General features: G+C 32.4%; 49 protein-coding genes and 1 pseudogene (1 of these 50 running past the window's edge). 18 read left to right on the top strand and 32 right to left on the bottom strand.

Annotation, left to right across the window (positions count from 1 at the left end):
* Both fbaA and tamL read right to left on the bottom strand, forming a co-directional pair.
* Positions 1-941, bottom strand: partial view of a class II fructose-bisphosphate aldolase gene (fbaA, locus tag BMY33_RS07835; RefSeq protein WP_091407315.1) — the 5' portion only. 127 nt of this gene lie to the left of the window's left edge; only the first 941 of its 1,068 coding nucleotides appear in the window; the start codon lies at positions 939-941; the stop codon falls past the left edge of the window.
* Positions 942-1,028: 87 nt separating this feature from the next.
* Complete coding sequence (tamL, locus tag BMY33_RS07830; RefSeq protein WP_091407314.1) at positions 1,029-3,593, bottom strand: translocation and assembly module lipoprotein TamL; 2,565 nt, start codon at positions 3,591-3,593, stop codon at positions 1,029-1,031.
* A 37-nt stretch (positions 3,594-3,630) separates the two neighbouring features.
* Between tamL and BMY33_RS07825 the strand changes: the two genes are divergently transcribed.
* Entirely contained in the window at positions 3,631-4,362 is a 732-nt protein-coding gene (locus BMY33_RS07825; protein WP_091407312.1) for a TrmH family RNA methyltransferase, read from the top strand.
* A 3-nt stretch (positions 4,363-4,365) separates the two neighbouring features.
* Here BMY33_RS07825 and porT read toward each other — a convergent pair whose 3' ends face one another.
* The 4 genes from porT to BMY33_RS07805 form a co-directional block, all read right to left on the bottom strand.
* The gene (gene porT, locus BMY33_RS07820) at positions 4,366-5,088 is read right to left on the bottom strand and encodes a type IX secretion/gliding motility protein PorT/SprT (protein ID WP_091407310.1); all 723 of its coding nucleotides are present in this window, start codon (positions 5,086-5,088) and stop codon (positions 4,366-4,368) included.
* A gap of 1 nt (position 5,089) precedes the next feature.
* Positions 5,090-5,818, bottom strand: a complete 729-nt coding sequence (ubiE, locus tag BMY33_RS07815; RefSeq protein WP_091407309.1) for a bifunctional demethylmenaquinone methyltransferase/2-methoxy-6-polyprenyl-1,4-benzoquinol methylase UbiE — start codon at positions 5,816-5,818, stop codon at positions 5,090-5,092.
* An 80-nt stretch (positions 5,819-5,898) separates the two neighbouring features.
* On the bottom strand, positions 5,899-6,696 hold the full coding sequence (locus tag BMY33_RS07810; RefSeq protein ID WP_091407307.1) for an alpha/beta hydrolase: 798 nt from the start codon (positions 6,694-6,696) through the stop codon (positions 5,899-5,901).
* A 162-nt stretch (positions 6,697-6,858) separates the two neighbouring features.
* Positions 6,859-7,950, bottom strand: a complete 1,092-nt coding sequence (locus BMY33_RS07805) for a serine hydrolase domain-containing protein (protein ID WP_091407305.1) — start codon at positions 7,948-7,950, stop codon at positions 6,859-6,861.
* Positions 7,951-8,297: 347 nt separating this feature from the next.
* Between BMY33_RS07805 and trkA the strand changes: the two genes are divergently transcribed.
* Together trkA and BMY33_RS07795 are read left to right on the top strand one after the other, a co-directional pair.
* Complete coding sequence (gene trkA / locus BMY33_RS07800; protein ID WP_091407303.1) at positions 8,298-9,647, top strand: Trk system potassium transporter TrkA; 1,350 nt, start codon at positions 8,298-8,300, stop codon at positions 9,645-9,647.
* Between the two features lies 1 nt (position 9,648).
* Positions 9,649-11,145 (top strand): TrkH family potassium uptake protein, encoded by a 1,497-nt coding sequence (locus BMY33_RS07795; protein WP_091407302.1) that lies wholly within the window; start codon positions 9,649-9,651, stop codon positions 11,143-11,145.
* A gap of 19 nt (positions 11,146-11,164) precedes the next feature.
* Here the strand turns inward: BMY33_RS07795 and BMY33_RS07790 are convergent, their stop codons facing one another.
* From BMY33_RS07790 to BMY33_RS07780, 3 genes are all read right to left on the bottom strand, one after another.
* A complete protein-coding gene (locus BMY33_RS07790; protein ID WP_091407300.1) occupies positions 11,165-11,443 on the bottom strand; it encodes a hypothetical protein in 279 nt (92 codons plus the stop codon).
* Positions 11,444-11,637: 194 nt separating this feature from the next.
* On the bottom strand, positions 11,638-12,825 hold the full coding sequence (locus BMY33_RS07785) for a pyridoxal phosphate-dependent aminotransferase (protein ID WP_091407299.1): 1,188 nt from the start codon (positions 12,823-12,825) through the stop codon (positions 11,638-11,640).
* Positions 12,826-12,868: 43 nt separating this feature from the next.
* On the bottom strand, positions 12,869-13,969 hold the full coding sequence (locus BMY33_RS07780) for a fatty acid desaturase family protein (RefSeq protein WP_091407297.1): 1,101 nt from the start codon (positions 13,967-13,969) through the stop codon (positions 12,869-12,871).
* A gap of 137 nt (positions 13,970-14,106) precedes the next feature.
* Between BMY33_RS07780 and rsmG the strand changes: the two genes are divergently transcribed.
* A complete protein-coding gene (gene rsmG / locus BMY33_RS07775) occupies positions 14,107-14,736 on the top strand; it encodes a 16S rRNA (guanine(527)-N(7))-methyltransferase RsmG (RefSeq protein WP_091407296.1) in 630 nt (209 codons plus the stop codon).
* A gap of 39 nt (positions 14,737-14,775) precedes the next feature.
* Here the strand turns inward: rsmG and BMY33_RS07770 are convergent, their stop codons facing one another.
* The 3 genes from BMY33_RS07770 to pruA form a co-directional block, all read right to left on the bottom strand.
* The gene (locus tag BMY33_RS07770) at positions 14,776-16,038 is read right to left on the bottom strand and encodes an MFS transporter (protein ID WP_091407294.1); all 1,263 of its coding nucleotides are present in this window, start codon (positions 16,036-16,038) and stop codon (positions 14,776-14,778) included.
* A gap of 83 nt (positions 16,039-16,121) precedes the next feature.
* The gene (locus BMY33_RS07765; RefSeq protein ID WP_244542996.1) at positions 16,122-16,586 is read right to left on the bottom strand and encodes a GNAT family N-acetyltransferase; all 465 of its coding nucleotides are present in this window, start codon (positions 16,584-16,586) and stop codon (positions 16,122-16,124) included.
* Positions 16,587-17,102: 516 nt separating this feature from the next.
* Positions 17,103-18,731, bottom strand: a complete 1,629-nt coding sequence (pruA, locus tag BMY33_RS07760) for an L-glutamate gamma-semialdehyde dehydrogenase (RefSeq protein WP_091407290.1) — start codon at positions 18,729-18,731, stop codon at positions 17,103-17,105.
* A gap of 161 nt (positions 18,732-18,892) precedes the next feature.
* Between pruA and BMY33_RS07755 the strand changes: the two genes are divergently transcribed.
* Entirely contained in the window at positions 18,893-19,612 is a 720-nt protein-coding gene (locus BMY33_RS07755) for an NRDE family protein (RefSeq protein WP_091407289.1), read from the top strand.
* A 65-nt stretch (positions 19,613-19,677) separates the two neighbouring features.
* Entirely contained in the window at positions 19,678-20,688 is a 1,011-nt protein-coding gene (locus tag BMY33_RS07750; protein ID WP_091407287.1) for a DUF6695 family protein, read from the top strand.
* On the opposite strand, the gene apaG is transcribed toward BMY33_RS07750, so the two are convergent.
* The 3 genes from apaG to BMY33_RS07735 form a co-directional block, all read right to left on the bottom strand.
* Positions 20,663-21,049, bottom strand: coding sequence for a Co2+/Mg2+ efflux protein ApaG (apaG, locus tag BMY33_RS07745; RefSeq protein ID WP_091407286.1), 387 nt, complete (start codon positions 21,047-21,049; stop codon positions 20,663-20,665). The two genes, BMY33_RS07750 and apaG, sit on opposite strands and share 26 nt — an antisense overlap.
* 1 nt (position 21,050) lies before the next feature.
* The gene (locus BMY33_RS07740) at positions 21,051-22,109 is read right to left on the bottom strand and encodes a DUF3667 domain-containing protein (RefSeq protein ID WP_091407284.1); all 1,059 of its coding nucleotides are present in this window, start codon (positions 22,107-22,109) and stop codon (positions 21,051-21,053) included.
* A gap of 283 nt (positions 22,110-22,392) precedes the next feature.
* Positions 22,393-23,661 carry a type IX secretion system plug protein gene (locus BMY33_RS07735; RefSeq protein WP_091407283.1) on the bottom strand — a complete coding sequence of 423 codons (1,269 nt, stop codon included), beginning with the start codon at positions 23,659-23,661 and terminating at the stop codon, positions 22,393-22,395.
* Positions 23,662-23,850: 189 nt separating this feature from the next.
* Here BMY33_RS07735 and BMY33_RS07730 point away from each other — a divergent pair, with 189 nt between their 5' ends.
* Genes BMY33_RS07730 through nqrF form a run of 6 tightly spaced genes read left to right on the top strand, consistent with a single transcriptional unit; the run spans position 23,851 to position 29,992 of the window.
* Positions 23,851-25,203, top strand: a complete 1,353-nt coding sequence (locus BMY33_RS07730; RefSeq protein ID WP_091407281.1) for a Na(+)-translocating NADH-quinone reductase subunit A — start codon at positions 23,851-23,853, stop codon at positions 25,201-25,203.
* A gap of 4 nt (positions 25,204-25,207) precedes the next feature.
* Positions 25,208-26,452 carry an NADH:ubiquinone reductase (Na(+)-transporting) subunit B gene (locus BMY33_RS07725; RefSeq protein ID WP_091407279.1) on the top strand — a complete coding sequence of 415 codons (1,245 nt, stop codon included), beginning with the start codon at positions 25,208-25,210 and terminating at the stop codon, positions 26,450-26,452.
* A 2-nt stretch (positions 26,453-26,454) separates the two neighbouring features.
* The gene (locus tag BMY33_RS07720; protein WP_091407278.1) at positions 26,455-27,210 is read left to right on the top strand and encodes a Na(+)-translocating NADH-quinone reductase subunit C; all 756 of its coding nucleotides are present in this window, start codon (positions 26,455-26,457) and stop codon (positions 27,208-27,210) included.
* 3 nt (positions 27,211-27,213) lie between these two features.
* Positions 27,214-27,912 (top strand): NADH:ubiquinone reductase (Na(+)-transporting) subunit D, encoded by a 699-nt coding sequence (locus BMY33_RS07715; RefSeq protein ID WP_051336378.1) that lies wholly within the window; start codon positions 27,214-27,216, stop codon positions 27,910-27,912.
* A gap of 57 nt (positions 27,913-27,969) precedes the next feature.
* Positions 27,970-28,683 carry an NADH:ubiquinone reductase (Na(+)-transporting) subunit E gene (nqrE, locus tag BMY33_RS07710; protein ID WP_091407276.1) on the top strand — a complete coding sequence of 238 codons (714 nt, stop codon included), beginning with the start codon at positions 27,970-27,972 and terminating at the stop codon, positions 28,681-28,683.
* Position 28,684: 1 nt separating this feature from the next.
* On the top strand, positions 28,685-29,992 hold the full coding sequence (nqrF, locus tag BMY33_RS07705) for an NADH:ubiquinone reductase (Na(+)-transporting) subunit F (protein WP_091407275.1): 1,308 nt from the start codon (positions 28,685-28,687) through the stop codon (positions 29,990-29,992).
* A 76-nt stretch (positions 29,993-30,068) separates the two neighbouring features.
* Here nqrF and BMY33_RS07700 read toward each other — a convergent pair whose 3' ends face one another.
* Positions 30,069-30,755, bottom strand: a complete 687-nt coding sequence (locus tag BMY33_RS07700; RefSeq protein ID WP_091407274.1) for an outer membrane beta-barrel protein — start codon at positions 30,753-30,755, stop codon at positions 30,069-30,071.
* Between the two features lie 251 nt (positions 30,756-31,006).
* On the opposite strand from BMY33_RS07700, the gene BMY33_RS07695 reads away from it, so the two are divergent.
* The 4 genes from BMY33_RS07695 (at position 31,007) to BMY33_RS07680 (ending at position 36,841) form a co-directional block, all read left to right on the top strand.
* Entirely contained in the window at positions 31,007-31,885 is an 879-nt protein-coding gene (locus BMY33_RS07695) for a DUF4846 domain-containing protein (protein ID WP_091407272.1), read from the top strand.
* Positions 31,886-31,995: 110 nt separating this feature from the next.
* Entirely contained in the window at positions 31,996-35,427 is a 3,432-nt protein-coding gene (locus tag BMY33_RS07690; protein ID WP_091407270.1) for a VIT domain-containing protein, read from the top strand.
* A gap of 35 nt (positions 35,428-35,462) precedes the next feature.
* Positions 35,463-35,840: a Na(+)-translocating NADH-quinone reductase subunit F gene (locus tag BMY33_RS07685; protein ID WP_091407268.1), complete on the top strand. Its 378-nt coding sequence runs from the start codon at positions 35,463-35,465 to the stop codon at positions 35,838-35,840.
* 5 nt (positions 35,841-35,845) lie between these two features.
* On the top strand, positions 35,846-36,841 hold the full coding sequence (locus BMY33_RS07680) for an FAD:protein FMN transferase (RefSeq protein WP_091407267.1): 996 nt from the start codon (positions 35,846-35,848) through the stop codon (positions 36,839-36,841).
* A gap of 13 nt (positions 36,842-36,854) precedes the next feature.
* Here BMY33_RS07680 and BMY33_RS07675 read toward each other — a convergent pair whose 3' ends face one another.
* The 6 genes from BMY33_RS07675 to map form a co-directional block, all read right to left on the bottom strand.
* Positions 36,855-37,607 (bottom strand): LytR/AlgR family response regulator transcription factor, encoded by a 753-nt coding sequence (locus BMY33_RS07675; RefSeq protein WP_091407265.1) that lies wholly within the window; start codon positions 37,605-37,607, stop codon positions 36,855-36,857.
* Complete coding sequence (locus BMY33_RS07670; RefSeq protein WP_091407264.1) at positions 37,588-38,670, bottom strand: sensor histidine kinase; 1,083 nt, start codon at positions 38,668-38,670, stop codon at positions 37,588-37,590. Before BMY33_RS07670 ends, BMY33_RS07675 begins: the two co-directional genes overlap by 20 nt.
* 10 nt (positions 38,671-38,680) lie before the next feature.
* Positions 38,681-39,481, bottom strand: coding sequence for a hypothetical protein (locus BMY33_RS07665; RefSeq protein WP_091407262.1), 801 nt, complete (start codon positions 39,479-39,481; stop codon positions 38,681-38,683).
* Positions 39,478-39,900 (bottom strand): ABA4-like family protein, encoded by a 423-nt coding sequence (locus BMY33_RS07660; RefSeq protein WP_091407260.1) that lies wholly within the window; start codon positions 39,898-39,900, stop codon positions 39,478-39,480. The genes BMY33_RS07665 and BMY33_RS07660 overlap by 4 nt, the downstream gene beginning before the upstream one ends.
* 305 nt (positions 39,901-40,205) lie before the next feature.
* Positions 40,206-40,973 carry a class I SAM-dependent methyltransferase gene (locus tag BMY33_RS07655; protein ID WP_091407259.1) on the bottom strand — a complete coding sequence of 256 codons (768 nt, stop codon included), beginning with the start codon at positions 40,971-40,973 and terminating at the stop codon, positions 40,206-40,208.
* A 12-nt stretch (positions 40,974-40,985) separates the two neighbouring features.
* Complete coding sequence (gene map / locus BMY33_RS07650; protein WP_091407257.1) at positions 40,986-41,804, bottom strand: type I methionyl aminopeptidase; 819 nt, start codon at positions 41,802-41,804, stop codon at positions 40,986-40,988.
* 324 nt (positions 41,805-42,128) lie between these two features.
* Here map and BMY33_RS07645 point away from each other — a divergent pair, with 324 nt between their 5' ends.
* Positions 42,129-42,986: a hypothetical protein gene (locus tag BMY33_RS07645; RefSeq protein WP_091407256.1), complete on the top strand. Its 858-nt coding sequence runs from the start codon at positions 42,129-42,131 to the stop codon at positions 42,984-42,986.
* A 373-nt stretch (positions 42,987-43,359) separates the two neighbouring features.
* Here BMY33_RS07645 and BMY33_RS07640 read toward each other — a convergent pair whose 3' ends face one another.
* The 3 genes from BMY33_RS07640 to gpmI form a co-directional block, all read right to left on the bottom strand.
* Positions 43,360-44,457: a FecR family protein gene (locus tag BMY33_RS07640; RefSeq protein WP_091407254.1), complete on the bottom strand. Its 1,098-nt coding sequence runs from the start codon at positions 44,455-44,457 to the stop codon at positions 43,360-43,362.
* A gap of 24 nt (positions 44,458-44,481) precedes the next feature.
* A complete protein-coding gene (locus BMY33_RS07635; RefSeq protein WP_091407252.1) occupies positions 44,482-45,048 on the bottom strand; it encodes an RNA polymerase sigma factor in 567 nt (188 codons plus the stop codon).
* Between the two features lie 464 nt (positions 45,049-45,512).
* Complete coding sequence (gpmI, locus tag BMY33_RS07630; protein WP_091407250.1) at positions 45,513-47,033, bottom strand: 2,3-bisphosphoglycerate-independent phosphoglycerate mutase; 1,521 nt, start codon at positions 47,031-47,033, stop codon at positions 45,513-45,515.
* A gap of 493 nt (positions 47,034-47,526) precedes the next feature.
* Here gpmI and BMY33_RS07625 point away from each other — a divergent pair, with 493 nt between their 5' ends.
* Positions 47,527-47,907: an ankyrin repeat domain-containing protein gene (locus tag BMY33_RS07625; protein WP_091407249.1), complete on the top strand. Its 381-nt coding sequence runs from the start codon at positions 47,527-47,529 to the stop codon at positions 47,905-47,907.
* Between the two features lie 56 nt (positions 47,908-47,963).
* Here the strand turns inward: BMY33_RS07625 and BMY33_RS07620 are convergent, their stop codons facing one another.
* From BMY33_RS07620 to BMY33_RS23435, 7 genes and pseudogenes are all read right to left on the bottom strand, one after another.
* Positions 47,964-48,731 (bottom strand): M48 family metalloprotease, encoded by a 768-nt coding sequence (locus BMY33_RS07620; RefSeq protein WP_091407247.1) that lies wholly within the window; start codon positions 48,729-48,731, stop codon positions 47,964-47,966.
* A 169-nt stretch (positions 48,732-48,900) separates the two neighbouring features.
* The gene (locus tag BMY33_RS07615) at positions 48,901-49,386 is read right to left on the bottom strand and encodes a CAP domain-containing protein (protein ID WP_091407246.1); all 486 of its coding nucleotides are present in this window, start codon (positions 49,384-49,386) and stop codon (positions 48,901-48,903) included.
* Positions 49,387-49,440: 54 nt separating this feature from the next.
* The gene (locus BMY33_RS07610; protein WP_091407244.1) at positions 49,441-50,166 is read right to left on the bottom strand and encodes a M15 family metallopeptidase; all 726 of its coding nucleotides are present in this window, start codon (positions 50,164-50,166) and stop codon (positions 49,441-49,443) included.
* A 50-nt stretch (positions 50,167-50,216) separates the two neighbouring features.
* A complete protein-coding gene (locus tag BMY33_RS07605) occupies positions 50,217-50,765 on the bottom strand; it encodes a ClpP family protease (RefSeq protein WP_091407243.1) in 549 nt (182 codons plus the stop codon).
* Positions 50,766-51,145: 380 nt separating this feature from the next.
* Positions 51,146-52,312, bottom strand: a complete 1,167-nt coding sequence (locus tag BMY33_RS07600; RefSeq protein WP_091407241.1) for a T9SS type B sorting domain-containing protein — start codon at positions 52,310-52,312, stop codon at positions 51,146-51,148.
* Positions 52,313-52,737: 425 nt separating this feature from the next.
* Positions 52,738-56,511, bottom strand: coding sequence for a beta strand repeat-containing protein (locus BMY33_RS07595; protein WP_091407239.1), 3,774 nt, complete (start codon positions 56,509-56,511; stop codon positions 52,738-52,740).
* A gap of 7 nt (positions 56,512-56,518) precedes the next feature.
* Positions 56,519-57,671 (bottom strand): annotated as a pseudogene (locus BMY33_RS23435) (hypothetical protein); the annotation flags it as partial.

The raw sequence follows: 57,671 nt of genomic DNA, 5'->3' as shown, positions 1-57,671 counted from the left end.
GGATTACCAATCTGAGTCTTAAGATAATCGATCTTTCCAGTCATATAATCTCTAATGCCTTCACAAAACGCAAATTGAAGATCAGTGTCTATATTCATTTTGATAACTCCATATCCAATAGATTCTCTAATTTCTTCTAGAGTAGAACCGCTTCCTCCGTGAAATACAAAGTCAATGTGGTTATGTTCTACACCGTATTTTTCTGAAATAAATTCTTGAGAATTTTTAAGAATTTTTGGAGTTAATTTTACATTACCAGGTTTGTATACTCCGTGCACATTTCCAAAAGCTGCAGCTACTGTAAATTTATCACTTACTTTACTTAATTCTTCGTAAGCGTATGCAACTTCTTCTGGTTGTGTGTATAATTTAGAATCATCTACATCACTATTGTCAACACCATCTTCTTCTCCTCCTGTAATACCAAGTTCTATTTCTAAAGTCATACCCATTTTACTCATTCGTGAAAGGTATTCTTTACAAATTTCGATATTCTCTTCAATAGGTTCTTCTGATAAATCTATCATATGAGAACTATAAAGAGGTTTCCCTGTTTCTTTATAGAACGCTTCTCCCGCATCTAATAATCCGTCTATCCAAGGAAGTAGCTTTTTTGCACAGTGGTCAGTATGCAAAATAACTGGCACTCCATAAGCTTCTGCCATTAAATGTACGTGTCTTGCTCCCGCAGTCGCTCCAGCGATTGCAGCTTTTTGGTCTTCATTAGAAAGCCCTTTTCCTGCATTAAACTGTGCTCCTCCATTAGAGAACTGAATAATTACAGGGGAGTTTAATTCTGCAGCAGTTTCTAATACTGCATTAATAGAATTGGAGCCAATTACGTTTACTGCTGGTAAGGCAAATGCTTTTTCTTTGGCATAATTGAAAATAGCCTGTACTTCGTCTCCTGTTGCAACTCCTGGTTTGATGTTGTGACTCATAATTTACTTTTAGTTAATAAGCCTACAAAAATAGTAAAATAATACGGAATGAATTTTATATTTAAGAACGAAAAATGATGATTGTTTTTAGAAAGGATAGTTGATCCCGACATTGTAGACACCTTCGGAAAAATTATATCCTTTGAACCATCGTTGATCTTCTATTCTAGCAGGATTAAAGGTTTTAAAACCTAGATCTAATCTAACTACAAAAAAGTCGAAATCATAGCGTAACCCTAAACCACTACCTACTGCAATTTCCTGAATATCATCTAATCTAGAAAAAACGGCATCTTCTTCCTCTACACTGTCTAAAACATTCCAAATGTTACCAGCGTCAATAAAGAAAGCTCCATTAAGAGATCCTAGAATGTTATAACGATATTCTGCATTTACTGCAATTTTCATATTGGCTTCATTAAACTCATTTCTTCCGCCACTACTACCAGGCCCCAAATCATAAGGTAACCAAGCACGATTGTCATTAGGACCACCACCAAAAAAACTTCGAGCAAAAGGAATACTATTTGCGTTTCCGTATGGTAGAGCAATACCACCAAATGCTCTAAATGCTAAAACACTTTTTCCTCCTAGATCCCAATGTTTTATATAATCTAACTCAGTTTTTGCATATTGCGAAAATTCTACACCAAAAACTTCAAAACGCTCTCGCGAATTTTCTTTTAATCCTACGAGATTAGAAACTGTGTTTAATACATTACCAGCAAATTCTATTTTAACTCTGAATCTTGAAAAGTTTTCATCATAAAGGTTTTCCCGATTGTTCTTTAAATACGTATAACTAGATGCGAAAATTAAGTTATCTTCAGTTAACCTTTCCTTTCTTTCATTAATATTGCTAATTTCTTGAAGTTGATCTGAAGTCAAGTCACTATCAGGAGTATCTCCTAGAGATTGCGCTATAAAACTATTCGCTCCAGTAGGAATGGATAATATATTTTCAGTGGTGTTGTCTGGATCAAAAAAGGGAGAGTTAGAACTAAGTACTTCTGTTGCAATATTGTTAAGCCTACTAAAAGAATTAGAGTATACATTAAAATAGTTGCCTGTATTAAGGTTCCGAACGTATTGTACATTTACTAAATCAATTTGATTAGTAAGTTTTGTGCTTGGTTTCCACTGGTAATTAAATATCCCAGAAGCATTTTGTTTATCTAGTCCGATATTTTGTTGTGTATTAATACCAAAGATTAAATTGGTTGTCGGAGACATGTATTTTGGTATAATCTTTCTTGTTTGGAATGGGAAAATTATTTTCGGAAATGATAATTTAAGATCTATTCCAATTTCTGATATATCAAAAAACTGACCGTTAGGATCTACAGGATCTTTTGATGATCCAATACTTCCTCTTCCTGAAATTTCAAAAATTTCAGCTCCTCCGAATACATTTCGAATTAAAAATGAACCACTAAAACCGATTCCGAATACTTGGATATTAGAAGTGGATACATCAAATTCTACATTAGTACTATATTTTTTTCTTGGCGTAAGCAAAACACTTGCAATAAGATCAGTTCCTTCTGGATTATCAGGGTCTATGCTGTATCTTATGTTTGGGTATTTAAACGTTTTTAAATTATTAATTTGATTATATGTCAGAGTTCGATCTTTATCTCTAAAAATCTCGCCAGGTGTTATCAATATAGAATTGGCTATTGCTTTACGTGTGTATCTAAGTTTGTCATAACTGTAGATATTGTACCCATTATAAGAAGCGCTGTCCTTTGGTGTTTGGTCTTTATTTTGATAAGAATAATCAGTAAACACATTTACCTTACTTATTTTATGAACTTTAAAAGGAACTCTTTTCTTTTCTTCACCTTCGGTAATTTGTCTGTCTTTGATCAATAGGTTAAGTTGTATTTTTTGATCAGTGTTTACAGTATCTGCATCGAATTTTATATATTCTTTTTCGAAATTATATAATCCAGAGTTTCTATATAGTCTAGTGAGTCTTTCTCGTTCTGATTCGATATCTAAAGTTCGATATTGCTTTCCTGCAATTATACTTGATTCGCTTTTATGTAATTTATATATGGAATCCACAGCTTTAGATTCGATTTTGGCATTAAGAGAATCAATGAAATAAGGTTTGTGCGGCTGAATATAATAGGATACAGAAGCTCTTTGTTCTTCATTGAAGTTGATTTTATAATCTGTTTTTACGTTAAACCAACCGTTATTCCAATAGTAGGATTGTAATCTTTTTACAGAGCGTTTGGCTTTTGATTCATCTACTATTGATGGTGCTTCTCCTGCTTTTTTTAACCAATTATTGATGCCAGTATAAGCAACTCCTAATCGAGTAACTTGTTTTTTGGATAAAAAATTATTTAATCTTTTTTCTCTGTTTGGTTTATTGTGTAGCCAATTCTGATATGATGAATCAGGATTTACTTTAGCTAGGTTATAAATATGAAGTCGAAATGGAGTCCAGGCGAGCTTAGCATTGGGTTTTTGGTAAAGTTGATTGTATAATCTAGTTTCGTTAGTTTTAGTGCTATCAACAAAAATTTCATTTTTGGTTAAGAGGTATTCTTCCTCTGGCACTCTTTTAATTGCATTACAAGAAATTAAAAAAATTGTAGATACTACAACAAATACTATTTTTGTGAGCAGGTGTTTCAATCGAGATTCATTATTGTGTCAAAAATACATTATTTGTATGGTTAGCAAAAACCAAAAGAAATTAATAAATAGTTTACATCAAAAAAAGTACCGAAAACAGCACGGATTATTTGTTGCAGAAGGTAAAAAGGTAATTAATGAGTTGTTAGAGGCTAATTTAAGACTCCATTCTCTTTTTGCTTTAGATACTTCTTATTTCGAAATAAGTTCCGAAAATGTTTTTAATGTAACAGAAACTGAGTTGAAAATTATTAGTTTTTTAACTACTCCTCAATTTGCGGTAGCTATATTTTATATTCCAGAAACTCAATCTGTGATGGGTGATGGATTAATTTTAGCGTTAGACGACGTCAGAGATCCTGGGAATTTAGGAACAATTATAAGACTATGTGATTGGTTTGGTATTACGGATTTAGTTTGTTCGGAGCAAACTGTTGATTGTTTTAATCCAAAAGTTATTCAAGCTACAATGGGTTCTGTAACGAGAGTCAATATTGTTTATACAAATCTGAATAACTTTCTAACTTCTAAAAAAGAAGAATTTTCTGTATATGGAACTTTTATGGATGGGGATATTATTTATAAAGAACAATTACCCAAAAAAGGGGTCATTGTAATGGGAAATGAAGCAAATGGTATTTCTAAAGAGGTAGAGTTTTTGGTAAATAAGAGGATTGCTATACCCAGATTTGGGACTGCTCAGGTAACCGAAAGCCTTAATGTAGCCACAGCTACGGCGATCATTCTCAACGAATTTAGACGAATTTAGATGTTATTGAAAAGTGAAATTAATAAAAAGTCCTCTGGAAGACATTTTATCAATAGCAGATGTGTAAGCACTATTGGGATCGTTATCAGCAACTAACTCATCAGACATAGCAAATACTCCTCGTATAGAAGGAGTGAATTTAAAATAAAACATATAAAAATCTATTCCAAATCCAAGTTCGAAGTAATTAGTATTCGTTTTGGTTCTAAACTGACCTACACTGTTATCATCAGGATTATCTTCATTACTAGATAAATTAATAGATGTAGATACCCCTCCCACAATAAAAGGTTTAAAGTTATTTAGTCTTTTAGTTGATATTTTTAATAAAAGAGGGATGTGTACATAAGTTGAGGTTACTTCTCTAAATCTTTGAGAATCTTCAAAATCTGGTCCAGTAAATGTAAGATCTCTTCTTACAAAAGATACCTGAGGTTCTAGTCTAAGATCCAAGTAATCATTGATTCTCATATTACCTAATAGCCCTACATTAAACCCTATAGATTTTGCTACCTGAACATCTCCGTCCAATATAGGCTCTTCTCCTTCTGGTGTGGCTTTATAATCAAAATTAAAATCGTAACTATTAAACCCAAGGATATAACCCCAACTTAGTCTGGGCTTATCATAGTTTTGAAGATTTCTAACTCGTTCTTTAGAAAACAATTGTGCACTCACATTTTGAGTACAAACGATAACAGCTATTGCTATAAAAAGTCTTTTCATATTATTTTGTGGCTGTATAAATTGTGGCAACACCAAAAGTTTGTGGATTATCCTCGACTTCTATAAACCCAATTTTTCTCAAAATATTGTTGAAAGCATCCCCATAAGGAAAAGCTGCTGCACTTTCACTTAGATATGAATATGCAGATCTGTCTTTAGAAAATATCTTTCCAATCAGTGGTAAAATTAAAGAGGTGTGTAGTTTGTACCCTTGTTTATAGGGTGTTTTGGTGGGTACTGAGGTTTCTAAAACAACAAATATCCCCCCAGGTTTTAAAACTCTATATATCTCTGATAAACCTTGATCTAAATCTTCAAAATTTCTTACACCAAAAGCTACTGTGATAGCATCGAAATAATCATTGTCATAAGGTAAGCTCTCTCCATCTCCTTTAACCATAGAGATTGTCTTATCTAATTTTCTTGCCTTTATTTTGTCTTTTCCAACTTCAAGCATTCCTGCAGAGATGTCTAATCCTATAATTTCTGAGGCTCCTGTTTTGGCTAAGTTTATGGCTAAATCACCAGTTCCGGTCGCAACATCTAAAATACTGTTTGGTTTGGTATTCGAAACTATTTTTACAACTTTTTTACGCCATTTCACGTCAATTCCAAAAGAAATTACTCTATTTAGACCATCATAATTACCTGAAATAGTATCAAACATTTCAGTAACCTGTTGTTTTTTGGTCGTGCTTTTGTCTTTATATGGCGTTATTTTTTCTGACATTCAAAAAAATTTAGGCAAATATACATTTTTGATATGGATCGTAGGAAAAGAATGTCATTAAGTTGCGATTAGCTTATTGTTTATTCTATCATTTCATTAATTTTTTGGAGTATCTGTTCTCTTTCATGTTTAAGAGCATGTAGATGAGCTCCTTTAAACTCTATAAATTCTTTAGGTTCTGACGCATTATTATATACTGTTTCGCCTTGTATGAAAGGAACATCTTTATCCTCTTTGCTATGCATGAAAAGCTTAGAAATTTTATCAATACTTTTTATATCCTCTTTTGCAGCATAAGGCGATATATAATTTTTTTCTAAATAGTCTTTATATTCTGGTACATAATACATGGCAATGTCGGTAAATGACGCCATGGCTCCTTCTAACACTAATCCTTCAATTTTATCTTGATGGTTTTTAGCTAATAATGTAGCAATTTGAGTACCAATAGAAATTCCGTAAATTATTTTTGGAGTATCCTTTATTCCTTCTTTTTTAAGTAAGGTTTCGAATAATAGTTCACCATCTTTTGCAATATTTTTATGAGTTGGAATCCCTGTTGATTTGCCATAGCCTCTAAAATCTACCATAACAACCTGAAAGTTGTTTTCTGCTAATATTTGTGTGAGCGGAAGATAATATGTTATATTTCCTCCGGCTCCGTGAAAATAAAATATAGTTGCTTTTGGTGTTTTTTTTGGTTTTAGAATTAGTACAGAAATCGTATCTGTTCCAGTATTAAACATTAATTCTTCATGATTCTCCCATTCTATTTGTTTTAAATCTTTTGTTGGGAAATAGAATTTATCATCCATTTGAGCATGAACAAAAACAATTTGAATAACACATAAAACGAATAGTAAAAGTTTAGTTTTCATAAGTAAAAAGTTAGTATTTATATGCTAAGATGTAGCTATTCCTAAAATCTTAAAAAGAGTAATTACTGAATTGTTGTTTTTAGCTTATGAATTGTGCTTAGAGTAACTAAGTGCTGACTATTCTTATGTAATAGATCAATTGATGTAACTATTTTGTCTTATTTATTCGCCACTATTTAGTAATTCAAGAATAGTATTTTTTATATCGTGAACATTTCCATTTTTACTGTTTGTTAGTATAATTACGGTAGTGTTGTTTATTCTGTTTTTACTGATAATTGATTCATAGTTTCCACTAGTTCCGTGATGTGTATGTTCTGTTAATTCACCTTTTTGATAGATAACATTTCCTAAAGCAGATTGCATGTTATTATGGTCTAAGTTTTCCGTTTTGCTAATTTTATACAATGAGTTTTTATTGATGATTTTACCAGAATGTAAGTTTTCTATAAACTTAAAAAGGTCATTGGTAGTGGTGGAAAATAGAAATATAGACGATTTAATAGTAAAGGGGAGTTTGTCTTCTTCAAATTCACTATTAAATGGAATAGCCATAGAATTGCTGTTTTCATATGGAAAAGATGTTTTAAACGTACTCTCTTTTAATCGTAGCGGTTGTAATATATTTTGAGTTACATAGGTTGAGAAAGTTTTATTTGTAATATTTTCTATTATTTTGGAAAGTAAGAAAGGGCTGTAGTTGGTGTACAAGTAGTCTTCTCCAGGTGTAAATTCTAAATTTGATATTTTTGATAAATCATTCATAAGATTTTGATCGTTTATTATCTTATGATTTCTCCAATTGATTTTAGGTAGTCCGCCGGTGTATTGTAAAAGATTAATGATCTTGATGTTCATAGACCAATCGGGTAGATTTGTAAAATACTTTTTAATAGGATCGTTTAATTGTAAGAGCCCCTTTTCTTCTAGTTGCATGATAGCAATTGCTGGTATTTCTTTATAAATAGAACCAATGTTGAATTGATCAGTCTCTTTTAATAAGGTTTTTTTATCACTCTTGGAAAAGCCAATTTCATTTTTGTATAAGATTTGGCCGTTTTTAGCAATTAAAATATTTCCATTAAATTTTCCGTTTTGATTTAATGATATTAGAATCGAATCTATTTTTTGTTTTACAATATTTTCATTCTTGTTATCTTTTGAGGTGGTTTTGCTGTTTGTAGTATTGCAGCTGATCGCACATAAAATAGATAAGATAATAAATGTCGAAATACTTTGTAAAGAATTTTTCATGATTAGTTTTTTTGATAGATGATCTTTCTTTAAGACTGTTAAAGCTAGTTTTTTGTTACAATTATTTTTTAAAACATATCATTTGTGAGAATATAATTGGTATTAATAGTAGATCGTTTTAGATGAGCATTAAAAAAGAGAGTTACTTGATGTAATATGTCTATGGCCTAATTAGAACGTAATAATGGATATAATTAAGTAGCTAATTATTAATTGTTTTATGAATTAATGAAATTCCACTATCTTTGTGGGCTTTTATTTTTTAGCAAGAAATTTTCACTTTGTTAGTAAGGGGATTTTGCTAAAGTTTAATTTTATCTTTTGATGATAAATAATAGAAAATACGGATGAAAATTATTATTGCCGGCGCTGGTGAAGTAGGATTTCATTTGGCAAAATTACTTTCATTTGAATCTCAGGACATTACACTGATCGATCCTGATAAAGAATGCTTAAATTATGCTGATAGTCATCTGGATATTAGGGTAATTAAGGGGGATGCGACTTCAATAAGTATTTTAAAAGATGCTAGAGTTGATAACGTTGATATGGTGATTAGTGTTACTTCTAGTGAAACTACTAATATTACTGTTTGCGTATTAGCAAAACAATTAGGTGCTAAAAGAACCATTGCCAGAATTTCTAATACAGAATTTATAGAGAATAAAGAAGAGGTTGGTTTTATCAAGTTTGGAATTGATGAATTAATTTCTCCTGAGGCACTAGCGGCAAGTGAAATTGAGTTGTTATTAAATCAATCTGCATTTAGTGATAGTTATGAGTTTGAGGATGGTGCATTAACTATGGTTGGGACCACTCTTTCTAGTAGTGCATTGTTTGTAGATAAGACTGTTAGAGAAGCTGCAGAGATATTTCCAGAGCTTCACTTTATGCCAATAGCCATACAAAGATCTGGAACGCAGTATACAATAATTCCTAGAGGAGATACGAAATTTAAAGAAGGAGATCAGGTTTATTTTGTCACTTCTAAAGGTGGGGTAGATGAGCTTTATAAGTTGACTGGTAAAGTAAAAGAGCAAATTAAAAAAGTAATGATTCTGGGTGGTAGTAAGATTGGTCATAAAACTACCTGTGATCTATGTGATCATAAATTTAGAGTTAAATTGATTGAAAGTGATAAGGATAAAGCATTTGACTTAGCTGATGATCTTCCAAATGCATTGATTATAAATGGTGATGGGCGCAATGTAGAATTGCTTGAGGAAGAAAATATAGATGATATGGATGCATTTATTGCGGTGACAGGTAATTCTGAAACTAACATTATGTCCTGTTTAGTTGCTAAATCTAAAGGTGTACGTAAAACAATTGCTTTGGTAGAGAACATGGATTATTTCCAGCTTTCTCATTCTATAGGTATTGATACACTAATCAATAAAAAACTATTAGCAGCGAATAATATCTTTAGATTTATTCGAAAAGGTGAGGTAGTTGCCATGACGAAGCTTAATAATATGAATGCTGAGTTACTGGAGTTTGTTGTAAAACCAACTTCCGAAGTGAGTGATAATTTAATTAGAGATCTAGATTTTCCTCGATCAGCTATTATAGCGGGAGTTATAAGAGATGGAATTGGGATGATTCCACTTGGAGGGTTTTATATTAAAGCAGGAGATCGAGTGGTGGTATGTTGTTTGCCTAAATCGATAAAGAAAATAGAAAACCTTTTCTTATAACATGTCCAAATTAAACTTTAAAATTATTACTCATATTATGGGGCTTCTATTGCTCTGTAATGGGGGATTTATGCTTATAGCAACCATTATTAGTTTTATTTACAAAGATGGTGTTACGATGCAAATAATGTTAGCAGCATTGTCGACCATGTTTGTGGGTATAATTTTAATGTTTCTTACTAGAGAGCATCAAAAGTCAATTAATAAAAGAGAAGGGTATATAGTTGTTACGTTTGGTTGGATATTTATGTCCCTAAGTGGTACTCTGCCTTATATCTTTTCAGAAGCAATTCCGTCATTTACGAATGCTTTTTTTGAGACAATGTCTGGTTATACAACCACAGGTGCATCTATTCTTAATGAAATAGAAATAGTGCCAAAAGGTGTTCTTTTTTGGCGTAGTCTTACACATTGGATTGGTGGAATGGGAATTATCGTTCTAGCTGTTGCTATTCTTCCATTGTTGGGGATTGGTGGGATGCAGTTGTTTGCTGCAGAAGCTCCAGGGCCAAGTGCAGATAAGTTACACCCAAGGATCACAGATACGGCAAAAAGATTATGGCTTATATACTTCGGATATACAGCTGCGGAAACCATTTTGTTGAAGCTTGCTGGAATGGATTTCTTTGATGCGATAAATCATGCCCTTAGTACATTATCTACAGGAGGATTCTCGACAAAAAATGCAAGTGTTGCTTACTGGAATGATCAACCCTTAATACAGTATATCATTATTCTATTTATGTTCCTTGCTGGGATGAATTTTATTCTGAGTTATTTTGGTTTTAAAGGTAAGTTTGGGAAATTCCTTAAGGATGAGGAGTTTAAATGGTATGGAATCTCTATAGTGGCTTTTACAGCCGTTGCTGCGTTAATTATTTATTTAAAGGCAGATCCAGCGAATTCAGTTATAGATCATCCCATGGTTTTTGGAGAAGCAGAAAGCGCTTTTAGGCATTCTTTGTTTCAGGTATTAGCGGTGATAACGACTACGGGATTTGTTTCTGCGGATTTTACAGTTTGGACGCCTTTTCTTAAAATAGTATTCTTTGGATTAATGTTTTTAGGAGGTTCCGCAGGATCTACAGCAGGTGGAATGAAAATAGTAAGACATCTTATTACGATTCGTAATGGTATTTTGGAATTTAAACGAACATTGCATCCTAGAGCTGTATTACCAGTACGTTATAATCAAAGAGCAGTTTCTAAAGAGATTGTGTTTAATGTATTAGCGTTTTTTATATTATATATGTTGTCCTTTATAATAGGTTCCTTAGTTTTAGGAATGTTAGGGTTAGATTTTGAAACGGCTATAGGTGGAGCAGCATCGTCTCTTGGAAACGTTGGTCCTGCATTAGGTAAACTTAGTCCTGTAAACAATTTTGATGTGTTACCTGCCTTTGGTAAATGGTGGTGTTCTTTTCTAATGCTTATAGGAAGATTAGAGCTATTTACAGTCCTGATTTTGCTTACTCCTTTCTTCTGGCGTAACAGATAATAGAATAATTAAATAACTACTAATAAGATTCTTCCCAAGGTCCAAAAGCGTATGGGTTAATATGCCAGAGTTCGGCAACTTTTTTAATAGTATCCTTTACACACCCTTTTACGCTTTGTAGATATTCTGGTTCGATAAAAAATATATCAAGAATAGATTCGTAATACGGCGTGGTGTTTTCTACATCGGAAGGTGTGTAGTTTAAAATTTCATCTTCGGAATAAGGGCTATTGAAATTTTCTTTAAAAATTTCAAGCACATTTTTTTGAACAATACGTTCTTTTTCAAGAATGTCCATAAATACAAAAGTAGGTTTTAAGATTGTTATTTATGTTCAAACTACAATTATCTCTTCTTAATTGTTTTCCCCAAAACATTTAATATAGCAACATAATAACTCGAAAAACATAAATTTATTTTTAGAAAAATAAAAAGCCGATGATTTTTATTGAATCATCGGCTTTTTAGTAAAACTTATGCGGTATTGCTAAATTAGCTTACTGCTTTTTTTATTCTGTTAACAGCTTCTTTGATTTGTTCTGTGCTTGCGGCGTATGAAATTCTAATGCAATTCCCATTTCCGAAGGCATCTCCTGTTACCGTAGCAACATTTGCTTGTTCTAACAAGAACATAGAGAAATCAGAAGCATTTTCTATGGTATTTCCATTAATAGTTTTTCCGAAGTAATATGAAATATCTGGGAACACGTAGAACGCACCTTCTGGTTCGTTACATTCAAATCCAGGGATATCCGCTAATAAATCTAAGATCAGTTTTCTACGATTTTTAAATTCATCAACCATATATTGGATCTTACTAACTGGTGCTTCTAAAGCAGTAATTACTGCTCTCTGAGCAATACAATTAGCACCACTAGTTACTTGCCCTTGCATTTTGTTACAAGCTCTGGCGATAGCATTCGGAGCTCCTATATATCCTATTCTCCATCCTGTCATAGCAAAAGCCTTAGCAACGCCATTTACAGTTACAGTTCTTTCATACATGTCTTCAAATTGTGCCATAGAAGCGTGGTCTCCAACATAGTTGATATGTTCATAGATCTCATCACTAACAACAATAATATCTGGATATTTCTGTAAGACATCTGCGAGCGCTCTTAATTCATCTTTACTATATATAGAGCCACTTGGATTGCAAGGAGAGCTATACCAAATCATTTTGGTTTTTGGAGTAATAGCTTTCTCTAGTTGATCAGCGGTCATCTTGAAATCATTCTCTATAGAAGTTTTGACCTCTACAGGAACACCTTCAGCTAGTTTTATAATATCGCTATAACTTACCCAATAAGGGCAAGGTAGTATTACTTCATCCCCGGGGTTTAGGTATACTTGAGCTACATTGTATAAAGACTGTTTTGCACCTGTAGATACCACAATTTGCGAACGATCATAGTTCAAGTTATTATCTCTTTTGAACTTTGTTATGATAGCATCTTTTAATTCTACATATCCGTCTACTGGAGTATAAGAATTATAATTGTCATTAACTGCTTTGATTGCAGCGTCTTTAATAAAATCAGGAGTGTTAAAGTCTGGTTCTCCCAGGCTTAAACCGATAATGTCTTTTCCTTCCGCTCTTAATTCTCTTGCTTTGGCAGCCATTGCTAATGTCGCAGAGGCTTTAAGCTTGTTGATTTTGTCTGATAATTGAATGCTCATTTCCGATACTTGTGTGCTCATTTTGGTAATTGGTAAATAAAAGTTATGACTGCATTGCGGGTTTGATACCCATTTCTTTTAAATGTTTGAAATGAGCTATAATCGCCTTGCGAGTGGTTTTATATTCATTATATGGTAAATTAAATTCTTGTGCAGTTTGCTTTACAATTTTAGAAATTTTGGTATAATGAATATGGCTAATATGTGGAAAAATGTGGTGTTCCACTTGATGATTTAATCCTCCGGTAAACCAGTTGATTACTCTGTTTTTTGTTGAAAAATTCACAGTAGTAAATAGCTGGTGAATTGCCCACGTGTTTTTCATAGTACCTGTCGTATCAGGCAACGGCATTTGGGCTTCTTCTACCATATGTGCCAATTGAAATACGATACTTAAAATAAGACCCGCTACATAGTGCATCACGAAAAATCCTATTAAAATTTTCCACCACGCTATAGACATAATTAACATAGGGATTACAATCCAGATCATCACATAAATAATCTTGGTGACTACAATTGTACTCCATTGTTTTAAGTGACTTGGTAATTTTCCATAAGAAAGCTTACGCTTTAAATAATTTCTAGTTTGCTTAAAATCAGTGGTTATAGCCCAATTAAAAGTTAATAAACCGTATAGGAATACAGAATAGTAATGTTGGAATTTATGAAACCTTTTCCATTCCGCATGTTTAGTAAAACGAATAATTCTTCCAGCATCCATATCCTCATCGTGACCGTGAATATTTGTGTAGGTATGGTGTAAAACATTATGTTGTACTTGCCAATTATACACATTTCCAGCTAAAATATAGAGGCTGCTCCCCATTAATTTATTGATCCATTTTTTAGAAGAATAAGAACCATGATTTCCATCATGCATCACATTCATTCCTACCCCAGCCATGCCGACTCCCATAATGATGGTTAATAATAGCATCCACCATTGAGAAATGTCCAGTGTAAGAATTAAAAAATACGGTGTTAAGAAAAGAGAAAACATTATAATAGTTTTCAGGTGCAATTTCCAGTTACCTGTGCGCTTGATATTATTTTCTTTGAAATATTCATTTACACGTTTATTCAGTGTTCTGAAAAATTTTGCGGAATCCGCTCTGCTAAATCTTACATTAGGTGTAGTCATGGGTTTTTGGGTTTATAACTAAACGTTATTAGTCATAAATTATTCGGTAAAGTTAGGTATTTATATTTTTTTAACTTCTTAAAAAGTAGTAAAATATATCAAGTTAACATGTATTTTTGCTGTCTAAAATTTGCTGCATGGATATTCTACTTACATATTTCCCGGATTTAACAGAAGATCAAATACAAAAGTTCACGAAACTTGGTGAGTTGTATAAAGATTGGAATGCTAAAATTAATGTGATTTCCAGAAAGGATATTGATCTTTTATATGAAAGACATGTGCTACATTCTTTGGGAATTGCTAAAATTCAGGAGTTTAAAGAAGGCTCAAGAGTGTTGGATGTTGGAACCGGTGGCGGATTTCCTGGAATACCATTAGCGATAATGTTTCCTGAAACCGAATTTTATTTGGTGGATGTAATAGCTAAGAAAATACGTGTTGTAAATGAAGTTGCGAGTGCCCTAGGCTTAACGAACGTAAAAGCGGAACAGCGAAGAGCAGGAACTTTTGAAGGTCGTTTTGATTTTATTGTGAGTAGAGCAGTTACTAATATGCCAGATTTTGTGAAATGGGTTCGGAAGAATGTTGCTAAAAAATCAATCCATGAGTTATCCAATGGTATTTTGTATCTAAAAGGAGGGGATCTAACAGATGAATTAGCCTTATTTACTAGGGCAACACAATATAATTTACAGGATTATTTTAAAGAAGATTTTTTTGAAACAAAAAAAGTAGTACATCTTCCTATCAAATATAAAGTGTAGTTGATTTTACATAATTTACAATGCTTAAGAGCTTCTGTTTTAAGTTATTTTCTTTTTGTATAATTTATAGTAGTATAAGGATGTTATAGAGCCTATAAGAGAAAATAAGGCTAGCATCCAAAATACATGTTGATGACCTGTTACACCAGGAGATTTTTCTAATAAGTATCCTATTGCAGGTCCTGCAAATATATCTGGAGTGTAGCCTACTAAGGAGATAAGTCCAACAGCAGTTCCTGTGAGTATTAAGGGGATTTGACCTTTTTGCATGACGGCAAAATACAGGGAGCGTGCCGCATATACTCCTGTGGCTACAATTAATATTGAGAGAAAGAATAATAAAGTTGATGAATCAGAAATAATACCAAGAGCAAATAATAATGCTCCAAAAAATGAAATAATAAAACTAATAACCAGCCAAAAAGTTATTTTGGAACGATCTGCTAATATTCCAATTATAACTCCGATAACCGGACGTATAAATAATAAGAAAGTTCCTACTTGTGCAGATGCTACTTGATCATATAACATTACATCTTGGGCAAATAAAGAAAATACATCTGTGATTTTATAGGCAACGTATGCGCATAGAATTATGATCATTAATAACCATACAGAAGGCAAACGTAATACTTCTGCTATTTGCGAAAAAGTTATTTTTTCTATGATAATTTCCTTTTCTGTTTTTTTGTCTAGTCTCATGAAAAACCAGACAAGGACCCCTACAAGTGTTACTATACCAGATGATACTAGAATTACTTGTTTAAAGGCTGCTCTACTTTCAGAAATAGTGATTTCAGATATTTCAGAAGTAATAAATAATGAAAAAATATAAACACCCATTGCACCAAATAAAGCTCCGACGAGCCCTCTTCCTCCATCTAAAAATCCAAAAGCTTTGCCTTGGGATGCAGCTCCGCCCCATACTCTTGTGGCTTTTATCATTGGAGCCCAGAATAAAAAAATAGTAGTGAATCCCCAATATCCATATAATATTTTTAATACAGTGTAACTAGGGAAGGAGGCATAAAGTAACCCTCCTAGAGCAGTCATCCATAGTGCTACTGCTATTAATTTTCTGGGAGGAAATTTATCAGCTATTGGCCCTCCAAATAAATAGGATAGAAAAGCAACAAAACCATAGGTAGAAAAACATAATCCTAATTGAATGTTGTCTAAGCCAAATGTATTTAATACCGTTGGTCTAAATACACGAGCTAGAACAAAAGGAAGAATAAAGACCGATTCGCCAGCTAAAATGAGTAATAAAAGAAAATACCATGGAATTTTTTTTTGGTTCATAGAGCTGCGTGTTGTACTATCACAGACAAGAAACGTAAATTAATTCGGAAACAAAAATATATGAACTTAGTATTCTTTTGTAGTTATGTGTTCTTTACATTCATCCTCATACGCACAAGATACTTCTCAAAACCTGCTTTTTCATATGCTTTGATTGCAGAGGGGTTTTGGTCATAAACATCTAGTTGTATTTCCGTGATGTTTTGGGAAGTGAACCAATCCGATATAAATCGAATTATTTTTTGACTGATTCCTTGTCCACGAAATTCATCTTTTACAAACATAAAACCAATATACCCCATACGATCTTGTTTGAAGTAATCTTTTCGATCTCGGATTTGCCCGTAACCACTACCAACTATTTCTCCACCAACCTCAGCAATAACTACTTCAGTATGATCAGATTTTATATAGTCGCTAAGATCGTAATAGCTTATTTTCTCTTTTGTTTTAAGTGTAATATCCATTGGGCGTTCTGCATCGATAATTCCTTGTTCAAAATCTAATAGTATCGGAAGATCTTCTAATGTTGCTGTTCGTGTGATCATAATATTCATTGTTTTAGTTGCTAATTTAGAGCTTCAGAAAAAGAAGTTCAATTTTTACATGATTTTCTGGAAACACTAATAATTAGATTGAGTATAGGTATAGGTTGTATAATTAGTAGAATGAAAAAGATAATTGATTGAACTATGAGTAGGTTTTCATTTGTTTTCCAAATGTTTTGGTTATCTGAAATTATTCGATAAAACCAAATAGTTCTAGGAACAGAAAGAGCTAACATGAAAATGAGTATACATGAAATTGTTCCAATTATGTGAATGTAAGTAAGTCCGGGAATATGCTTCTTTTTTAATTTGCAAAAAAATAAGATATAGTAAGCCATGTCCAAATAATAGGATAGAGAAAAACTGGAAAATATAAACTATGGATATAGGGTAGTAGGTGTCATGAATATTAATATCAAGAGTGTCTTTTCCAAAAGAAAAACCGTATATCAGTAAAATTGGAATTAAACTCCAAAAAATGATATACGGTTTATTTGTTAAGTACTTCACTAGAGATTATTCTCCTAAGAAAGGATATCTATAATCTGCAGGAGTAACAAAAGTTTCTTTAATTGTACGAGGAGATACCCAACGTAATAAGTTGAGGTAAGATCCTGCTTTATCATTAGTTCCAGATGCTCTAGCACCACCAAATGGTTGTTGTCCTACGACTGCACCAGTTGGTTTGTCGTTTATGTAAAAATTACCAGCAGCATTTTGTAATGCTTTTGTGGCCTCGGCAGCAGCATATCTGTCCGTAGAAAAGATTGCCCCGGTTAATGCATATTCACTAGTTTGGTCTACTAAAGTTAATGTTTCTTCCCACTTATTATCATCATAAACATATATAGTGATAACGGGTCCGAAAAGTTCTGTACACATTGTAGTGTATTTAGGGTCTTCTGCAAGAATAACCGTTGGTTCGATAAAATATCCTTCGGATTTGTCATATCCTCCACCTGCAATAATTGTAGCTCCATCATCTTCTTTAGCTTGATCAATAAACTTTGCAAGCTTGTCAAAAGAGCCTTCATGGATTACTGCTGTAATAAAATTACCCATATCCTCAGGTGATCCCATTTTGAAAGATTTAATATCAGCTTTTAAGAATTTTTCTACATCTGCCCATAAGCTTTTAGGAATGTAAGCTCTGGATGCAGCACTACATTTTTGTCCTTGGAATTCAAAAGCTCCACGAGCAATCCCTGTAGCTACTTGCTTTGCGTTTGCACTTGGGTGTGCAACAATAAAATCTTTTCCACCTGTTTCTCCTACTATTCTTGGATAGGTTTTATAGTTGTGAATGTTTGTTCCTATTTTTGCCCATATATCCTTAAATACATGTGTGCTTCCTGTAAAATGAATTCCGGCAAAATCAGGGCTAGCAAGTACAGTATCGGTAATCATTACTGGGTCTCCATAAACGACATTTATTACTCCGTCAGGAACTCCCGCTTCTTTAAAAATATCTACAATTACCTTAGCAGAATAGATTTGACTATCACTAGGTTTCCAGACTACTGTGTTACCCATAAGTGCAGCACTTGCTGGTAAGTTTCCTGCAATTGCAGTAAAATTAAATGGAGTGATAGCATAAACAAAACCTTCTAATGGCCTGTATTCTAGTCTATTCCATGCACCAGAAGTAGAATCAGGTTGATCTTCGTAGATTTGAGTCATGAATTCTACGTTAAAACGTAAGAAATCAATGAACTCACAAGCTGCATCAATTTCAGCTTGAAAAATATTCTTAGATTGTGCTAACATAGTTGCAGCATTAATCTTTGCTCTATATGGACCAGCAATTAATTCAGCAGCTCTTAAGAATATAGCTGCACGTTGTTCCCAGGCTAGGTTTGCCCATTTTTCACGAGCTTCCAGTGCAGTGTCTATAGCTTTTTGAATATGTTGTTGTTCGGCTTTGTGGTACGTTCCTAATGAATGTTTATGGTCGTGCGGAGGTGACATTGTTCCTGTGTCACCAGTTCTGATTTCTTCTCCATTTATATATAATGGAACATCAACGGATGAATTGTACATTGATTTATATGTTGCCAGAACTTCTTCTCTCTCGGGAGTCCCTGGAGCATATGACTTTACAGGCTCATTTATTGCTGTTGGAACTTGAAAAAAACCTTTTCCCATAGTTGTGTGTATTTTAATTTAATTTGTAAGATGTGTTAGAATACTTCAAGAGGCAAAGATAGGAAATTATGTAGGGTAATGTTTATTTTAACCTTTTATAAACATGTATAGTGTGTATTTTTTTTTGTAAGTTGTGCAAAATTTATCCGACCCAGAAATCTATGTGTACAGTAACGTTGATCCCCACCCAAGAAAATGGTTTTATATTAACCTCTAATCGTGATGAGGCAGTAAACAGAAAAACATTGGTTCCTGAATTTTATCAAGTTGATAAGACTAGAATGCTGTTTCCAAAAGATGCTGTAGCAGGAGGAACTTGGATTGGACTTAGTGATAAGAATACCATGATTTGTCTTCTTAACGGAGGTTTTGAAATTCATGAAAGATTAACGTCTTACCGACAGAGTAGAGGTGTAGTAGTGAAAGATTTATTGGGAGCAAATAATTTGCAAGATGCAATTTTAGGGTATGATTATAAGGGTATTGAACCTTTTACTATAGTTGCAGCAAATTGGCAATCAGAGTTAGAGTTTTTTGAGTTAGTTTGGGATGGGAAACAAAAGCATTTTAAAACTTTAGATAAAGAAACTCATATTTGGTCTTCCTCTACATTATATTCTGCAGAAATGAAAAATAAGAGAAAAGATTGGTTTCAGGTTTTTGAACAAGAAAATCAATTAACATCAGATACTCTCTTGGATTTTCATAAAAATGCGGGTATTGGAGATAAGGATGTGGATCTTCAGATTGACAGAGGTTTTTTGAAGACTAGAAGTATCACTCAAATTGTTAAAAATAGTGAGGAAGAACTTACTATGCGATATGAAGATCTTCAGAAGTCCGAGGTAAACGTAGTCACTTTTGAAGCTATCACAGCTTAATTGAAGATTAGTGCGGTTTTACATTTTGAAAATAAGTATAATAACATTAAAATTTTAAACGTGTGATGAATTACACGGGCAAAATAATTTCCCTAGCTTTTCCAGATACTTTTGTTCGTTTTTCTGACGAAGAAAAGAAATCTACTAGTTTGCTACAATTCTTTGGGTTGGGTAAAGGAGGAGTCATTAAAGCTGGACACGCTGCTTTTGTTCTAATTGAGAATGAAACGGGTGTTGCGGAATATTATGATTTTGGTAGATATATAACACCACCAGGTAAAGGAAGGGTAAGAAGTGCAGAGACTGATGTGGAACTGGAAATACCTTTTAAGGCTACTTTTACACAAGATGGTAAGTTGTTTAATGTTGATCAGTTTCTTTTGTGGTTAGAAGCGCATCCCGAGAAAACGCACGGAAGTGGAAGATTAGTAGCTTCTGTATGTGATTATATATATTATGATAAAGCTAAAGAATACGTTTTAGAGATCCAGAATAAAGGAAGTATTCCATATTCAACCTTTAGGAAAGAAGGTAGTAATTGTTCTAGAATAGTTACAGATACTATTCTACAAAGTACAGATAATTCCAGGATACGAACACCTTTGTTAAGGAATAAATTGTTTACTCCAAGTCCTTTGGGGAATGTGGAGAAGGGGTCTATGGAAAATAAAATTTATCAAGTGGAAGATGGTAATTTGATTGAATATCCAAATTCTGTTTTTGTAGAAAATCTCACCAATTACTTTGATAAAAAGGCACCAAATTTTGTGCAAAAAGAGAAAAGTAAGTTACCCGCTTTTTTAATGCAGGCTTCTTTTCTTTCTGGAATTGGTAGCGGTGCATATTTTACTGTAAGAGAATCGTCAGAAGCATCATTATTTGAAATCAGAAGATATACTGATTATGGGGAAGAAGATTTTAGAGGGGTATTTAGAGCTCAATCTACATTTAATTATCAATTAGAATATAGGTTTGTATTTGATTCTCATTGTAAATATTGTCATATAGAGCAGGAAGGAAAGGTTGTAAGGTTTGATCTTGTTAAACGGCTTAATTCAGTGCAAAAGGAGCGCTGAGTTTAAAACTTGGAATGATTACTTTAAATTTTCTTGTAGAAGTAAAGTTAACCATGTTGTAATGTCCTTTCATTGCGCCAAATGGAGAGCTTAAAAGACATCCGCTATTGTATGTGTGGGATTCTCCTGGTTTTAAAACCGGTTTTTTTCCGATTACACCTTCACCTTCTACAATTTCAGTGTTACTTAATGCATCCTTTATTTCCCAAAAGCGAGAGGTGAGTTGTACTGAATCTTTGCTTTGATTTTCTATAGTGATACGATATCCAAAGGCAAAGTGGATCTTGTAGTTCTTAAAGAACGTGCCCTCAAAGGTGGTGTCCACCGAAATTTTTATACCTCTGGTTACTTGTTCAACCATATTAAAAAATAAACATTGACCCTATGATCGTGATTAAAGATCCTACACTTGCTAAGATAAAAAATAATATGTTCACTAACAGAAATTTAACAATAGTTTTAGCTCTTCTTTGTTGATAAAAATTACGCATTGCTTTGTAAAGGTAAAATAGAAAAATGAACATTGCAATGCTGGACGCTACCTCGCTTTTGGTGATTTGATCAAACAAGATTGCGATTCCCATAAGGATAAAAAACATGGTTTGTGTATGAAAAATGAACACGAGATGTTCCATGTAGTTAAAAGGTCTTCTTATGTATATAATCCATATGGTTAAGGCAAAAAATGGAAGAAAGAAAAATATTATAAATGGTAATTTGTTAAAAACAAACTTAAGAAGCTCCATTGGATTTTCGTTAAGATTTTTTGTTCTTATACTTCTTCTGTATAGATATTTGGTATATCCATTTTTGGCATGTTTTAAGCTGTCCAAAGCTGTGCTGGCTGATAATTGGTCGGTTTTTTTGTAATGCGATTTATATGTTTTCCAGCGTTTGTTTACTGCGGTAAACATATTCATGGTGTCTAGTTGTTTCTCACTAAAATAAACATAGTCATCATCTTCATTATTATCTGATTCTGGTATAGAATCATTAATTTCTACAGTGTTTTTCTTTTTTTGGTTTGGTAAATCTACTCTTAGTAGTTCGTTATTTTGATCATTCTTTTGATCAATAATAGTATCAAAATCTATGAATAAGCCACTTACAATAAAGAACAATATCGAAACACTGAGGTAAAATCTAAATGGGTTAGCGTACTTAATTCTTCTTCCTTCTATATAATCTTTAGAGATCATTCCTGGTCGAAATAGTAAGCCAATAATTGTATGTCTTAGTCTAGAATCATAGGAAAAAATACTGGCAAAAAACTCATTAAAAAAATCTTTAAAAGAGAGTTTTTTGGTAGTGTTAATCTGACCGCAGTTATGACAGTAACGATCAATGATATCTAGAGGTACGCCACAGTTTAGGCATTCGTTTCCTCTATATTTTTTAAGAAATCTCCCCTTTTCTTTCATTTATAGCTAATGGTTTACGTAATGAGACTAAAGTAATAGTATTTCGTTACAAAACATAAAAATTTTAAAAGTCTTTAAAACAGAGTGGAATTATTGTTGATTAGTGTAAGAAACACTAATGGTAGAAGTGATTGTAAATGAATAAGTAACTGACAATTAGAGTGCATTATTAGTTGTGGTAAGTGTAATTAAGAAAGGTGTTTGTTTTATAGAATTAATAATAATCATATAAAGATATCAATGAATCGAATTAAAAAAGATGAATCTTGGATTTTGTCTTTTTTTAGTTTGTAATATTTCTAGAATTACCGATGCCTTTGCCTATTGCTCTATCATATCTTGCGCCGGGAGCTCTGTAATAGGGGATGATCATATATTCATTTTCAGTTTCGTCAAAATTACCACTTATAAAACCTGGGTCAATAGTGCCGTCTTGTTTTACAAGGACATATTTGTAGTTATTGAACCCCTGCTTGAATAGTTTTTTCCCAGTGTAAACTCCATTCTCTTTGTCATATGTTAATCGAGTTGATGCATCCGTAGTGTAGTTGTTGAAATTTCCGTACAAATGAATTTCACCACCGTTAAGAGGTTCGTAGCACTCTAGAGAGAAATGCATCCAGACGTAATCAGCTTCTGTATTACTGTTTTCAGCTCTTAAATTTCTTACAACAAAACTACCATTGATATCTGGGTAATAGGTGTATATCCTGTTAGCTCTAACGATATCTGTATAAAGATAATTATGATATATGTTTTGAAGATCAATACTTCTTATGTTAGCGGTTGTGGATCTCACTTCTTTACTGTCAAAGAAAAGATATTCATTGCCTCCCCAAAAGCTGGATTCTACGTCATATTTATATACCAGGCTATTTGCAATTGTGAATTGAGGAACGAGATCGGTAATTGCATTTTTAAGATCGTTGTTTTGAATTACCAATGTTTTTAAATTTCGCTTTGGATTTTTTAAAATTTCAGTAGGTGAGTTTATTTCGAATTGTACTGATTGCCTGGTGTCAATGTATTTTAAATTTCTAGATCTCTTGGTGTATACTTTTATGCTAGTCGTACTTTCATATACGATAAATTTTCGTGAGAATACAATTTCATCATCTTCATCATAAATTTCTATCATATAATTACCACTTACCTTCAAACCTTTTGTATCTTCATTAGGTATTCTTAAGGTGTAGTTACTGTACATCTGTAGTGTGTTAAATGAGTTTTCATAGTTTACGATCCTAATATCATCAAAACCATTTAAGTATTCATTTTTGTATAAAACAGAAGGGGTCCAGTCAAAATTGTAATGGGTTATTTTGTAATAGTAATCTACTTCATCACCGTTAATATCATCAAATCTAATATGAAGTGGTTCTCCAAGTTTTAGGATTGGTGTTCCAGAAAATTCTTCACTACCGAATAATTGAATAGTTTTTATATGATTCGGAGGGTTTACTTCTTCAGCAATTTGCTGAGCAGTAATTAAGGATAATGAACTACTAAATATTCCTAAAATTAGTAATAGGTGTTTAAGTATTTGTGACATTAAATGAATTGTTAGCTGTGTAAAGATAAACAAAATGTATGCCTAAATATGAGATGATAAATTTATCACTTAAAAATCACTATTTAGAAACGTTATAAATAAAATCTTATAAGAGTGCTAGCTTTCACTTACGTGTTTTAATTATTAAATTTGCACGATTTTTTTAGTTAATTAACATAGACTACAAATATGTCAAAAGACATTCGTATCAGAAAGGGCTTGGACATTAAGCTTGTTGGCGAAGCAGAGAAAGTTACTGCAGAAGCTACCAAAAGTAATGTTTACGCAATTAAGCCTGACGATTTTCACGGTATTGTGCCAAAAGTTATTGCCAAACAGGGTACAGAAGTTAAAGCCGGCGAACCATTATTCCACTCTAAATCTAATGAAAATATACTTTTTCCTTCACCAGTAAGCGGTGAAGTTGTGGAAATTATTCGCGGTGCTAAACGAAAAATATTAGCGTTTAAGATTTTAGCAGATAAAGAACAACAATTTACGGACTTTGGAACAAAGGACGTAAAGTCAATGAGTGGAGATGAGATTAAATCTCACCTACTTTCATCAGGTTGTTGGCCCTTTATCAAACAACGTCCATACGATGTTATAGCAAATCCTGACGTTGCCCCAAAAGCAATTTTTGTATCGGCATACTCAACAGCACCTTTAGCTGCTGATCTGGAGTATGTATTAGGTGGTAAAGAAAAAGAGCTTCAGACTGCAATAACCGCGTTAAGTAAATTAACGCAAGGAGATGTTCATGTATCTGTAGGCAAGAAAGGAAATTCACCTTTTAATGGATTGGATAATGTTACCTTACATAATGTAAGTGGCCCTCATCCTGCAGGAAATGTTGGAGTGCAAATAGCAAAAGTAGACCCAATAAATAAGGGAGAAGTTGTGTGGGTAGTAAATCCTCAAGATCTTGTTATTATTGGAGAACTTTTGTTAACTGGAAAGTTTAATTCTGAACGGACTATAGCATTAGCTGGATCTTCTGTAAAGAATCCTAAATATTTTAAAACTAGAATTGGAGCTGAAGTTTCTTCAGTTATTTATGATTCTGGAGTAAAAGATAATAATATTAGGGTTATAAGCGGAAATGTTCTTACTGGTGATAATGTAAAACCTGATGGTAATTTAGGGTTTTATCACGATATGATAACCGTAATTCCTGAAGGAGATGATTATGAGTTATTTGGTTGGAACAAGCCAATTTTTAATAAGATCTCTCCATCTAGAGCCTTGACTTTTTCTTGGTTGTTCCCGAATAAAAAATATGACTTAAATACCAATACAAATGGTGAACATAGAGCATTTGTAGTTACAGGTAATTATGAAACTGTTTTTCCTTTAGATATTTATCCATTGCAGATCTTAAAAGCCTGTGCTGTTAATGATCTAGATGCAATGGAACAATTAGGGATGTATGAAGTAGCTCCTGAAGATTTTGCATTGACTGAGTTTATATGTGTTTCTAAGCAACCACATCAGCAGATCATTAGAGAAGGACTAGATTTAATGTTAAAAGAAATAGGATAAGGTCATGAGTTTAAAAAGTAAATTACATAACTTAAAACTTAAGTATAAGGATAAAAAGATGGCACCTGCATTTAATGCACTCCATACTTTTTTATATCTGCCAAACGAGATTACACATTCTGGATCTCATGTTCGTGCTGCTGATGATTTAAAGCGTACGATGAATACGGTTATCATGTCGTTAGTGCCATGTTTAATTTTTGGTATGTTCAATGCAGGTTATCAACATCATTTAGCTTTAGGTGAGATAGAAGCCGCAGCTAATGGGTTTTTTAGTGCTGCATTTTGGTCACTAGATAATTTGGTGATCGGACTCTGGAAAGTATTACCATTGGTAGTAGTTTCATATGGAGTTGGATTAGCTGTAGAATTTTTATTCGCTGTTATTAAAGGACACGAAGTAGAAGAAGGATATTTGGTTACCGGAATGTTAGTCCCTTTAATTGTTCCTGTCGACACTCCATTATGGATGTTATCAGTGGCAGTTATTTTTGGAGTAGTGATTGGTAAAGAAGTATTTGGTGGTACTGGAATGAATATTCTAAATCCAGCGTTAACTATTAGAGCATTTTTATTCTTTGCATATCCAACTTGGATGTCGGGAGATAAAGTGTGGGTTCACGGAGCTGTAGAAAGAGCTAATGAAATTGCTGGAGGTGCACAATTGGATGCTATTTCTGGAGAGACTGTTTTAGGAGGTTTAGCACAGGGTAAAAATATTTTAGGTTCTGGAGATGCTACGTATTCTGTTATGGATGCATTTTTTGGTTTTATACCTGGTTCTGTAGGAGAAACATCGGCATTATTAATATTGTTAGGAGGAGCTTTCTTAATTTTCTCAAAAATAGGAAGCTGGAGAATCATGGTAAGTGCTGTATTAGGAACATTAGTAATGGGACTAATATTTAATGGAGTTACTAACGCAGGTTGGATAGCAGAATCCAGCAAGTTTTATGCGTTAATGAATTTAGAGTTTTGGAAACATCTTATAGTAGGAGGTATTGCTTTTGGTATTGTGTTTATGGCTACAGATCCAGTGACAGCATCTCAAACTAATAAAGGAAAATGGATTTACGGATTTTTGATAGGGTTTATTTCTATATTAATTAGAGTATTTAACCCAGCGTATCCAGAAGGTGTGTTCTTAGCAATTTTGTTAATGAACGTATTTGCACCTACAATTGACCATTACGTGGTTCAAGGAAATGTTAAGAAAAGAATGAAACGTCTAAAATTAAAAACTGCTTAGTTATGGCGATTAATACAGATAAAAATTCATATACAATTATCTTTGCAGTTGCAATGGTAGTTGTAGTAGGTTCGATATTAGCAGGTATATCTTCGGTACTTAAACCGAATATAACCGCTAATAAGATAACAGAAAAGCAGCAGAATATATTATTCGCAATGGGGATTTCAGATACAGAAGACCCTAATGAATTTGTACCTGCAGAAAAAGCACAAGAATTGTTTGATAAATATGTGGGAGACGAGCAGTATATTATTACTGGAAATTCTGCTAAAAAAACAACTGATGCTTTTAATATAGAAGTTAAGAAAGAAAATGATAAGGTAAAACAAGATCCAAATTACGACCGTAAAATGCCATTATTTATTGGCAAAAAAGATGGTCAGGAATTTTATGTTGTACCTATGAGAGGAAATGGTCTTTGGGATGCAATCTGGGGATATGTTTCTTTAGATAAAGAATTTAAAACCGTTAAAGGTGCATTTTTCGATCATAAAGGAGAAACTCCAGGTTTAGGAGCTAATATTAAGGAAGCTTATTTTAGGGATGACTTTATTGGAGAGAATATATTAGATGCAGCTGGAAATTATAAAGGTATTACTGTTAAGAAAGGTAACGGAGATCCTAAAAATGTAAGAAAAGATGATAATGCTGTAGATGCTATGGCCGGTGCAACTATCACAGGAGATGGTGTAACTGCGATGGTGAAAAAAGGTATTAAGATGTATCAACCTTATTTCGAAACTTTAAAAAAATAACAAATGGCTGAAGTAACAGAAGAAAAAGTTGAAGTTAAAGTAAAAGAGCCTAAAGAGCCATTGTTTTCGAAGAAAAACAAAAAGCTACTTACAGATCCTCTTGCAGATAATAATCCTATTACTATTCAGGTATTAGGTATTTGTTCTGCATTAGCAATTACTGCGCAGTTAAAGCCTTCTATAGTTATGGCGATCTCGGTAATATTTGTATTAGGTATTGGTAATGTTGTTATCTCATTAATGAGGAATATTATACCATCAAAAATTAGGATCATTGTTCAATTAGTAGTTGTAGCAGCCCTTGTAATTGTGGTAGATCAAGTGCTAAAGGCTTTTGCTTATACATTGAGTAAGGAACTTTCGGTATTTATTGGTCTGATTATTACGAACTGTATCATTATGGGACGTTTCGAAGCTTTTGCTTTAGGAAATGGACCTTGGAAATCTTTTCTTGATGGTATAGGTAATGCGGCTGGATATGGAGTTTTATTGATAATCGTAGCGTTTTTCAGAGAGTTATTAGGATCTGGAACACTATTCGGTGCAAAAGTATTAGGCGATCCGATAGAGAAAACAGGATTATATGCTTTTGGGTATGAAAATAATGGTTTTATGGTATTAGCGCCAATGGCTTTGATTACCGTAGGTATTATCATTTGGATTCAGAGAAGTAGAAATAAAGCACTAATCGAAGATCACTAGAAAGTTCACAATTGCTTTTTGGTAATTGATATCAGAAGCAATTTAAAATTATAAAAAATGGAATATTTAGAATTATTTTTAAAAGCGATCTTTATAGATAATATGGTATTTGCATTCTTCTTAGGAATGTGTTCTTATTTAGCTGTATCTAAAAAGGTATCTACTGCTGTAGGTCTAGGAGCTGCGGTTATTTTCGTTTTAGCGATTACAGTACCTTTAAATTTTTTACTTGATAAGTATATTCTTAGAGAAGGTGCTTTGATATGGTTAGGTCCTGAGTATGCGGACTATGATTTAAGTTTCTTAACATTTATTCTTTTTATTGCTACAATTGCTACAATGGTACAATTAGTAGAAATTATTGTTGAGAAATTTTCTCCATCATTATATAACTCATTAGGTATATTCTTACCATTAATAGCAGTAAACTGTGCAATTCTTGGAGGATCACTATTTATGCAGCAAAAAGAATTTCCAGCAATCTCTCATGCTGCGGTGTATGGAATTGGATCAGGAATCGGTTGGTTCTTAGCAATTCTTGCTATCGCTGCAATTAGAGAAAAGATCAGGTACTCTAATGTTCCTGCTCCGCTAAGAGGATTAGGAATCACTTTTATTCTAACAGGACTTATGGCAATTGGATTTATGAGTTTTGGAGGAATGCTTACAGGAGGAGATGAAGAGGAATCAAAGAAACAGGAAACTGTTCAGATAGAAGAGAAAACTGCTAAGGAAGTAGCAGAAAACACTAACGTTTCAACACTTAAATAATATGATATTTTTAGCGTCAACACTTGGAACAATCGCTATCACCATTATTTCGTTTTTGGTACTTACTTTGGTATTGGTAGGGATTTTATTATTTGCAAAAGATAAACTATTACCGTCAGGACCCGTAAAGATTACTATTAATGGTGAAAAGGAGATAGAAGTTGCTTCTGGAGGAACTTTGTTGTCTACTTTAGGAAATGAAAAAATATTTTTACCGTCTGCTTGTGGTGGTGGTGGAACATGTATTCAATGTGAATGCCACGTATTAGAAGGTGGAGGAGAGGCATTGCCTACTGAAACTCCACATTTTTCTCGTAAGGAATTACAGCATGGAGCACGTTTGGCTTGCCAAGTAAAGGTAAAACAGGATATGAATATTGAGGTTCCAGAAGAGGTGTTTGGAATCAAAAAATGGGAAGCTACTGTTGTACGTAATTACAATGTAGCATCTTTTATCAAGGAATTTGTTGTAGAGATTCCTGAAGATATGGGATATAAAGCTGGAGGGTATATCCAGATAGAAATTCCTCAATGTGAAATTAAATATGCCGATATCGATATCACGGCACATCCAGAAGAACACGAAACTCCAGATAAGTTTCAGGCAGAATGGGATAAGTTTGGTTTATGGCCATTAGTAATGAAGAATAATGAAACTGTAGAGCGTGCATATTCTATGGCTTCTTACCCTGCAGAAGGTAGAGAGATTATGCTTAATGTGCGTATTGCGACTCCACCTTGGGACAGAAGTAAAAATGGATGGATGGATGTAAACCCAGGTGTTGCATCGTCTTATATCTTTGCTCAAAAACCAGGAGATAAGGTAACTATTTCTGGACCTTATGGAGAGTTTTTTATTAATGAGTCCGAAGCAGAGATGTTATATGTAGGTGGTGGAGCAGGTATGGCGCCAATGAGATCACATTTATATCATTTATTTAGAACATTACAAACGGGACGTAAAGTTACGTATTGGTACGGTGGACGTTCTAAGCGTGAATTATTCTATCTAGATCATTTTTACGATTTAGAAAAGAATTTCCCTAATTTTAAATTCTATTTAGCACTTTCAGAGCCTTTAGAAGAGGATAACTGGAAAGTAAAAAGCGATATAGATGCAGAAGGAGATGGTTTTGTTGGATTTATACATAACTGTGTAATCGATAACTATTTGAATCTTCATGAATCACCAGAAGATATAGAATTATATTTCTGTGGACCTCCATTAATGAACAAGGCTGTTCAGAAAATGGGAGAAGATTTTGGTATTCCTGATGAGAATATCAGATTCGATGACTTTGGAGGATAGACATAAAATGTCTTTTATATAATAAAAAAACCGGTACTGATTGTATCGGTTTTTTTGTGAACTACTGTTTCTCAGCTTATATTCTATAGAGTACGCCAAAATAGAAGTTATTTAAGGAAATACTAGCATCAATGCTATCTCTTTTATTCGTACCTGTATCTCCATTAGAGTTACTAAAATTGTCTTTAATATTCGAATATCCGATTCGACCAACTCGAGAAGTTAATGAAAGATCCTTGTTAATAAATACATTTATTCCAGGAGCTGCTGTTACACTATAATTTTGAACTTTATTAGTATACGATGTTAGATCATTAACCTGAAATACTCTATCAGAATCTATTGTGTTTTTTGTGTAACCGGCTTCTAACTCTATAAATAATGAAACTCTTTTTTGAGGAGTGAAATAGTATCTTCCGAAAAGACTAGTACTATATCCTCTTCCTTTAGATGTGTAATCATAAAGGTCATTATCAAAGCTCTCTGTTTTAGAACTAATATATCCAAATTTTAAACCGGTCATAAAATGCGATGATACGAAGTAACCTATTTCGGGGATGATGCTAAAATTATGTCCTTTCGTTTCGAATCGATATGAATTACCATCTATAACATTTCTAAAAGAATCAGAGTTTTGATAAGAATAACTCATAGTTCCAGAGATGGTAATATCTCCTTTTGTAAATCCAAATGAAGAATCTTCCTGGGCATAAATGTTTGATAATGTGATCGCTGTAATAAAAAGTAAAAGTGTTGTTTTCATATTGTCTTATTTAAATTTATGTTGTGAATTACTTTAAAGACAAAGGGAAAAAATAGATTGTTTATTAATTTTTTGTTAATTTATACTTGTATATTTGATTAAAATAAAAAAGAGAAATCATTATTGATTTCCCTTTTACTTATGGCTAAATGTTTATATATGAAAGACTTTAATTCATATTAGTACGTTGCATAGGATTGTGTTAAATCGTTTTACTTTTTTAAGTATCTTGCTTAGTATATGTGGTTTTTATGAAAAAATGTTTTTTAGTAGGATTAGGGATTATTGTTTTAATAATCATTCTTAGAGTGAACTCAAAAGGAAAACAATTAACTAACCATGTAAAAGGAATCATAGAAAACACAATCTCAACACCTAGCTACATTAATGAATTAGGAGATTCAATTAGTACTAGAGTTACACTTCCTAAGGGATATAAAAGAAAAGCATATCCAAAAGGTTCTTTTCAAGAATATCTTCGTCATTATCAACTGAAAAAACATGGTTCTCCTATTATAAACTATGATAATACCAGATACTTTGCACAGAATTGGCATGATGCCATTTTAGAAATTCCTGTTCCTTCTAATGGATTACAACAATGTGCTGATGCTTTAATGAGAATGAGAGCGGAGTACCTGTGGGATCAAAATAGGAAAGATGAAATCGGTTTTAATTTTACTTCAGGGCATTATTGTTCTTGGAAAAAATACGCAGCAGGCTTTCGTCCTAAAATTAAAGGTAATAAAGTAACTTTTCATAAAACAGCTACCCCGAATTCTTCCAAATCAAATTTTTATAAATATTTGAATCTTGTTTATACGTATGCAGGAACTTTGTCTTTACATACAGAATTACCAAAAGTGAAGATAAAGGATTTGACTATTGGTGATATGCTAGTAAACCCAGGAACTCCTGGTCATATAGAAATAATAGTAGATGAAATAGTAAATGATCAAGGGCAGAAACTATTTTTGTTAGCACAAGGAAACACACCAGCACAGAATGTATGCTTGCTTAAGAATTTTGAAGATACTGATATTTCTCCTTGGTATCGATTTGAAGAAAATTCTACTATTTATACCCCAAGTTATTATTTTGAAAAAGGTGTGTTTATTAGGTTTAAATAATACTATAGAAAAGAAATACTTCACTCAATCAAAAGACGACTTCACTCATTTTGAGTTTTATGAATAATTAATAATGATGAGCTTTACTCTGAATAAAAAATTAGCCAATCATGAAAAAATTATTAATACTATTTACGTTTTTTATTTCTTTATCAACCTTACTTAGTCAGGAAACTCCTTTTATTCAGTTGAAAGATTCTACTCAGTTGAAACTTTCTGTATTAAAGGTAGATGTAAAAATTGTTGGAAACTTTGCTACCACCACGTATGATATGAAGTTCTATAATGAATTGAATAGAACATTAGAAGGTGAATTGATTTTTCCTTTGGGTCAAGGGCAATCGGTTTCTGGATTTGCTATGGATGTTAATGATAAAATGAGAGAAGCGGTTATTGTAGAAAAGGAACTGGCACGAGTTGCTTATGAAAGTACAGTAAGACAAAATATTGATCCCGGTCTTTTAGAAAAAACACAAGGAAACAATTATAAGGCTAGAATCTATCCAATCTTGCCAAGAGATTATAAGAATGTTGTTATTACGTATGAACAAGAATTGTTCGGCAAAAATAATTCTAAGCTTTACGAATTACCTCTTAATTTCACGAATAATTTTGATGAATTTTTGATTGATATCACTGTCTACGGGGATAGAAAACCATTGATTAATAATGATGATTTGATTTTTCATCAAGAAGGAAATACATACAAAGCATTAGCACATAAAAAAGATTATTTAGCCTCTTCTTCAATCATCATAGATATCCCCAAAAGTTTAGGTTCGAGACAAGTGATTACACACAATGATTTTTTCTACATTAATCAACAGTTAGCCCCAAATTCAAGATTAAAGGAAAAACCAGACAGTATTACCATTCTATGGGATTCTTCATTTTCTAATAATCATAGAAAGGTTAAAAAAGAACTAGAGCTATTGGATAGGTACTTTAGTTATTTACAAAATATCAAGGTTCGATTTATATCTTTTAGTAATTCAATGCATAGTGATAAAGAGTTTAGAGTGATTGATGGCAATTGGTCGATTTTAAAAGAGCAAATAGAAAAAATAACGTATGACGGAGGTACTTATTTAGGCTTCTTAGATAGTATGAAAATCAAATCTGATGAGATTTTGATTTTTACTGATGGATTGATTAATCTAGGTCATTTTAACAAGAAAATTAATAGAAGTATATATACGGTTAATTCTTCTGTTTCCGGAGATCATGAGTATATGAATAGGATAGCAACAACATCAGGAGGTAATTATATAAATCTTACTAGATTTTCTACTGAGAATGCTTTAGAAATTTTAAAACATGAAACTTATCAGTTTTTGGGAATAAGTAACAATAGTATGTTAGAAGAAGTGTATCCTAATCAAAATACGAATGTTTTATCTGATTTTTCTTTATCAGGGAAATTCAAGGAAAATACTACGATCAAATTACTTTTTGGGTATAGAAATAAGGTGACAGAAGAAATTGAAATTTATATTACTTCAGGAACAGAAGATAAAACGATAAGAAGACTATGGGCAAAACAAAAGCTCTCTTTTTTAAATAAAAATAAAAAGCAGAACAAGAATAAAATTATCTCTTTAGCCAAACAATATAAATTAATCACAGAATATACCTCGATGTTAATTTTGGATAGGATAGAAGATTATGTTAAATATCGAATAGAACCACCACAAGAGTTAAAAGAAGCATATAAAGAACGAATTGAGAATATTGAGCAAGAAGAATTATATAAAAGAGAAGAAATAGAAGAGAGAAGAACAGATTTGTTTAATGAGTATGAAGATTTATGGAGTTGGTACACAACAGAATTTCCAAAGAAAGTTGAAAAAACAAAACAGAAAATCAATACAAGAAACATAAATAGTAATCAAAATACTCAGCAACGTGTTAGTATCGATACTTTGCGAGAACCAATATCAGATACGACAAACGTATCAATAGAAACTAGCAGAAATACAATCGATATAACAAAAAGAATTGTGTCTGGTGTGATTACGGATGACAAAGGTTTACCATTGCCAGGAGTAAATGTATGGGTAGAAGAAACTAATCATGGTACTCAAACAGATATTGATGGAAACTTCAGAATTAATGCTGAAGTAACACAAGAATTGAATATATCATATATTGGATTTGCCTCTAAAAAAAGTGCAACTACCAATTCGAGTAATCTACAAATTAAGTTAGAGGAAGACGCATCTCTTTTAGAAGAAGTAGTGGTAGTCGGATATGGGGTTCAGAAACGAAAATCGATGACAGCATCAGTCGTTACTGTTACAAACCAATCATTTTCTGGAGCCGTTGCTGGAGTTCAGGTGGGTAATTCACAACCAGGAACAAATTCATCTATAGTAGTTAGGGGTGTATCTTCCATTACTTCAAATTCTGAACCTCTTTATATAGTTAATGGTGTACCTGTTCAGGGAAACCCAACAAATAAATTACTTCCAGATGAAATAGAATCTATGCAGGTATTAAAAGAAGAAGCAGGAGAAGCATTGTATGGTTCTGCGGGGAATAATGGTATTATTGTTATTACTACAAAAGAAGGGAAAGAAAATAACTTAGAAAAAATTGAACAGTTAAATCAAAAAATTTCAGAAAAAATAGAATTAAAATCTTGGAATCCTGATACTCCATATTTGAAAATTCTGAAAAAAGAAAAGACAATTGATTTAGCATATGCTAAATATTTAGAAATTAGAAGTCAATACACAAATACTCCTTCATTTTATCTTGATGTTGCAGATTTTTTCGATAGAAAAGAAGCCCCCGATATAGCAATCAAGATATTAACTAATCTGATTGAAAAAGACTTGGATAATCATGAATTAATGAGAGCCTTAGCCTATAAATTAGAATATTTTAAGCAAAATGAATTGGCTGTTGTTGTATATGAAAAAATATTAGAATTAAGACCAGAAGAACCTCAATCTTATAGAGACCTGGCTTTGGCTTATGAAAATATCGGTGAGTTTCAAAAAAGTTTTGATCTTTTATATAAAATATATAATGGAGATTTATTAGAAAAAGATGAAGACGAACGTTTTTTAGGAATTGAGCAACTGGCTTATGTAGAATTAAGTAGATTGGTTCATAAGTATAAAAAGAAACTTAAATTATCGGAATCGACAAAAACAATATTTAAAGAAATTCCAGTAGATGTAAGAGTAGTAATTGATTGGAACCATAATGATACAGACATAGATTTATGGGTTATAGATCCAAATGAAGAAAAGGGTTATTATAGCAATACAGAAACAGAAATAGGAGGTAGATTATCCCAGGATATGACTGAAGGATATGGCCCAGAAGAATTTATGCTTAAAAAAGCCATAAAAGGCAACTATAAAGTAATGATTGACTATTATGCTGATAATGTCCAAAAGATATCTGGCCCAACGATTCTAAAAGTAACAATGTTTACGAACTATGGAAAGAAAAATGAATCGAAAAAAGTAAGTATTGTAAGGTTGGGGAAACAAGAAGAAGAAATTGAGATTGGAAGTTTAAAGTTTTAAAAAAAATAGCTTAATAGTGCTATCTTTGCCCAGCTATGAGTAGAATATTAACAAAACAAGAACTTCATAATCTAGCAATGAATATTGTTGGGGAAGAATTAGAGAAAAGAGGTTTCGAATTTATTGCTATTAATAGTAAGTTGGGTAAACATCCACAGTTTGTATGTATTGATAAATTAAATCAACGGTATTTTGTGATTGTAAAAGCTATAGCGCATCCAGATAATCCACATAATTATGATATGGTATGGATGGAAGCGTTTAAAAAGCATGCTAGAGAACAAGAAGCGAAGGTGTTTTATGCAGGTGTGGGATTACAGAATCCTGAAAACCCAACTAAACCAGTTTTTTTAAATGAAGCTTACGCTGTGGAGTATGCGGGATTACAAGTAATAGAAACACACCTTAACTGAATAACATGATTCGTATACTACTTTTTATTTGTCTAATTGTATCATTGTTTTCTTGTAAAGAGACTCCGGAACAGTATATGAATTATGCAAATGGAGATGCATTTGGCACTACTTTTTCTGTTCAATTTATAGATAACAAAGAGATAGACTTTACAAAATCATATGATAGTATTATAGAGGTTATAAATATCTCAATGTCTACCTATCAAGATGATTCTGATATCTCTAAAATTAATAGAGGAGATACTACAAGTTTAGTTGATGATCATTTTAAAAATGTATTTAATACATCCAAAAGGATTTATAAGGAAACAGCGGGTGTTTTTGACCCGACAGTGGGAGTCTTAGTTAATGCTTGGGATTTTGGTCCAGAGGGTAAAATTATAGCATTAGATAGTCTTAAAATCGATAGTTTGTTATTATCTGTCGGTTTAGATAAGGTTGAGTTAAGAAATGCTAAAATTATAAAACAGCATAAGAATACATTTATTGATTTTAATGCTTTAGCAAAAGGGTATGCTGTAGATGTGTTTGCTGATTTTTTGGAGGCTAAAAATTTTGAAAATTATTTAGTAGAAATAGGAGGAGAAATCAGAGGAAAAGGAAAAAATCTAATAAAACAAAAACCTTGGAAAATAGGAGTAGAGGATCCTAATTTTGATCAAACTCAATCTTATAGTAAAGTTATTTATTTAGAGGATCAAGCCATGGCAACTTCTGGGAGTTATCGTAAATTTAAAGTAGATGAAAATGGAAATAAGTATGCGCATATCATAGATGCAAAAACCGGATACCCTCATAAATCTAATCTACTAAGTGTTTCAGTGTTAACAGAAAAATGTATGGATGCTGACGCATATGCTACAGCATTAATGTCTATGGGGTTGGAAAAATCAATTCAATTTTTAAAAACGAGACCTAAACTACGAGTCTATTTTATTTATGAAGATGATAATAAAGAATTAAAAACACTTGCAGTGAATGGTTTTCCTGAAAGCTAATTAAAAATAAGTTTTAATGATTTAACCAATCTTTAAAATCACTTGTTTTTTGTCTACTTACAATAAAATCCTGATCTCTTGGATTTATGATACTTAGTTTAACCCGATGATTAAAATAGGAGTCTATCTTCTGAATTGAATTTTTAGAAATGATTTGGCCTCGATTAATTCTGTAAAATTGATCAGTATCTAACGAATCAAATAATTGATCCATAGTTTCATCAATAATATATCTTTTACTAAGCGTAACCCCAAATGTTATGCTCTCATGAGAATAGAAGTATAGAAGATCTATGATTCTAATTTGAGCAAAACCATTTCCTTCCTTAACCAGTATCCCTTCTCTTTTTTTTGTTGTTTGCATGCTTCCAAGAAGTTTTTTTAGGATAGCGGGATCAACTGCAAGTTGTTTGTTAGATTTTCTGAATTTATTTAATGCATGATTCAATTCTTCTTGTTGGATTGGTTTTAATAGATAGTCTATACTATTAACCTTAAATGCCTGGATTGCATATTGATCAAAGGCAGTAGTGAAAATAATAGGTGCATCAATATCTATTTTTTGAAAAATCTCAAAACTTAATCCATCAGCTAGTTGAATATCCATAAATACCAAGTCGGGGGATTTATTTTCTTTAAACCATAGCACGGCATCTTCTACCGTATCAATGACCGTTAAAAGCTGATAATCGAAATTCTCAGTTTTCAATTTATTTAGTAATTGATTGGCTGCTCGTGGTTCATCTTCAATAATCAGTATCTGCATAATTGTTTTTTTGATCAGATGATTTTAATAATGGAAGGGAAACAATAAAATGGTTTCCATCGTTTTTTATTTCAATAGGTTCATTAGAGATTAATCCATATCGTTTTTCAATGTTTTTTAATCCAACTTTGGTGGATGGTACTTTAGTAGATTTTGGTTGAATCTTATTTGTTATATATAAAGAGTTGTTCTCAACTTTTACTGATATGATGAGTGGCTTTGATTTAGAAATTACATTATGTTTTATTGCGTTTTCTAATAAAAGTTGAAGGCTCATCGGTACTATCATCATATTTAATGAGGCTTCTGGAATATCCCAATGTACTGTTAGGTTTTCGCCAAACCTTTCTGACTGTATATGGATATATGATCTGGCAAATTTTAGTTCATTTCTTAGTAATGTCAAATTTGCATTCCCAGATTCTAATATAAATCTATAGACATCAGCTAATTTGTCTACAAATTCCTTAGCATCTTCTTTAGAGTTTTGATCAATGATGTCTCTAAGAGTATTTAAAGTGTTAAATAAAAAATGTGGCTGAGCTTGATTTCTAAGTGTATCCAATTGTGCCTGCACTATCATTTGTTTTGCTTGTTCCTCATCTCGTATAGATTTTTTTAGTCTTACATAAAAATAAATAGCCTCATATATCGCCATAGTCATAGTGCTAATCAAAATTACTGGGACTAATATTTTAGCTCTTGATAAAGGATTGTAGTTTAATCCCCAAATAAAAGATAATACCATATTGCCGAATACATCAACTAGAAAAACCGTACTCACAATAGCAATAAAGAACAAAAAGATACGTTTCGAATTATCTTTAAAATCGGGGAGTCTTTTTCGTAAAAGAATCATGATGGCGCGAATAATAAACCAATCACAGGTAGAAAAGAAAAGGGATACACTCCAACTAATAATTGCCTTATCAAAAGGAAGCCGAACGAAAGAATTGCTAAACAGGTAATCCGTAATAAAACTAAGGATTAAAATTCCGATGATAATAAACCAAAAGTCATCAAAACCTAAATATTTTATGCGTTTCTTTTTATTAATTAACATATTGGTTTAATTATAGTTTGAGTAATGGGATACCTTGTTTTGCTTGATAAAAGGTAAAACCAATCCATCCCGCATATAGCAACCCAAAGATAAGTACTAGAATGATTTGTTTTTTATTAGAAACACTCCATTTTTTAGATAGCCATAGTGCGAATAACGGAATTATTTGTATGCCGTGCAATCCGAAGAAATGTGCTACCCTTAGATCTCCACTTATAGCACTCCAATTGACTAATGGAAGACCAGCGCCACCATCTGCTGTACCAACATTATGTGCCATCTGAGAAATCATTTGACCACCTATCCAACTTCCGAAAAATACAATTAACCATCCCATTAAAATAGCATATTGAATAGATCTGGTGGTGTTTAATTTTAATCGTACAGTATCAATAATGAACAATATCATAAGTAAAATATTGATTCCAATTAATAAACCCATTGCTAAAAATAACATTCCATCAAATAAGGTTTCTTCATTATAATGAGATCGCACTCCTCTTGACCCTTGATATACAATGATTGCTAGTTCAATTAGTAGTGTCCAAACAACAAGGTTGCTTATAATATTTTTTTTCCGCCTAGAATATGGATAAAATGTGATTAAGTATCCAACGGTTAAAGTATATATACCAATGGAGATGGAGAATTTTAAAGGCTTGATCCAGACATTAACACCCATTAAGGTTCTGTCATCAATTAAAACACCCATTAGACAAAAGACTGTCGTTATAAGGTATATGATGACTGCCCAATATAATATGATGTTTGTGTTCTTTACTTCGTGTAAAATTTGATTTAGATATTTCATGATGTTTTTTGTTTGATTGATTTGATGATTATAAAAAGTAAAAACCCGATAGGACCTAACATGAATGTTGCAAAAAGACAGGGTGCTATTAGTAATTGATGTATTCCTAATTTTTTATTTTGATCTAGTATCCACATGCCTACTATTAGGTCAAAAGCTAGGTAATGAACCCATCCTGCGAGCACTGCATTTTCTTCAGTAAATAACTCCATTACAGTGGCTAAGCTTCCAAAATCCATTCCTCCGCCAATTTGAATGGCTTGAAAAATGTAAAAACCATATACTAGGGATAATATTATTGGAACTATTTTAAAATCAATTAAGAATCGAGTCACTTTCCATTTTGGTAGTAGCGCCATTAGTATCCACATAGGCATAGCAATCATATTAGCTATAGAAAAAATATCAGCGGGAGTCATATCAGTTTGTTTTAGTTAATGAATTGATTAAATGATGACTCGAATATCTAGTAATTGAGGAAAAAATGAAATGATTTAATTTTCAATCGTCGCGATTTAATGTTGAATTGTAATATGAAGATTTAATCCACAATCTAGATGTGAGATGTTATACAGAAGAGTACGTTAGAAAGCGAAAATTTGAATGTAAAAAACACTTAATGGAATTGATAGCTAAAGATCCTTTATATGTAGAACTTAGCACAATTACACAATCTGAAATAAAAAAAGATGTTTCTTAGTGATGTGTTTTAATAATTTTGTAGTTATGCCTTATAGCAAACGGGAAGTATTTCTCCTGGAGCGAGACAATATTTTATTACTTTTTCTTTAGATAATTTATTGGTATAATCGATTTCATTAACTTGAAAACCGATAGAACGGAGTTTATCAAAGTAATCTCTTCCATACACTCTTACGTGATCATATTGGCCAAAAATTTGTGCTCGTTCTTTTGGGTCAGTGATAGTGTCATCTTCAAAAGTAGTAGCTCGGCTGAGATCTTGTGGGATTTGAAGAATAGCCATACCACCTGGTTTTAGAACTCTTAATAGCTCTTGCATTGCTTTAGTATCATCAGGAATGTGCTCTAAAACGTGATTGCAAAATATGATGTCATATTGGTTAGTGTCAAATGGGAGATCACAAATATCTGCTTTTACATCTGCCAAAGGAGAGTTGAGATCCGTAGTTGTATATTCTAAATTTTTTAAATTTCTAAACTTTTTATAAAAAGCTTGTTCTGGAGCAAAATGCAATACTTTAGCTTTAGCAGTAAAAAAATCGGTTTCGTTTCTTAGATATAACCAAAGCAATCTATGACGCTCTAAAGATAGGGTAGAAGGAGAGAGTACATTATCTCTTTGATTACCATATCCGTAAGGGAGAAATTTAGAAAAACTTTTTTCGTCAATAGGATCTGTAAATGTATTTCCTTTAAGAAAAAAAGAAATTATAGGTCTCACAGCATAACTCAAACGAATTAATAATGGCCTTGGGATTGTATTTAATATGAATTTGAAGAGTTTTTTCATTCTTGGAAAAAACTAAACTGCTAATAATTCTTGTCTAAAAGCATCTTCTTCATCAGATTCAATACCTAATGCCTGATAAATGTATTTAAATGTAGAAAGAATTTCAGGTTTACCATCTATAATCGCTACATCATGTTCAAAGTGAGCACTTGGTTTACCATCTGCAGTAAGTATTGTCCAACCATCTCTTAACTGTTTTATTCGGCGCGTTCCCATGTTAGTCATAGGTTCTATAGCTACGACCATTCCTTCTATAAGTTTTTTACCTCTACCGCGTCGACCATAGTTGGGCATTTCTGGATCTTCGTGCATTTTACGACCTAACCCATGTCCTACAAGCTCCCTAACCACTCCGTATCCAGCTTCTTCAGTAAATTTTTGAATTGCATACCCAACATCACCTACACGTTTTCCAACTCTTAATTCGGCGATACCTTTGTATAAGGATTCTTTGGTTATCTTAAGTAAGTGTTCAACTTCAGGCGCTATTTCTCCTACGGGAAAAGTATACGCATGATCACCATAAAATTCGTTTTTAATTGCTCCACAATCTATAGAAATGATATCTCCTTCTTCTAACGGAGTATTATTAGGAATACCGTGCACTACTTGTGCATTAGGACTCATACATAAGGTATTTGGAAAATCATATAATCCTAAAAACCCGGGAATAGCTCCGTGATCTCTAATAAACTCTTCCGCTAGTTTATCTAACTGAAGTGTAGTTACTCCTGGTTTTACTTCAGGAGCAAGCATTCCAAGTGTTTTGGAAACAATAAGAGCACTTTCGCGCATTAATTCAATTTCTTCACGTGTTTTAGTAATGATCATAGTATCCTTATTAAGGAAGGCAAATTTACAAAGAATATTAAGATTCGATCAATTGAACAAGTTTTAATCTCTTATAGAAATATACATCAGAGTATTCTTGGAAAGATTGTTTTTTGATTTTTTTGATTTTTAATATTATTAATTTGATATGTAATTTACTTTTTATGAAAAAAAATATAACAATGGAAAGTGTTATTATATCTAGGGTTTTTGGGGAAAATAAAATGCGTGATTTAAAAAAAAAAGAAAAAATACGCAGCGTTTTTTGTTTTTCAGGTTTAATAGATAGAAAACGCGTTATAATATTCATTAAAAAAGTAAACCATGAAAAAATTATTGATTTGTACAGTAGGATTAGGATTAATGGCAAGTTGTGCCGTAGAGGATGTAGAGGATACCGTATCTATCCAGAATAGCGATAAAGAAAATTTCGAAATGTATCATAGTCTAGATGGAGCAATGGATGGTTTTGATTTAATTTCTGAGGCAGCTTTTGATGAGGTACAAAGTTCTTCTAAAAGTTCTAAAAGTAGTTGTGTATCTATCGAATTGTTAGTTTCAAATGAAGAGACTCCTTTATCTGGGTTTGAAGAGTATGATTATTACAGTAAAATGATTCTGAACTATACAGAAGAACAATGTCAATTTGATGATTGGAGCGGTAAATTAGAATACTATGTGGCAGGAGTGTTTAATGAGCAATGGAAAGATTCTACAGTGTTTAAAAACGTTAGAGGAGACGAAGGTTATATGTTTGATGGATATAGAGTCGCAGAACAAAATCCAGACTTAAGTACTGGAACGACCAAAGTTTTTGATGTTATAATCGATGGAGTTATTACAGAACCTAATGGTGATTCGTATCGTTATACTACAAATAGAAATTTCACGTTTGAAAATCGATTTACCGCAGATGAGGTTATTATTTTAGAAGAATCTTCTTTACTAGAAGGTATTACGCAAACATATTTTATGAAATCAGAGTCTGTGGCAAACGCACCTTTAGTTTACAAGGTAGCTTGTTTTAATCGATTTAATTTCTTGAAATATCCAGTTCAAGGGGCTTTGGATTTTACTAGTAGTTTTGGAGTCAATTTTAATATTGATTTTGGAGATGGATCTTGTGATAAAGAAGTTACTTTAACTGGTGATAACGGAGAATCTATTGTTTTTGATTTATAAATAGGTAGTTTAGTTAAATTCCGAAACCGTCTGTAAACCTACTTACAGACGGTTTTTTTATGCTTTTTAGTTTAATAATTTCTTAGGTTTATGCTTGATTTACCTTAAAATAGATTATTGTTATATATCTTATCCGTATAATTTTGATAAACGTTGTGTCCATAAAAAGAGTTTCTAACACCTTTATTTGTTATATTACTTTATAGTTAGTAAAGAAATCTTTTGGATAACATATCTAAAGATTCATATAATTTAATAAGAACATTTCATGATTAGAAACCTTCAGACATTTGTATTGGGAAATCTATGGGTAAGGGTCTTTTTTTTAGTATTTAGCTTTGGTTTTTCTTGCAATGAAATTTTTGGACTGTCCTTATTCATTACAACCTTTCCCGGAGATAATGTATAAATCATCTTTTTTAGTTAATTCCAAAGTCAAGGACTTGGTAAGTTTTTCTAGTATTTGCGAAATATCTTTGTTCTTAAAAGATCCAGAATATTTGCAATTTAATATATCAGAGCTTTTTAATAAGATTTTGGCATCATAGCTCGTTCCAAGATCATTAATAATTTCATTTACTGAAGCATTTTGATAAAATAGTTTTCCGGTTTTCCAAGCAAATCGATTTGGAGATTTTTCTAAAATAGAAATCTCTTTGTTGTTAATATGTAAACTCTGACCAGGGGATAATATTTTCACTTCTTTTGTGTTGTTATGGACTACTTTTGCGGACCCTTTAATTAAGGTCATTAAATCTCCTGTAGTGTCAGAATGTATAGCAAAAGAATTTCCGGTTATTTGTACTTTACAATATTTTCCAAAAAGTATGAAAGGTTTGGATTCATCTTTATTAATATTTAAAAATACCGTACCAGTAATATCTGCTCTTCGATACCCTTGTTTGGTAGCGGTAAAGTTCACTTTACTATTTTTTCTTACTACAATAGTACTTGAGTCAGGCAATGTATTGTATTTTGTCCTTTCTGTAAATGCATATTTTTCGGATGCAGTATAAGTAACTGTAATAACTCCTTTTTCAATGATTTCATCTTCAGGCTCTAAAGTTGTAACATCTATTTGCTTGTTGCTTAAATCTTCTTGAAGTTGATTTGAGTCTTCAACCGACTCATTTTTGATAATGATTGGTGTGTTTTCTTCCTTTTTAACTGATATAGAATCAACAGTAGTTGTTGTAGGGTTATTATTTTCATTGTCGAAAATAGTATCCTTACTAGTAATTTCTGTATTTGTGTTTGATGTTTTACTGTTTTTAATGTAATATATAGTACATACACCGATAATCATTAAAAGTATGAAGCCAGCTGTATACCAATAAAACAGGTTTTTATCATCAGATTTTTCTTGTACGGCATCAAAAATTAGATCAAAGTTCTCCCCAGACGATTCTATCACATCGTCTTTAAATTTTGTATTTAAAAGCTCTTTTAAAAGGTCTTTATCCTCTTTCATCTGGTTCTCATTTAGAGATAGCAATTAGTATTTTTCAATTCCGATAGCTCTCATATTTTCTAAAAGTTTTTTTCTAGCTCTGGTATAGTTTGATCTAGATGTACTTTCTTTAATCTTTAATATTTTCCCTATTTCTTTATGTGAATATCCTTCAATAGCATAGAGGTTTAAAACATATCTATATTGTTCAGGTAACTCACTTATTAGTATTCTTAATTTGTCTGCAGAAAGTTGCTGAGAAAAATGATTTTTTTCAAAATCGTTTAATTCTTGCGTTTCATTTTCTTCTATTAATTCTGAATTATCAATTAGGATTGTCTTTTTTCTCTTATGCCAGTCATCAATTGCACAATTGACTACAATTCTTTCAATCCAGCTCCCTAATGTTCCGTTATGCTTATATTTTTTTATATTTTTAAATACCTTGATAAATGCTTCTTGTACAATATCTTTTGCATCTGATTGATTTTTACAATAGCGAAAACTTACCGCAAGCATCCTGGGCATAAAAGTATTATATATTTTTTCCATAGCATCCCGGTCATTCTTTTTACAAGCTTTAACCAGTCTGTCTTGCTCTTCTTTATTCATGAATAAGGGTTAGTGCTTACTCTCATAAATCATAACTGAGAATGTAGGATTTCGCTGCGTATAATTATTATAAAATTTATAATAATATGTTAAAGATACTGAAATGAAATTTTTATTAGTTGGAGTGATGGTTTGCTTCGTCTTATATAATTGACTTTTTATCTAAGTTCAAATTTCACTAAGCGAAAAATATTATTGTGAAGATAAGTAATTAGTAAATTAGGTATATAATTTAAAAATCAATTAGTTATGAAGTATTTAAACCCTTTTTTTCAGATGAATGTTAAACTATGTATAACTTTTCTTAAGGATTTAGCGCAAGGTTCAGCGTATGCATTAAAAAGATAAATTCAATATTAATTTTTTCAAAAATATTTAATTTATGTATTTTGTGTTAAATAAGAATATAAGTAGAGTATAAAGATGAGTATTACAATTATAATACTCATCTTTTTTTTTGTTATTTATTTCTTTAATAGAGATTTCTGGGTCATCGCTTCTGGTTGTTTTACACCAATAAGATCTAAAATTGTTGGAGCAATATCACCTAAAACCCCATCTTTTACCATAATATGATCACTATCAATTAGTATCACAGGGACAGGATTTGTGGTGTGAGCTGTATGAGGAGATCCATCTGGGTTAATCATTGTTTCACAATTTCCATGATCAGCAATCAATATGGTAGTATATCCATTTTTTAATCCACTTGTTACAACATCTTTTACACATTCATCTACCACTTCACAAGCTTTTATCGCAGCTTCCATAACTCCCGTATGACCTACCATATCGCCATTCGCAAAATTTAAGCATATAAAGTCTGTTTCGCCTTTCTGTAACTCTGGAATTAATGCATCTTTTAGTTCATATGCACTCATTTCTGGTTTAAGGTCGTAGGTAGCAACTTTTGGAGAATTTCTAAGAATTCGGGATTCACCTTCAAAGGGTTCTTCTTGTCCTCCAGAAAAGAAAAATGTAACGTGAGGATATTTTTCTGTTTCCGCTATACGAATCTGCTTTTTACCGGCTTTAGATAATACTTCTCCTAATGTTTCGGTAATATTATCTTTGTCATAAATGACTTCAATACCTTTAAAGTTTTCATCATAATTAGTCATTGTAACGTAATACAATGGTAATTTATGAGTATTATATTCGTGCATATCTGATTGAGAAAGCATTTCTGTGAGTTCTCGACCGCGATCTGTTCTAAAATTAAAGAATATTACAACATCATCATTCTTAATCGTAGCAACAGGAGATTCGTTTTCTTCTATAACAATCGGTTTAATAAACTCATCTGTGATATCATTATCGTAGTTTTTTTGTATGCTTTCAATTGCATTGGTGGTAGATGTTCCTGTTCCATTAACAAGAAGATCATAAGCTAGTTTAACACGTTCCCATCGTTTATCTCGATCCATAGCATAATAACGTCCTACAATGGAGGCTAGCTTTCCTGTAGATTCTTCCATATAGTGTTGGATTTCCTTGATATGGTTGATTCCAGATTTTGGATCTACATCACGCCCATCAGTAAAAGCATGTAAATAAACGTTTTTCAATCCTTCAGAATTGGCAACATCTAATAATCCTTTTATATGATTTATGTGCGAATGAACGCCACCGTCACTAACCAGCCCTAAAAGATGAATATCTTTATTATTTTCTTTGGCATACTTAAGGGCATTAATTAAGTTTTTTTCATTTTTTAGTGTATCATTTTTGATCGCCATATTAATTTTAGCTAAATCTTGATATACTATTCTTCCTGCTCCAAGATTCATGTGACCAACTTCACTATTCCCCATTTGTCCATCAGGAAGTCCAACATGCAATCCATCTGTTCTTAAGGAAGCGTTAGGGTATTTTGTATATAAATTATCAATAAATGGAGTGTTTGCATGATCGATTGCGGAAACTTTAGGATCCGGTGATGTTCCCCAACCATCCAGAATCATTAAGATTACTTTTTTGTTCATTTCTTTTCTGTATATGATTTGATGTTTTGAATCATTTATTCAGTTGATTGCCGATACGTATGATTATAGGCTAAATTACAATATAGAATAGACGCATACAAAAATCTACAGCTGCCTATTTGCAGTTTATCGCAGCTTGAACTGCTTTATATAGACGTTTTTTTGAAGAACTATTAATAGATCTTAGTGATCAAGATAAAAAATGGGTAATTCTTAGATTTAGTTAGGTTTTAATGATGATAATTGAATTTTTAAGATATGTAAAATGGGCTATGATTATTTAGCTCTTTATACGTAAATGATTTACTTAACATAAAACAGTAAATTTAAATATTCTTTATTAAAATGTTAATTTTTTATAATATTAATAATTTTTTAAGTTTATTATTGGGTAAAATTCTGTAAATTAGGTAGGTGTAAAATAACAGGTTATCTCTTTTATGATTTTGGAAATTAATAAATCAATATACTAACTTCAATAATTCACAACATTATGAGAAAAACAATTATGACGGCATTAATGATTCTGTTCATTATACCTGTGGGCTTTGCTTCAGAAGAAGTAAAGATTAGTGATAGTAAGAATTATGAGCTAAATATTAATAAAGTAGATCCTTTTTTTATGGCAGTTATTAAGGGAGATCTTGATACTGTAGCAAAAATGATAGAGGAGGGGAGTGATGTAAATCTAAGGTTAGATGGAAAAACACCTTTAATGTATGCTGCAAGGTATAACCGAGCTGATATCATAAGATTATTAATAGGAAAAGGAGCATACCTTCAAGCTAAGGACGATAAAGGGAATACTGCATTGAAATTTGCCGAATTAGCTAATGCTAAAGAAGCGATGGATGTGCTTAAGGAAATGTCTTAAAACATATAATATTAAAACTCTAAAAAACTTCGATTAGATATTTCTAGTCGAAGTTTTTATTGACCGCTATATTCTCTAATAGCTTCTTCAATTTTTTCAATACGATTATCAGGGTCAGGATGTGTACTTTGGAATTCTGGAGTACGATTGGGTCCACCTGCTGCTTTAAGAATCTGCATAACACCGATCATTTCTTGTGGATTGTAACCAGAATTGATCATAAATAAAACACCTAGTTTATCACTTTCCAACTCATCGTCTCTACCGTTTCCTAAAAGTACATTTTGCCCTATCCCATTTACCAGCCCACCAGCATCAGCACCTACAGAAGCTCCTGTAGAAATGGTTTTCCAAAATTCATGTTCTGCTATACGTTCGGCAGAGTGTCTACCTAAAACATGTCCTATTTCATGCCCTAGAACACCAGCTAGTTGATCTTCGTTTTGTAATTTAGAATAAAGTGCGTACGTAATAAATATTTGACCACCTGGTAATGCAAAGGCATTAATTGTATTAGGGTCAGCTAGGAGGTGGAATTCATATCGATAATCAGATTCTCTAGCCATTGTGTTGTTTACAAGTTTATTGCCAACATTGTCTACATAGTTTTGAAGTCTTTGATCAGGATATAAACCTCCGTGTTGCCTAGTCATTTCAGGTTCGCTTTGAAGTCCAATTGCAATTTCCTGATCCGTGGTCATATTAATATTCTGAACTCTATCCGTATATTCATTAAGAGTTTTATTATTACATTTTTTTATAAAAGCAAAAGCTACAATAGCAAGACCAATTAGTATTCTTATTTTTAATCCACCGCGTCTCATGAACTGTTTTTTGGTTTAAGTAAAAGTTTTTAGAATTCTAAAGTTACTAAATATAAAAGTTGCTTACCAAATAAATGTATAAGAGATCATTTTTGGTAAGCAACTACTAGGGGATTCGAATTCGCGTTTTTAAACACGAATAGTGCTAATTAGCATAGTTGATGTACAGTTAACGATAAAAAAGTTGTGTATAATAATATCTCCCATTTTCATCTTTAATTGCAGAGATACCTGTATACATATAATTACCTTCTATATTTTCTCGATGTCCAGTACTATTTAGCCAACCATCTACAACACTTTGGGCATCTTGATAAAATCTAGCCACATTTTCGGCAGTTCCGGTAGCGTTTTCTTCATCGCCTAATATATTACCCCGCTGATTAAAATTATCATGATTGATTTCATCAATGGATATCATATATTTTGTATGATCAATTGCTAATTGCTCAGCGGTTTCATTTTTGGACAAGGTTGATAGACCTATACTCTGCCTATGTTGATTTACTAATACTAATATGTCATCAGAAATATTAGTTTCATTTATAAGTTCATCTGTCGATATATCTGAATTTCCAGAATCATCTTCAGAAGAACAAGAAATTATTGCCGTAGCAATAAATATAACGAAAAAAAGTCTTGAAATTTTTTTCATAAGATATAAAAGGGCTTTTTTAATATAACTAAAATATAGGTGTTTTAGTGTGTTTTATAGTAATTTAGGGTTGATATCTAATACATTTTCTGAAATATATTTTTGTATAAAATCAATGGTGAATTGATCACTGCCTAGTAGGTTGGCACTTTGCAATTCATTTTTCAGGTTCAGTTTTTTATAAGATTTAAGCATGGGAATGGATAGCGGTGCATAAGAATAATGCCAAGGTTCATATTTAAAACCTTTTCTGTCTTTTTTATTTGTATAAACAAGAAAAAAACCAAAGCTGTTGGCGTTTATATCCATCCATTCTTTGAATTTACAAAATGGACCTTCTTCATGAAAATTTTTCTCTAGAAGAAGGCCTTTCGGTTGTTTAGGATTTCCATCAACAATATCGATGTCAGTACCCCAATGGTGGCGAGATGTGCCCGGAATTGTTGAGTACTCTATTATTTTATTTATTGCTTCTATCGGGGATAATCCTTCTTTAGTAAATTTTTTATACTTACGTTCCCAAATTCTGTTTTGATGTGCATAATTTCGATAACTAGAAACGGTCTTTATTTTTATACCACTTTCTGAAGCTTTAGCTTTCATTTTTAAAAATGCTTCGTGCGCTTCTTTTCTTAATTTATAGGTGTCTCCATAAAAAACGGGATCACTTTTTCCCATTAAGTCATCTTTCGAAAATTCTGATTGAATCATATGAAATGAGGATAATGAGAGTGCAGTTATTCCTAATCCACTAATTTTTATGAAATTTCTTCTTAGCATATGGAAATAGGCAAGGTTTTTTTATAAAGTGTTTTAATTATCAATGTATATTATTCTAGTATTCCATCTACAATACCATACTCAATAGATTCTTGTGCATCCATCCAGTAATCTCGATTAAAATCCTTCAATACTTTTTCAATTTCTTGTCCACAGTTGTCCGCAAGAATTTGAGCACTTAGTTCTTTTGTTTTGAGAATCTCTGTAGCTTGAATTTCTATATTAGAAGCTTGTCCTCTTGCTCCACCACTTGGTTGATGAATCATTACCTTGGCGTGTGGTTGAATAAATCTACGTCCTTTCTCGCCAACACTTAACAGAATAGAACCCATAGATGCTGCCAATCCTGTGCAGATTGTAGATACAGGGCTTTTTAATGTTTTTATAGTATCATACATGGCAAAACCAGAAGTTACATAACCACCAGGGCTATTAATATATAATTTAATTTCATCATTACTAATCATATCTAGATACATTAATCTATCAATAACATGTTTAGCTGATTTGTCATCAACTTGTCCCCAAAGAAAAACACTACGTTCTTCTAGGAATTTTTTATCTATTATATCTTGAGTTTTTCCTGCTTTTTCTTTCATCAGTGATTATTTTACAATTAATTTTTTAAAATTAGCTTCGTACAGGATATATAAAATATGTGTAATGCACGGATAGCTAAAAGTATAATTATTTTGCAAAATATCACCTTTTATAAGATAACAAATTTTATACTTTTTGAAATAGATCTAATATTTAACTAGATTTTAGAAATTCTAATTCTTTTTAGTTGATCCTTTTTTGTTTAAAAAAAAATAATCAATAAAGTCTTTAGGAATGTATTATTTATAAATCTTGAAGAAATTTATAGTTACTTTATAAACATCTGTTAAAATACAGATGTTTTGTTCGAATAGGAGAGTGTTATCCTGTAAATAGATGTAATGTCTTAATCTTTAAAGAATAAGAAGATGTAAAATGTCTATCTACTTATATAAAGATATCCAGCTCTATCTTTTGTACCTTCTATGTTTAAAACATAATAATAGGTTCCTACAGGTAATTCTTCACCTTTAGCAATTGTAGCTCTACCCTCAGAAATTCCATTAAAAGCATCCGAAGTTTGTTGTACTTCATGATATGCTTTTCTATTATATACTAAAACTCCCCAACGATTATATACGAATAATTCATTATCCGGGTATTGAACTAATCCTTGTATTACAAATGTATCATTAAAACCATCTCCGTTTGGTGAAACTGCAGTAAAAATTTCTAAATCTCCATCTAATATAAGACCAGATGTTCCAAAGGTTAAAGCAACAAAATTATCAGGAACGATCAATTCCGAAGTGATTTCTCCATTATCAAGATCTCCAGTAACAAAAGTATTTCCTAGATTAATCCATTGTTCTAAATTAGGATCCCATCCTACAACTCTAAGATCAGCTAAATCATTTACTAAAGTTGGAATATTACTATTAGTATCCCAAGTTAGGGTAACTCTTGTTTCTTGATCTCCGTCTACATCCCAAAATTCAAAAATACTAATCCCATACAACAAATCTCCAAAACTGTTAGTATCGAAATTATTTGGAAAGAAATTAGGGAAGTTTGGGTTTTCAAAGAAATAAGCAGCTTTTGCTGTATTAGTCGCCGCTTGACTCTCAATACGCACCGGTCTATGACGAAAATCATCACCAACAGGGAATGAAAAGTCTAGTTGACCAGTAATAGAGGCATATCCATCTACATAGCGATCATCATTTTCTCCTAAATATGGTGCATCATTAATATAATCTAAAGAAACCTGTATTTGATCTCTAGGTGTAAAAACTCTTCCATTAGTAAATTCCTGAAAATTATTAACTCCAACAGGAACTTCTAAATATAGATCATCTATTACATCAATTTCCATATCATGAAAAACAGGGCGATTGCTTCCAGAAATTGTTAAACTGTTTTGGTTATAAAAACCAGCAAACCCAACATTTTGATCAAAAGTTCCATCATTAATTACATCCAGATGAAATCCTACTTGACCTTCATCATGTATTTGTAAATTTCCGAAATTATGAAAAGACAACTGAGCATTGGAAATGAAACCAGCTAGTATGAATAACGTTATGTAGAATTTGTTTTGGGGCATATTTTTTAAAATTTGAAATTACGGTTAAACCATAAATCAATTACTGCGAATATATAAAAATTATTCATACATCCTACTTTTTTTTAAAAAAAAATTCACAAAAGTATCGTTGAAATGCATTTTTTTATCGACAAATTACATATGTTTCACGATAAGGCATATTTTTCCTTGTTAATTTGTAAGACATATTCTTTGGCAAGGATAATGTGTCTTGCTACATTTTAGAATGAAGAAGAAATATGTTTTTAATAAAATAAAGGAGATAAACTATTCAGTAGTCGAGTAGCTAAGCCTTGAAAAGATTCTTTTTCGTGAATATTTTATAATGATGACGATGTTTATACATAATGTTTGGGTGATACTGTGTTTTTTTTAAGTTATAAGTTTTAAATTTTTTACGTTAAGCGTTTTTTATTATATTTATATTAATTGGGTTTTACTCTATATGTAATTTTTCGATTAGTAATAACCGTTGCTGCTCCAACAATAGTTCTATTTCCAAATTCAGAGGTAGTGTTTGATATTGTTGCAGTACTAGTAACTAAACTTCCAACAGGAATTGTTGTACCTAATGGTATACTAATGTTAAATCTATTGGTATTATCTGTATTTCCATCGGCATTAGTATATAATGAGATAGTATTGTCAAGATCAGCACCGCTTCCTTCCGTACCAGAACCTAAATACGTTTGACCTTCACCATAATCCAGACTAAGTCCTAATTGATTATCGCCAACAGCAGCAGTTCCTTGGTTTATATCTGTTAAGAAAACTTCTATTATTGCTCCTGGACGAGACCATCCTGTTATTTTTAAATTTGTTCCTGAAATGGTTACGGATTCAAAAACAGGAAAATTCAAACTTCCATTTGGACCTGTATCTGCATCTCCAACATCATTAATGGTAACTCCGTCACCTGCAATATCTATACCGAGTGCATCGGCAACAGTACCATTCGCAAAAATAGAGTTTTGAGATATCAGATTCCCTGAAGTAGTTCCACCAGTTAATACAATACCAGCTCCTCCATTATTATCAATAATATTATTAGTAATAGAAGAATTACTTTGCGCTAAATTGATACCACTAAGTTCAGTACATCCAGCACCACTATTACTTCCCGCTGTTGTAATTGTATTTTCTGTAATAGTTACATTACCTTGGTTGTCAAAAATGCCGGTAGCAGCTGAATTATCTATAAGATTATTTTGGATTACTACACCACTTCCATTAGCAATTCTGATGTTATACTCACAATTTCTAAAACCATTATTGGTTATGTGATTATTTTGTATTAAGGTCGATGTACCTCCATTAACAGAGATTCCAAAATCTGTATTTGAAGCTATGTAATTACCATCAAGAGTTACTTGTCCTCCATTAATCTCAAAACCATCATCAACATAACTTCCAACACCAACAGTTCCAGTAACTCCTAAGGCATTGACACCTAAAAGATTTGCCATTACTAGATTTCCGGTTCCAGAATCTTGACGTATAGCTCTTCTATTCCCTCCATATACTGCTAAGTTTCTTATAACAAGGTTCGATGCTTGTAGTTGAATTACATCTCCAAAATTACTACGTACTTGTATCTCAGGTAAATCATAGTTTGGTAAGGTAGTTCCTGAAAGACCAACGTTGGTTCCTCCAGATCCTACTGTTCCAGTATTTGTATCACCAGAATAGGCAGTTTGCGTTCTCCCGTCTATATGAGTTGAATTGTTTGTAACATCATCAAGTGGATCTGCGTTTGGTAAGTTTATATCAAAAAAACCAGTAACGAAGTTCGGGTCAGCAGTTCTTCCCAATGGATCTCCAGTAGGAGGTATCATAAAGATAGAAGTATCTTGACCAGCCGCTGGATCAAAAATACCATTAGCTTCAATGTTTAATCCGGTTCCGTCGAGATTGTTAGAATTAATTATAAATTGACCGAGAGAACCTTGACCACTAGAGTTGGTATTTACTATGGTATTGAAGTTAAAACCAAAATCTATATCAACGACTCCTTCGTTTGCTATTGTTATAGTAGAAATAGTTTGGGCACCTGTTAGTGTTCCAGCGGCTACATCTTCATTAAGTGGGTTAGTACCACCAATTTCGTTTGTTACAGTTCCTAAAGTACTAGCGGAGAATATGGATCTAAAGGTTTGTGTAGGTAAACAAGTTGCGCAAGTAGTCCCGCCACCTCTAGTAGAACGTACAGTATTATTTACAACACGCAGCGTGTAGGTTCCGTTGGCCATACCGCCTATATTATAGTCTCCGTTTGCATCGGTAATATCTGAATCGATAAAAGTACCTGTATTGTCATATAGTTCTACCAGAGCTCCTTCTGTTCCTACTCCTGATGAAGTGGCAAGGTCCCTCCCAGCTCCGCCAGGATAATTGATATCTTCAAAAACAGTACCTATCATTAAGTTACTAGGTACTTTAAGTAATACAGAATTTAGCAATACGATATCTCCACCAACATTAACATTGGTTGTAGCAGAGTTTGCTCCTTGAGATATAAGTGAAGAAATGTCATAAGTGTCTAAATCCACTCCAAACTGTGAGGAATCATTGATTATAGGAATTGTCGTATCGTCATAAATAGTCGAATTAAATACATTTTGCGTTCCCCCTGTGTTATCACCATCTCCATTTAAGGTTGTTGTGTTTACTCCAGATGTTAGAGTAATAGTTTCTCCTCCTGTAAAATTAACATCTCCTTCCCAAGCAAGTACGGAAGTCTTAGAACCAGAGCTACCAATTGCAAAAAAACCATCTAGAGTATAGCTAGATGATGAATTTTGTTCTGAATTAAATCCATCGTAAAAATTAATACTTACGGCTGGTAAAGAAGGATTCGTATAAAAAATCATTAAAGACCAGCCTCCTAATACTATTGTTCCGCAATATCCATTAACCGTGATGTTAAGGTCGGTAATTTCATATGCCTCATTACTTGGATCCGCTATTCCATTAATAATAGAAGTTACATCACTTTTCATACTGTAATATTGCGCTAATTGATTGGCCGAGTAAATAACATCAGCAGTAACAGTTTGTCCTTCAAAGGTTACAACATCATCAGGTGAAGGGCCAGAATGTGCCCAGGTTAAGTATGCTTTTTCGATAGTAGAACCTGCAGGAATTGAGGTGGTAAGCGTATTTGAGGATGTTGCTCCTATGGCACAGGGATCTACATTATTATCGGCAGTTCTAAAAGATCCTGCAGTCACTGCATAATCGTAATATCCATTGAATTCATCAAAAAGTGTTAAAGGTACTTCATTAGGTATTGCAGGGTCTCCATCATCATTAATTGTTATTATACCATTATCGATTCGTACCGAAGTATTACTTATATTACTAAGATTTACAAAAAAGGTTTCATCGTTTTCACCAAAAGTATTATTTATGATAGGTACTGTAAAGGTTTGTGTTTCATTAAGATTTCCAACAAAATTTAACGTGCCAGTAGAAGTAATGTAGTCAGAATCAGCAAAGGCAGTGTCATCCAAAGTATCGTAATCTACAGAAAACCCTCCAGGTACAGTGCCACCGGTAAGTCTTGCAGTGATTGTAGCTGTGCCTACATTTTCGTTAACTGTTATGTCAATAACTGATACAATCGGACCGAAAACTGCAGATATTTCTAAGTTGTCAATTAATGCAAATTCTCCATTTTCCCAATTACAAAAACCACAACCTCCGTTATTAATAAATCTAATTGTTGTATTAGCAGAAATAAATCCGGTTATATCTTGATTAAAACTTCCGGTTTGACTTCCTGTAAATGATCCAATATCAGTAAAATTCGTGCCATCCGACGATATTTGAATGTTTAATTCTTCTCCATTGACTCCGCCATCTAAACCACTGGTTTCCCAATCAAATGATAAAGTTGCAGATGAAGCTCCAGTAAGATTAGCGGTTCTTCTTATGTTTTCAGTATTTACAAATAACCAATCAAGTCTAAGATCTCCTCCCGTTATCCTAATAAATCCATTGTTAGGACTGTTGTTGTCATTGGTCTCAATCCAGTTTCCTGCCCAATTTTGAGTTCCATTATTGTTAGCGTAGGATACGGTACTAAAATTGTCTCTATATGTTTCTTGAGAAAATAAAGTATAGGGCAACATATACATAACCATAATACCAATAGTTAAGTATTTAGATATTGTTTTATATAATTTTACGAGTTTCATATAAAAATTATCGTACTACGAATACTACATTAATTAATGTGTTATAGTCAGCAGGAGTACCTATTATATCATAGGTCATGACTCCGTTCGCATCAATAGCAACGTTTGCAAAAACTGTAGGGTCAAAATATGTTACATAGTAATATAATTCATTGGCCGCATATGTTGGGATAGCCGCAGGAGCGCCAGTACTTGATTGTGATGTAGCTGCATTTGCTAATGTAAATTGATCGATATATTGTTGATAAAGATCTACACTTTCATCACCTGGAGCTGCCGTATTTGCTGAAATAGTGCTCGCATCAATAGCAATTGAAGGAGGATAGAATATCCTAGCAGCCTTAGATGTAATCGGTGCAATATCCTGAATTACATCTTCTACTGTTGCTTCCGTATTTCCATCACCATCTACATCTACAGGAGTATCAGAATCTACTTCAGAAGCAGTTTGGTCATCACTTCCTATAGAAGCTGGATCTACAGTTACTACATCGCCATCCGCTTCAATTCCTAAGAATCGAGTAGGAGTATTATCAAATTGATAGGTGTCTATAGTTCCATATCGGCTAAATCTAATTTGATTATCATTTCTCAGGCTTAATGTTTCTTGAATATCTGCTGGATCACCTTGATTACCACCGGCATAGAAATTTAGTCCATTGTTATTACCATTAGCGGTTGTTCCAAATCCAATTGCCGCAGCATAAGCATTACCAGAGTTTCTAAATGAAATACCGAGCTCTCTTGCGTTGTTAGTTCTTCGAAGGGTTAAGGTATTTCTATTATCTAAGTCTGAATCAAATTGTAGATTGAAATTACCCATTGTCATCACCCTATTGCCAGTTAAAGTGCCATTAGTATTGTAAATATTTTCGTTTAAGGCTGATAAATCAACAGTTTGATCTACTTCCCCATCATCCTCTAAGGAAAGAGATAGAATATTATTAGCGTCGTTGAAATCAAAATTATCAATAGTTTGGTCATCTGTTCCATCAAATGAAGTTGTAGTAGCATCTTCCGACGTATATGTGTAAGTTATATTATCGGCAGTCGATAAAGTTGTAATTGTTTCATCAATATCAACAATTGTACCTCCAGTAAAGTTTACAGTAGCTATTCTATTTCCATTGATTACGTTAGTAATACTTTCTATATAGCTT

The organism is Aquimarina amphilecti (genome assembly GCF_900109375.1).
GTDB classification, from domain to species: domain Bacteria; phylum Bacteroidota; class Bacteroidia; order Flavobacteriales; family Flavobacteriaceae; genus Aquimarina; species Aquimarina amphilecti.
Note: the sequence above shows the minus strand (reverse complement) of the source record. Positions and strands in the feature narration are given on the sequence as shown.

Bases quoted from the DNA above. Each gene is read 5' to 3' on its own strand.
- BMY33_RS07825 (WP_091407312.1), top strand. From the start codon at position 3,631: ATGGTTAGCAAAAACCAAAAGAAATTAATAAATAGTTTACATCAAAAA.
- porT (WP_091407310.1), bottom strand. From the start codon at position 5,088: ATGAAAAGACTTTTTATAGCAATAGCTGTTATCGTTTGTACTCAAAAT.
- ubiE (WP_091407309.1), bottom strand. From the start codon at position 5,818: ATGTCAGAAAAAATAACGCCATATAAAGACAAAAGCACGACCAAAAAA.
- BMY33_RS07810 (WP_091407307.1), bottom strand. From the start codon at position 6,696: ATGAAAACTAAACTTTTACTATTCGTTTTATGTGTTATTCAAATTGTT.
- BMY33_RS07805 (WP_091407305.1), bottom strand. From the start codon at position 7,950: ATGAAAAATTCTTTACAAAGTATTTCGACATTTATTATCTTATCTATT.
- trkA (WP_091407303.1), top strand. From the start codon at position 8,298: ATGAAAATTATTATTGCCGGCGCTGGTGAAGTAGGATTTCATTTGGCA.
- BMY33_RS07795 (WP_091407302.1), top strand. From the start codon at position 9,649: ATGTCCAAATTAAACTTTAAAATTATTACTCATATTATGGGGCTTCTA.
- BMY33_RS07790 (WP_091407300.1), bottom strand. From the start codon at position 11,443: ATGGACATTCTTGAAAAAGAACGTATTGTTCAAAAAAATGTGCTTGAA.
- BMY33_RS07785 (WP_091407299.1), bottom strand. From the start codon at position 12,825: ATGAGCATTCAATTATCAGACAAAATCAACAAGCTTAAAGCCTCTGCG.
- BMY33_RS07780 (WP_091407297.1), bottom strand. From the start codon at position 13,969: ATGACTACACCTAATGTAAGATTTAGCAGAGCGGATTCCGCAAAATTT.
- rsmG (WP_091407296.1), top strand. From the start codon at position 14,107: ATGGATATTCTACTTACATATTTCCCGGATTTAACAGAAGATCAAATA.
- BMY33_RS07770 (WP_091407294.1), bottom strand. From the start codon at position 16,038: ATGAACCAAAAAAAAATTCCATGGTATTTTCTTTTATTACTCATTTTA.
- BMY33_RS07765 (WP_244542996.1), bottom strand. From the start codon at position 16,586: ATGATCACACGAACAGCAACATTAGAAGATCTTCCGATACTATTAGAT.
- pruA (WP_091407290.1), bottom strand. From the start codon at position 18,731: ATGGGAAAAGGTTTTTTTCAAGTTCCAACAGCAATAAATGAGCCTGTA.
- BMY33_RS07755 (WP_091407289.1), top strand. From the start codon at position 18,893: ATGTGTACAGTAACGTTGATCCCCACCCAAGAAAATGGTTTTATATTA.
- BMY33_RS07750 (WP_091407287.1), top strand. From the start codon at position 19,678: ATGAATTACACGGGCAAAATAATTTCCCTAGCTTTTCCAGATACTTTT.
- apaG (WP_091407286.1), bottom strand. From the start codon at position 21,049: ATGGTTGAACAAGTAACCAGAGGTATAAAAATTTCGGTGGACACCACC.
- BMY33_RS07740 (WP_091407284.1), bottom strand. From the start codon at position 22,109: ATGAAAGAAAAGGGGAGATTTCTTAAAAAATATAGAGGAAACGAATGC.
- BMY33_RS07735 (WP_091407283.1), bottom strand. From the start codon at position 23,661: ATGTCACAAATACTTAAACACCTATTACTAATTTTAGGAATATTTAGT.
- BMY33_RS07730 (WP_091407281.1), top strand. From the start codon at position 23,851: ATGTCAAAAGACATTCGTATCAGAAAGGGCTTGGACATTAAGCTTGTT.
- BMY33_RS07725 (WP_091407279.1), top strand. From the start codon at position 25,208: ATGAGTTTAAAAAGTAAATTACATAACTTAAAACTTAAGTATAAGGAT.
- BMY33_RS07720 (WP_091407278.1), top strand. From the start codon at position 26,455: ATGGCGATTAATACAGATAAAAATTCATATACAATTATCTTTGCAGTT.
- BMY33_RS07715 (WP_051336378.1), top strand. From the start codon at position 27,214: ATGGCTGAAGTAACAGAAGAAAAAGTTGAAGTTAAAGTAAAAGAGCCT.
- nqrE (WP_091407276.1), top strand. From the start codon at position 27,970: ATGGAATATTTAGAATTATTTTTAAAAGCGATCTTTATAGATAATATG.
- nqrF (WP_091407275.1), top strand. From the start codon at position 28,685: ATGATATTTTTAGCGTCAACACTTGGAACAATCGCTATCACCATTATT.
- BMY33_RS07700 (WP_091407274.1), bottom strand. From the start codon at position 30,755: ATGAAAACAACACTTTTACTTTTTATTACAGCGATCACATTATCAAAC.
- BMY33_RS07695 (WP_091407272.1), top strand. From the start codon at position 31,007: ATGAAAAAATGTTTTTTAGTAGGATTAGGGATTATTGTTTTAATAATC.
- BMY33_RS07690 (WP_091407270.1), top strand. From the start codon at position 31,996: ATGAAAAAATTATTAATACTATTTACGTTTTTTATTTCTTTATCAACC.
- BMY33_RS07685 (WP_091407268.1), top strand. From the start codon at position 35,463: ATGAGTAGAATATTAACAAAACAAGAACTTCATAATCTAGCAATGAAT.
- BMY33_RS07680 (WP_091407267.1), top strand. From the start codon at position 35,846: ATGATTCGTATACTACTTTTTATTTGTCTAATTGTATCATTGTTTTCT.
- BMY33_RS07675 (WP_091407265.1), bottom strand. From the start codon at position 37,607: ATGCAGATACTGATTATTGAAGATGAACCACGAGCAGCCAATCAATTA.
- BMY33_RS07670 (WP_091407264.1), bottom strand. From the start codon at position 38,670: ATGTTAATTAATAAAAAGAAACGCATAAAATATTTAGGTTTTGATGAC.
- BMY33_RS07665 (WP_091407262.1), bottom strand. From the start codon at position 39,481: ATGAAATATCTAAATCAAATTTTACACGAAGTAAAGAACACAAACATC.
- BMY33_RS07660 (WP_091407260.1), bottom strand. From the start codon at position 39,900: ATGACTCCCGCTGATATTTTTTCTATAGCTAATATGATTGCTATGCCT.
- BMY33_RS07655 (WP_091407259.1), bottom strand. From the start codon at position 40,973: ATGAAAAAACTCTTCAAATTCATATTAAATACAATCCCAAGGCCATTA.
- map (WP_091407257.1), bottom strand. From the start codon at position 41,804: ATGATCATTACTAAAACACGTGAAGAAATTGAATTAATGCGCGAAAGT.
- BMY33_RS07645 (WP_091407256.1), top strand. From the start codon at position 42,129: ATGAAAAAATTATTGATTTGTACAGTAGGATTAGGATTAATGGCAAGT.
- BMY33_RS07640 (WP_091407254.1), bottom strand. From the start codon at position 44,457: ATGAAAGAGGATAAAGACCTTTTAAAAGAGCTTTTAAATACAAAATTT.
- BMY33_RS07635 (WP_091407252.1), bottom strand. From the start codon at position 45,048: ATGAATAAAGAAGAGCAAGACAGACTGGTTAAAGCTTGTAAAAAGAAT.
- gpmI (WP_091407250.1), bottom strand. From the start codon at position 47,033: ATGAACAAAAAAGTAATCTTAATGATTCTGGATGGTTGGGGAACATCA.
- BMY33_RS07625 (WP_091407249.1), top strand. From the start codon at position 47,527: ATGAGAAAAACAATTATGACGGCATTAATGATTCTGTTCATTATACCT.
- BMY33_RS07620 (WP_091407247.1), bottom strand. From the start codon at position 48,731: ATGAGACGCGGTGGATTAAAAATAAGAATACTAATTGGTCTTGCTATT.
- BMY33_RS07615 (WP_091407246.1), bottom strand. From the start codon at position 49,386: ATGAAAAAAATTTCAAGACTTTTTTTCGTTATATTTATTGCTACGGCA.
- BMY33_RS07610 (WP_091407244.1), bottom strand. From the start codon at position 50,166: ATGCTAAGAAGAAATTTCATAAAAATTAGTGGATTAGGAATAACTGCA.
- BMY33_RS07605 (WP_091407243.1), bottom strand. From the start codon at position 50,765: ATGAAAGAAAAAGCAGGAAAAACTCAAGATATAATAGATAAAAAATTC.
- BMY33_RS07600 (WP_091407241.1), bottom strand. From the start codon at position 52,312: ATGCCCCAAAACAAATTCTACATAACGTTATTCATACTAGCTGGTTTC.
- BMY33_RS07595 (WP_091407239.1), bottom strand. From the start codon at position 56,511: ATGAAACTCGTAAAATTATATAAAACAATATCTAAATACTTAACTATT.